This window comes from Amycolatopsis sp. NPDC051071 (genome assembly GCF_040682875.1).
Classification (GTDB): Bacteria; Actinomycetota; Actinomycetes; order Mycobacteriales; family Pseudonocardiaceae; genus Amycolatopsis.
Window position 1 is genome coordinate 1 of sequence record NZ_JBFBBY010000057.1, and the last position, 45,648, is coordinate 45,648.

Genomic DNA, 45,648 nt, shown 5'->3' on the forward strand with positions numbered 1-45,648 from the left:
GTTCCCCCTATCGATGAGCGGCGTGGTGGGGGGGGGGGGGGCGGGGGGGGCGGTCCCGGGACACGGCGCCTCGCGGGGTCAGGTGGGGGCCCAGGGGGTCAGGCCGGCTGTCCGTCGGTCAGGTGGGTGCGGAAGAAGCGGGTCACGTTCGCGACGGCGTTGTCGATCTGCTTCGGCGAGTCGTAGTAGTCGTAGTGGTTTCCATCGGACCACACGAGCTCCTTGGCGCCCTGGACGGCCTCGTGGAGCTTCTTGGCGTTTTCGGGCAGGGCGCTGTTGTCGGAGTGCACGACGATCGTCGGGGTGGTGACGGACGATGCCTGGCCCAGCGCGTCGAAGGTGAGCCAGTTCGTCCACGACGAGACGTCCAGCTCGTTTTTGTACTGCGGGACGTTGCCCCGCGACTCGTTGGTGTAGTAGTCGAAGGCACTTTCGTGCGGGATGTAGTTGGCCGCGTTCTTGTCGGTCTCGCTGTAGACCGTGATGAGGGTTGCTTCGCCGGTCTCCTCGTACTTCTTCCTGGCCGCGGCCGCCTGCTCGCGACGCGTGGCCATGCCGTCCTCGCCGTAGGTGGCGACGAACACGTCCTCATTGACGACGAATCCGGCGATCGTCGCCAGGCCCTTGACCCGCAGGTCCTGCGCGGCGAGGTAGACCGCGTTGCTGGCTGAGGTGCAGACGCCGACCACGCCGACGGCCTCCACGTAGGGAAGCTCGGTCAGGTAGGTGACGGCCGCCTTCAGGTCGCTGAGCTTCTCGGCGGGCGACTCGTACTGACGCGGCTGACCCTCGCTCTCGCCGTAGTGGGCGTAGTCGAAGCTCAGGGCCACGAAGCCCTGCCCGGCGAACTTCTCGGCGTAGGTCCCGGCCATCTGCTCCTTGACCGAGGTGAACGAGCCCTGCACGATCACAGCCGGGTGACGGTCACTCTCATCGAAGCGGTCGGGGGTGAACAGGTCGCCCACCAGGGTCACACCATCACGGTCAAAGCTGATCTTGCGCTGCACTCTGTACTCCTTGGTCGGTTGCTTCGAGATTGCCTCCGGTGGGATGTGTCCGCAATGGGAAGGATTTTTCCTAGGCATCCCCCGTGCCGCATGCTCCCCGAAGCTGACCAATCCTGTCGGCAAACGATGGGTCTCGACCGACCAGCAGTCGACTGCCCGGCAGAACCTCGTCCTGGACGAGGCAGGGCATCGAGGACCCGGTGGCCTTCGAGGAGGACCTGGGCACCTGCGCCTGAAGGCGAAGGCCCGAGGGTGACCTGGGCTGGTCACAACTGGCCACGCGGTGTCAGCAGGCTGCGGACGAGACCGCCAGACGCCAGCGCAGCCCGAAGCCGGATGATCTCCTCGTGCTGAGCAGTCAGCCGTGACACGGCCTGGACCTGGAAGCTGATGAGGTCGGCGTTCTGCTGTTCCTGGGCGGCGACGCGCTTCTTTAGCGAGGCGATCTGGTCCTTCAGTCGTTCGATCTGCCGCTCGCGAGGGTCGGCGATCACGCCGGTGTCGCGCAGTTTGTCCCGACGCCGCTCGAACTCCTCCTTGAGATGCAGGTGCGTGCTGTAGAGCGCAGCGCGGGTGATGCCACTGGCGGCCAGGGTCTTGACGTCGCACTTGCCGCCAGGCGGGAGTTCGCCGCGCAACAGGCGGTCCATCGCCGCGCGGATAGTGGCTTCCTTCTGCGTGCGCGTCTGCTGGTCGAGTCGTCCCATAACTCCAGACCCCGTCCGTCGACGCCGTGCCGCTGTTGGCGTCGATCTCGGCCAAGACGCGTTGCGCACGAGCCAGGTCGGATCCCAACCTGGCCTTCTCGGCCTTCTAGCCGCGACTGAGATTGCCGAGGAACACCGTGGTGCTCTCGACGGCCTGAGCCCACACCGGCCGGTGACACAGATGGTGGGTCGCTTGCGGGCAGCGAGCGGAGTCACACCACCCGATCAAGGTCTACCGAACCCGGGGCGGTTCACTGCTGCTGGCGCTGCTGGGTGCGGAGTTCGACGCCGAACTCACCCGGGGGCAGCGCGTCGAGGCAGGGCAGTCTTACGAGCGGGAGCTTTCCCGCCATCGCAGGATACCCGCGCATGTTGCGACGGCGGCATTGCACAGGCGTCCCAGGGTTAGCTGCCACCCAGGAGGGGTAGCCGTGTGGGCAAGGACGTGTCCCCGTACGAGTGGAAGATAGGACGGTAATGGCCAGCGACCCCGGTGGGCGGTTGTCGCAGGACCGCTCGGCCGCGCAGTTGATCAGCGATGCATCCGAGCAGTTGTCTCGTCTGGTGCGGGACGAGATGCGGTTGGCTGTGGCGGAGGTACAGCAGAAGGGCAAACGTGTCGGTGTCGGCGCGGGTTTGTTCGGTGTGGCCGGGGTCTTGGCGCTGGTGGGGAAGAAACAGGTTCAGCGAGGGATTCCGCCGGTGCCGGAAGAGGCCGTGAGCAGTGTCAAAACCGATATCGCGACCGTGAAGGAAGGGTTTTAGCGATGAGTACTTCGCCCCGTAAGCCGGACGGCAAGGCCGCCTCGACGCCGGCGACACCGTCAGCGGGTACGACCGCCGCTTCCGCGGGTTCCGTGCCGAGCCCGCAACCGCGTGCGGCGACAGGCACAGAGTCGAAAAGCAAGTCGAACGCGAAACCCCGGACGGAGCCGGACGAGATCCGGCGTGACATTGAAGAGACCCGGGGAGACCTTGCGGACACTGTGGACGAGTTGGCGCGCAAGGCGGATGTACCCGGTCAAGTCAAGGACAAGGTGCACGACGCCACCGAGACCGTGCAGGCCAAAGCCGGGGAGGTCAAACTCCAGGCACAAGCCAAGGCTCAGGAAGCGTTGGACAAGCTTCCGCCGCCCGCGCGGGAGCGGGTCGAACAGCTGGGGACAACAGCGCGGCAACGGCCGCTGGTGACGGCGGCGCTCGCGCTGGTGATGGGCGTGCTGCTGGGGCGGCTGTCGCGCCGTCAGCGGGCCTCAGGCTCGCAGGGGGCATGACCGGTGAAACTGCTGTACAAGCCGCTGGGTTTGCTGATCAGCGTCCTGGGCGGTCTCGCCGCAGGCGCGGTCTTCTCCCAGGTGTGGAAGCTGCTCACCGGCGAGGACGACGCCCCCGAGGCGACCGATCAAGACCGCGGCTGGAGGGAAATCCTGACCGCCGCCGCAGTGCAGGGAGCGGTCTTCGGACTGGTGAAAGCCGCCCTCGACCGGGGCGGGGCGGCGGGGTTCCGCAAAATCACCGGTACCTGGCCCGGTGACCGCTCCGGGAAGTCCGACGACTAGCACCGCCACCAAGATTCCGGATTCGTTGAAACCACTGGGAAGGGAGTAAACATAGCGGCCAAGGTCGAGGTGTACACCGATCCGGCCGGGAAATTCCGGTCCCAGCTCAAAGCCGCCAACGGTGAGGTCGTCGCTGTGGGAAGCGAAGCCTACGAGGCCAAATCCGGTGCGCTCAAAGGCATCGACTCCGTTAAACGCAATGCCGCCGAAGCCGGCATCGATGACCTCACTCAGGGCTGAGGAGCGGTATCCGGCGTGTCAGCAGGGCCGTGGCCACGCCCAGCGCCGCTCCTGCGGCGACGTCGGTGGGCCAGTGCACTCGGGTACGGACCCGGCCATAGGCCACTACTACCGCCAGTGGCGCCACCGCCGCTCCCAGCACCGCGTGTTCCAGCCATAACGCGGTGGTGAACGCGGCAGCGGCGGTGGCGTGCGCGGACGGGAACGAGGACGAATCAGGGTGTTCGGGCAACGCCTGGCGAGCAGGCAGGTGCTCGGCACGCGGCCGGCGCCGGTGCCCGAGCAGCCCGCCGAGCACATGTCCCGCCGCGGATGCCGCCGCCACCGCGGTCATCCCGCGCATCGCGGCGCGCCGGGCCGTGCCCGCTCGGGTGGCCAGGCCCGCGGCGATCACTGCCCACAGTGCGCTGCCCCGGGCCGCTGTGGACAACCACACCACCGCCCGGCGCGGAGCCCACGGGGACAGCGACGCCTCCACTGCCGTGCACTCCACCTGGTTGACCTGCTCTATCCTCATTCACATACCCTCTTCGTCCGTTGTCGATACGCAGACGATTCGTCTTATCAGCCCCGATGACGATAATCCAGTCCGAAGGGTTCGCCGAGATCCCAAAGCAGAAAAGTGCTGTTTGCGAGCAACAGCACCCTGCTGTTTCGCGGCATCAACCAAGTCCGTGAAGGAACAGCCACGACTGGTCTCGCGGACAGGTTCGCCTGCCTTGGCCGCGAGACGCGTGCGCCGGGTCATGGTGCACCCCCGAGGCCGGCGCGATAGGACCAATCGGTGAGATCCCGACGCAACGCGGGCAGGCGGACCGCGATCGCGGGCACTCGGGAACGAAGATCAGGAAAGATGTCTCTCGGTCCCTCGCTGTCCATGTCCCATTCCTCCGCGTCCACACCTTCACTCGACGCCGGCCAGCGGCTCTATCAGCCACATCGCGAACCCGTTGCGTGAGTGATTGCGACTCACTCAAGAGAAGGTCGACCAGTACCGCGAGGCAATCGGCGGTGTGCACATTTATTACTGAAACCACTCGGGTGCCAGGACGCGGCCCCCCCTACGGTCGGAGCTCCTTCAGGCGCGGCAGGCTAGCACAATCAAGAAATAGCTCGACAATCCCCTGCGCCGCGAGTGGTGCCGTGGGCATCGACTGTGAGTGGCTCGAACATCAGTGCGTGTGCGGGTGGGCGCTGCTGCCGGAATCCATTCGGCCTCCTCACGACGAGGTGTCACAGGCGCCAAATGTGGGTACATCCCTAGCCCGACCGGATGTCATGTTCTTGCGGTGGTGACGACGGAGGAGACACGTCGAAGTGTTTCGCGTCTCCGCTCCGCTGACCTTGCGGTTCAATTCCTCCCATACGGAAGACAGGTACGCACGATGATCGACCCGGCCATGGCCGACCACTTGTTCCGCTGCGAGGTTGTCGACACTTACGGAGAGACCGTCGGTGCCATCGGATCGGTGTGGTTGGCCGATGGTACTGGCCAGCCTCTGTGGGCGTCGGTGCAAATGGGTATGTTGGGGCTGAACGAATCCGCACTGCCGCTGCACACCGCCGAGTTGCATGACGTGCAAATCCATGTCCCCTTTCCCAAGCAACAGATTGCTCAGGCGCCTGGGGTCGATACGACGCAACCCGCGATGACCGACGCCGAGCAGGCCGCCTTGACTCAGCACTACGGTCTAGCGGTTACCGCAGACTACCGGGACACCGGCAGGGGGAAGGGACAGGACGAGGGACACGACTGGCCCATGTCTAGTGGCCAGCTGCCGGATCGGCAGGCACAGCTCGACGGGAGTGTCGATCTGCGGCGTGGCCACGCACTGGGGTCGGCGTACGGCCGCCCCATGGACGACCCTGTGGTGACACGTTCGGAGGAACACTTCGTCGTCGATACCGAATCGGTGCCCACTGGCCGGATGCGGTTGGTCAAGTACGTGGTCACTGAGCGGCAACAGGTCACCGTTGAGTTCACGCACGAGGAAGTGAGGTTGGAGCGTGAACCCATTGCCGGCTCAGACATGACATCCGGAGGGTGGCGAGGCGATGACGCAGATATCGAGCGGGAGATGATCCTTTACGCGGAACGTCCTTTCGTGCAAACGGAAACCGTTGCGGTGGAGCGTGTCCGGCTGCCCCAAAACACGGTCGTCGACGAGTAGGCGTCCACCAGCCTCCTCGCCGTCCTCGATCTCCCCTGCCTGTACTCAGGGGTTGAAAGGAAAGGTCTTCGCGCCGAGACGATGAGGTTTCGTTCGCCGTTCCATGGGTGTGGTGTGTGTTGTCGCGGCCTCGCGCGGCGCGATGACGAGTTGCCCGTCGGCGTCCAGGCTTACCTCGTGTGCCCATGTTTCGATCCGATGGGGAATGTCCCGGCCGAAGACGGACGCCAGATCGGGCAGCGCCTCCCGGTAGCCGAGATCGGCGAACAGCCGACGTACCCGGTCGGCGTCACCGGGTGCTCCGGGCAGGTCCGCGATACCGCTGTCCCGGTAGGTGCCGACGCCGATCGCGATGAAGAACCGACGGCTCATGCCGTATCACCGCTCCGGAGACCCTGTGCGACGACGCGGCCGGTCGAGGGTGCCGTCAGGTAGCGCGGTAAGTCGTGCATTCGTACACCGTTGGTGATCGTTTTGTCCCGCACGTGGGGAAAACGATCTGCCAAGCGGCTCGGCCGCGCGACGATGTCGCCTTGATCGGCGATGTTCGTCCAGCGGCGCACGTTGCCCGGCCAGACACCCATCTCACCGACTGGAGCCGGGATGAGGCGGTCGAAGACCACTGAGCGCAGCAGTTCCGGTCCGGCGAACTCTAGCCCGATTCCGTGTACGACAACCACCCGTGCCACCAGTCGCCTCCGTGGGCTTCATTGTGACCAGAAGCGCGAATACTACTGCTAGGGGCGCCCGACCACGGTCGTATCCGGGAGCATGCCGCCTGGCAGGTGGCGAAGATGACGGTGCGAAGAGCGCTGATCGGATCGATCAACGCTCTTCGCGTGTCAAGGCATCAGTACGAGCGTCATCGCGTTTGGGCGTTGGGCTCGAGGAAACTCCACCCGGGGCCGCAAGCCACGGTGGCCCTGCCGGGATCGCCCTGCCTCTCCCAGCCGCTGTAGAAGTTGGAATAGTCCCAGCTGCCGGTAGGAGTCTGATACTTGCAGCGGGCCACTGCCCGGTACTGCGTGCCCGAAGCGGACGTGTAACAGTAGGCCGACGCCCCGTTTCCGCTCTGCGCGGCAGAGCAGTAAGCGGGAGCCGCGGACGCCGGCGACGCCACGGCAATGGACAATCCGGCACTCGTCAGTGTCGCGGCGAGCAGGATCTTCGCGGTCCGAGATTTCATCAAACCCCCATATCAAGTTGTGTCCCAGTGCCCCGAACAGGCGTGCCCGGGCCTTCGAAGGGATTGTGACATGTTGAACTCACCTGTCACAACCCCTACCCGTGAGCCGTCTGGCGACGTCCGTTATTCCTCGGTGTCCGGCGCGTTCTCCCGTCCTTCTTTCGTGTAGAGCAGAAGAAACGCCAGGATGCCCGCGATCCCGGAGACGATGCAGACGTTGTCGGCGACATCGGTGCCGAACGCCGTCACGAGCGGGCCCGAGCCGACGATGATGCCGATCGTCTGCCCGGTGACGACCGCGAGGCCGCCGACGAGGAAGGCGAACAGGCAGACGCGAGTCGCGGCCAGCAGAATCCGATACATGGGGATCACGCTCCGGTTCAGTGGGGTAGCCACAGCACACCGACGGCCATCAGCACGCCGAACACCAAGGTGGGCAACAGGTAGTAGAGGACGACCGGGACGAAGATCCGCACCGGGTTGATCTCGGCGATGCCCGCCGCGACGTACAGCGGGGCCGCGCCGGGCGGTGAGCATCCCTCCGACGACGCCCACACGAGGATGGCGGCGAAGGCGACGTGCGGGGGGATACCGGCGGCGGTCAGCGCGGCGAACGCGACCGGGCCGACGGCGGCGACCGTGGACGTGGTGTTGAGCGGCCCCGCGACGATCACGATGACGACGCCGACCACGATGGCCGCCACGAGTGGGGAGACTCCGGTGAGTCCCTCCAGGTAGGGCTTGAGCTGATCGTCGAGCCCGAGTGTCTTCAGCACGTTGGACGCGGCGAAGGCGGAGATCATCGTGACCCCGACCAGGCCGAGCTTCGGCCCCACCGCCCCGAACAGGCCCCACCACTGCGCCCGGCCCTTCGGCAGCGCCTTCCGCTCGACGAGCAGGCCGACCAGCAGCATGACGATCGGCAGCCAGATGAGCAGCGGGATCGCGTCGGGCGCGTCGATGCCGATGCGGGCCGAGACGAAGTCGGCGGTCGGCGGGGCGGTGAGCAGGATCGGGACGGCGATCGAGCCGAGGACGACCAGTGACGGCCAGCCGACCTTGAACGAGGACCGCAGCGGGTGGATGTCCTGCGGTTCCATCGCCTGGACACCGCGCCGCTTCACGATGACGTACGCCACGAGCAGCCGCATCCCGACCATCCACGCGCCGGTGACGAAGATCGTCGCGACGATGTCGCCCGCGCTGAGCACCGGCACCACGGTCGGCGCGGCCAGCAGGATGAAGAACGCGCCACTGAAGGGGAAGGTGGCGCCGACACCGGCGTTCCCGGACAGCACGAGCGCCGCGGTCTCACCGCTCGCCTTGGACCGCTTCATCCAGGGGATGGTGATGGAGCCGACGGTGGCCACGATCGCGGCGCCGTTGTGGGCGACCGCGCCGAACAGTCCGGACGCGACGGTCGCCGCGTAGGCCGATCCACCCCGCCGCCTGCCGAGGAACGAGCTGAGGATGTTGACCATCCGCTGCACCAGCCCGGTCCTGGTCAGCAGTTCGCTGACGAAGACGAACGCCAGCGCGGCGAAGGTGATTTCGGATTTCAGCCCGTCGACGAGGCTTTCCCAGGCGACGGCGAAGAAATCCGTGCCCGCGAAGGCGGCGGTGACGAGAAAGCCGACCACCATCGCTTCGCCGATGTTGCGTTTGAAGACCGCGTTCCACACGACGATGGCGCCGATGAACGCGATGAGAGCCAGGATCGCGTTCATCTGAGTGTCCTTTGTGGCAGGTGGTGGGGTAAGGATCGCATGGGGAGTGCCTCCGGTGACGTCATTGGCAGAGAGGGAGATCCGGTGGGGGAGGGATCAGCCGGTGATGAGGCCGGCGTCGCGGTAGGCGGCCTTCGCCTCCGGGCCGGAGAGGAAACGCAGCAGGTCCGCGGCTTCGGGTGGCGCCGAGCAGCCGAGTGCGGCCGAGAGTTCGCTGTAGTGCTGGGCCCCGTCGGGGAGCGGGCCGATGATCCGGGCCTGTGGGACGAACTTCAGTTCGCTGACCTGCTGGACGGCGAGGTCGGCACGGCCGTCGGTGATGGCGAGTGCCGTGAAGCCCTTCTCGACGATGGTGGCTCGCGCGTTCACCTCGTCGGCGATGCCCAGGTCCTGGATCAGCCGGGCGAAGTAGATGCCGCTCGCCCCGCTGCGCGAGTAGGCGACCGAGCGCGCCGAGGTCAGAGCGGTGCGCAGGGCGTCAACGGTGCCGATGTCGGGACTGTCCAGTTCCGGCGCGGTCGCGATGCCGATGCCGCTCTTCGCCAGCACGACACGGGAGTCGGGGGTGACCGCGCCGGCGGCGGCCAGTTCGGTGAAGGCGTCGCTCACGGCGATCACGACGTCGGGTTTGGCGCCCTCGCCGATCTTCTTGACCAGGATCGTCGTGGGATCGAACGTGACGTCGAGTTCGGCCTGGGTGAACGCGGGCAGCAGGACTTCGTCGAGTGCCTTCTTCACCGAGAGAGCGCTGAAGAGGCTGAGCCGGGTGGTCATGGGTTTTCCCTTCGAACGGGTGGGGTATGGAGGGCGTCGCGCTGCCGATCGGTCAGCGGACGAGGGGAGAGACCCTTCAACAGCAGGAAGATCTCCGCGGTGTGCTCGAGTTCTTCGAGTGCGTCCATAGCGGCGTCGAGGCTCGTCCCGGCGACCACCGGGCCGTGGTTGGCGAGCAGCAGCGCCGGATGGTCGAAGGCGGCGCGAGCGATCGGCTCGGCGACGCCGGGGTCGCCCGGTGGGTGGTAGGGGAGCAGGGGGAGGCGGCCGACCCGCATCGCGAAATACGCGGTCAGCGGCGGGATGGCATCGTCCGGATCGAGGCCGTCCAGGCACGAGACGGCCGCGGAGTACGTCGAGTGGGTGTGCACGACGGCGTTCGCGGATGGCCGTTGCCGCAACACGATCGCGTGAAAGAACGCCTCTTTGGACGGCGGGGGCCCGGCGAGGTGCTGTCCGTCGGCGTCCACGACCGACAGGTCTCCCGGCCGTAGGGTGCCGAGGCAGGCCCCGGTGGGCGTGACGAGGATCTGCTCGCCGTAGCGCACTGAGATATTGCCCGTGCGGCCGTGGGTGAGCCCTCGGTCGTAGAGGGAACGGGCCGCGGCGATGACGCGTTCGCGGGGGAGCCGGTCGCCGCTCATGAGCCGGACGCCGTCGCGAGGAGGCCCGGGTCGCCGAAGTTGCCCGACTTGAGCAACAACGCGGGATGACGTTCGTCGACGGGGTGGATCCAGGGCACCCCGGGTGCCGCTTCGGCCCCGATGACACCGCCGCGGACGCCGAGTGCGGTGACGATCGCCCCGGAGGTCTCGCCGCCCGCCGCGACGAGTCGGCGCACCCCGCGTTCGGCGAGGCCGGCGGCGATGAGCCCGGTCGCCCTCTCCAAAATTTCAGCCGACCTCGCGACGCCCAATACCTCTTGAGTGCGTTTGAGCTCCGCCGGACTCAGTGACGAATAGATCAACGGCGAGTCGCCGCCGGTCAGGGAGTCGTACCAGGTCAGCGCGCCCGTCGCGAGATCGTCGGGATCCGGTGTCTTGACCGGGTCCAGGCGGTGGGCAGGACGGCCGAGCCGCCTCATGACGGCGACCTGCTCCAGCGTTCGCGCCGAACAACTGCCGGACAGCACCGCGGCGGGACCGGTCGGTGTCCGTGCGGCGGCGGGCGAGGGGGCGGTGGACGCCCGGGCGACAGCGAGCCCGGCAGCCAGTCCCGCCGCGCCGGCGACGAGGGGCGAGTCCACCGCGATCCGCCCCAGCAGCCGCAGATCCTCTTCCGTCAAAGCATCGGCGAGGACGTAGCCGCCGGTCGCCATCGCTTCGCGTACGGCGGCTTCGCCTCGGCGGACGACGTCGTGCTTGATCAGGGCTACCGGCGTGTCGGTCTGGGCTCGCAGCAGGCGGGGCAGATGCGAATCCGTCATCGGCGTCGCGGGATGGTCGCGCATCGGCGACTCGGCCAGCAGGGTGTCGCCGACGAACAGGTAGCCCTGGTACTGCGTGCGCCCGTGCTCCGGCGAACTCGGCGTCGTCACCACCGTTCCGGGCGGCAGGGCCTGTGACAGCGCGTCGAGAACCGGGCCGATATTGCCCCGCGGTGTCGAGTCGAAAGTGGAGCAGTACTTGAAGTAGATCTGCTCCGCGTCCCGGTTTCGCAGCCACCGCAACGCTTTCATCGACAACGAGACCGCGTCGGCGACCGGGATGGAGCGGCTCTTGAGCGCGATCACCACGGCGTCGTGCGCGGGTGGTTCCTCGGTCTCGGGCGGTACGCCGAAGAACAGCAGAGTCCGCAGGCCGCCCCGGCGGAAGGCGACCGCGACGTCGGTCGCGCCGGTGAAGTCGTCGGCGATCGCGCCGAGCACACCCGTCATCCGCCGATCACCGCCTTCAGCCTCTTCGCGGCGCTGCGGGGTCCGGACACGACCGGCAGGCCGAGCGCGGAAGACAGTTCCTCGGCCCGTGGAGCCAGCGAGTACTGGGCCAGCAGGACAAGGTCCCAGGCGCCGGTCTCCGCCTGAGGGGTCTCGACGAGCTTGTCCGGCGCGAGCACCCCGCCGACCTCGACGGTGATCCCCTTGTCGCGGGCCGCCTGTGCGAAGCGCGCCGTCGAGTCGGCCAGCGCCGAGGCCAGCGAGGCGACCACGAGGATCCTGGTGTGACCGCTGGACAACGCGTCGTCGAACGCGGCTTCGTCCGGGGCCAGGAGCGGGACCGGCGCGTCGACCTGTTTGGTGACCTCGCCGTAGAGCGAGCAGGTGAGCAGGACGCCGTCGGCGCCACCGGTGACGGCGTAGTCGATGAGATGGCGCATGCGGTCGTCCAGCGCGGGGGTCCGGCCGTCCGGCCCGACGTCGGCCAGCAGCCGGTCGTCAAGGATGTTCCACGGCTGGGCCCGCGGGAAGCCCGTCGCCAACGCGTTCACGGCAGGCGGGATCGCGGCGGGGGTGGCGCTGATCAGCGCGATGCGCGGGTTCATCGGACCTGCTCCTTGATCCAGTTCAGACCCGCTTCGGTGGTGGTGGCGGGCTGGTACTCGCAGCCGATCCAGCCTTCGTAACCCTCGGATTTCAGGGTGCTGAAGACGTCGGGCCAGCGGACGACGCCGGTACCGGGTTCGGCCCGGCCGGGCGAGTCGGCGATCTGCACGTGCGCGGTCCGGGGGAGGAACTCCCGGAGCGCCGTCAGGACGTCCTTCTCGTCGATGGACGCGTGATAGACGTCGAAAAGCAGGCGCACGTGGTCCTCACCGATGGCGTCGACAACGGCGGCCGCGTGCGACTGGTCGTCCAGGAGGAAGCCGGGTGCGTCCTGCTTGTTCTGTGCTTCCAGCAAAAGCCGGATCCCGGTTCCGCGTGCGAGGTCCGCGGCCCACGCGATGTTCGCGACGTACTGCGCGAAGGCGCGGTCGCGGGAGACGTCCGCGGGCCGGATCCCGGCGGGCAGGTGCAGGAAGGCGCTGCCCAAGGCCACGGCGTACTCCAGGCCGAGTTCGACGCCCTCGCGGAACTTGGCGGCGCGGCCGGGCAGGCACGCGTAGCCGAGACGTTCGGGGGAGCCGGGCTCGCCGGTGGGAGAGTTGACGAGGATCTGGGTCAGGCCCGCGTCGGCGAGGCGCCGGGTCAGGGTGGCGGCGGGGAAGGGGTACGGCGAGGCGTACTCGACGGCGGTGAAGCCCGCCGCGGCGGCCGCGTCGAAGCGCCCTTCGAAGGGGAGTTCCGTGAACAGCCACTTGAGGTTGGCGTCCAGGCGGAGTCCATTGTGGAGGATCATCGGCACGCCGGCCCGGCGTGTTCGGGATTGACGAGGTTGCCGGGGGACCGTCCTCGCAGGGCGTCGATCACCTGGCGGGCGGCCATCAGGCTGGAGCGGGACCGTGCCTGTTCGGTCGCGGCCCCGATATGCGCGGTGACCAGGACGTTGTCGAACCCACGCAGCCTGCTGTCGAGCGGCAACGGCTCTTCGGCGAGCACGTCCAGCGCCGCGCCGGCCAGCGTGCCGTTCTCCAGGGCGTGGGCGAGGGCTTCCTCGTCCACCACTTCCCCGCGGGCCGTGTTGATCAGGAAGGCACCGGGCTTGACCTTCCGCAGCGCGGCCGCGTCGATCAGGTGACGGGTGGAGTCGTCGAGGAAGATGTGCAAGCTCAGGAAGTCGGCCTCGGCCAGTACTTCGTCGAAGGTGCGCCCTTCGACACCGGTCTCGGTCAGGAAGCCCTGGTCCAGGTACGGATCGTGGGCCAGGACACGCATCCCGAGTGACAGCGCCAGGCGTGCGACGGTTTTGCCGATCGAGCCGAGCCCGACTAGGCCGAGCACGGCGCCGTCCAGTTCGCGGCCGCTGCGTTGTTCCCAGCGTCCCGCCCGGACACTCGCGATGTTCTGCGGGATCAGCCTGGCGCAGTTGAGCATGAGCGCCAGGACGTGCTCGGCGACCGACCGGCGGTTGGCGCCGGGGGTGTAGGTGACGGCCACGCCGCACCGGGTCGCCGCGTCGAGGTCGATGTTGTCGTAGCCGACGCCGCAGCGGCCGAACACCTTGAGCCGCGTCGCGGCCTCGATGACGTCGGCGGTGAAGGCGTCGGTCCCCGCGACGATCCCGTCGGCGTCGCGGACGAGGTCGGACAGGGGAGTGCGGTCGGCCTCGCGCTGCGCTGGGGTGGTGAAGACGGTCTCGAAGCCCGCGTCCGAGAGCAGTTGATCGACCTCGCCGCCGGGCTTCAGGTACGAGGTCGTCACGAGTACGCGCTGGGTCATCGGGGTTGTTTCTCCTGTTCGAAGCTGCCTGTTGGGAATACTATAGGATTCATGTCAATACTATAGCGAGGCAAGATCAAGGCTCCCTGACGCGCGGGATATCGTGAGGCGACTAAGGAGGGACACATGGCTTCCCCGCGGAAGTCCGGTCGGCAGCCGCTCGCCGACCGGATGTACGAGGTGCTGCTCGGTCAGTTCACCGACGGCCGATGGTCGGCGGGCGAGCCGGTCAACATCGGTGCGCTGTCACGGGAACTCGACGTCAGCCAGACCCCGCTCCGGGAGGCGCTGGCGCGGCTGGAGCACACCGGGCTCGTCCGCCGTGAGGCGCTCAAGGGCTACCGGGTCGCCCCGCTGCTCACCGAGTTCGAGCTGATCAAGCTGATGGACGCCCGGTTGGTCCTCGAACCCGCGCTCGCCTACGAAGCGGCACGCCGGACGACGCCCGAGTTTTTGAGCGAGGTCATCGAGAGCGTTGACGACCTCGCACGCGCGGCCACGTCGCCGGACACCGAGGTCTTCAGCGCGTACTGGACCATCGACGAGCGGTTCCACCTGCTCATCGCCGCTCAGGCGGACAATCCGTTCCTGGAGAAGGCCTACCGGTCACTCGGGGGACAGGTGCAACGGTTCAGGTTCTTCGCGAAGCTCGGATCGGCCAGGGGAGCTCCCGGGCTGGCGGCGGAGGAGCACCGTGCCGTCTACGAAGCCCTGGTGGCGGGGGAGGCGGACGAAGCCGCCTCCCGCATGCGCCGTCACATCGAGAACGCGAAGCAACGCGTCCTGGAGGACCGGAAGTCCGTCGAGGCCGCGGAACTTCCCGCTGGTCGCTGACCACTTCAGGTGTATAACGCCCTATTCATCGAGGCAATGTTCAAAAACACGAAATTAATCTTGATAGAACCCGCATAGAGTGCGGGACTCTAGGTCCGCGCCCTGTCTACTTGAGCAGGGTGAGGAAGAAGTCCCGGATGTCCGCGGCGAGCAGGTCCGGCACCTCCATCGCGGCGAAGTGACCGCCGCGATCGAACTCCGACCAGTGCCTGATGTCGTACAGCCGCTCGGCCAGCGGTCGCACCGACCGCGTGATGTCGTGCGCGAACACCGCCACGCCGAGGGGGACCGGGCACGGCTCGGCGCCTCGTGGAGTGTCGTGGTGCAGACGTCCGGAGGAGGCCGCGGTTGCCGTCAGCCAGTACAGCGAGATGTCGGTGAGCATCCGGTCGTCGCCGATCGGTGAGCGGGGATCGGTCCACTGTGCGAAGCGTTCGGCGATCCAGACCAGCTGGCCGACCGGCGAGTCGGTCAGCGCGTAGCCGATGGTCTGCGGGGTGGCGGCTTGCAACGCCTGGTACGGCGGGCGATTCGTCATCAGCTGACGGACCTTGGTCAGCCGCCTTTCGTCCTCTTCGGACAGTTTGACGCCGGCGTCCGGGTCCGGCCGGGTCGGCAGGTAGTTGACGTGCACGCCGACGACCTCTTCGGGTGCCACCGCGCCGAGTGTCGTCGAGATTCCGGAGCCGAAGTCGCCGCCCTGTGCGCCGTAGCGCTCGTAGCCGAGTCTGCGCATCAGCTCGGCCCATGCTCGCGCGATCCGGACGATGTCCCAGCCGCGTTCGTGGGTCGGCCCGGAGAAGCCGTAGCCCGGGATGGAGGGGATCACCAGGTGGAAGTCCTGTGACAGTGGCTCGATCACGTCGAGGAATTCCAGGAACGAACCGGGCCAGCCATGGGTGAGGACCAGGGGGAGCGCGTCCGGCTTCGTGGACCGGACGTGGACGAAGTGGATGTTCTGGCCTTCGATCTCGGTGGTGAAGTGTGGAAGCTCGTTGAGGGCGGCTTCCTGTGCGCGCCAGTCGTAGCCGGTGCGCCAGTACTCGGCCAGTTCCTTGAGGCGTGCCAGTGGGAAGCCGTAGTCCCAGCCGGCGTCGGCGACCTCGTTGGGCCAGCGGGTGCGGGACAGCCGGTCGTTGAGGTCGTCGAGATCCGCTTGGGGGATGTCGATGTGGAAAGGCTTGATCATGGTCCCGGCTCCAGGAAGTTCATTCGGTGCCTGAATGTTCAGGCACCTAACGTTTGGTCTCCAAACGATACCGCAATCGTTCGGTCACCAAACGATTCGTTAGACTCGTCACATGGAGAACTCGTCCGAGGAGTCCGCCCGGTGGCAAGGCCTGCCCACTTGGCTGCTCACACAGACCGCCAACCACGCGCATCGCCTGGTGACAGACGGGTTCTCGGCCGTCCACGCGCGCGGCTACCACTACCGGGTGCTGGCGACGCTGGAGGAGTTCGGCCCGGCCAGCCAGGCCGCGCTGGGCCGCCGGAGCGGGATCCACGTGAGTGAAATGGTCGCGACGATCAACGAGCTCGCCGAGGGTGGGCTGGTCGAGCGCGCCCCGGATCCCGCCGATCGGCGGCGCAACATCGTCTCGCTGACCACCGCGGGTAAACGGCGGCTGCGGCGGCTGGCGAAACAACTGGCCGACCGTCAGGACGAACTGCTGGCACCGCTGTCCCCCGAGGAGCGGCAGCGGCTGACCGACCTGCTGTCGAAACTGCTGGAGCACCACAACCGGCGCACCGGCGCCCCGGACGGGGCTTGGCTCAACTAGCACACGCGAGTTCCGCCTCCAAGCACGCGAGTTCCGGCTTCAAGCACGCGAGTTCCGCCTTTAAGCACGCCTCGGTGACGCACGATTTCGCCGCGGGGGCATTTGAGACATCCATCCCGTTGCGCGAGGCGGCATTTGCTGTCCTGTGCTGGTGGAGTCGGCCCACGTCCGACCCTGTGACCTGGGGTGGGACCGTTTTCGATGGCGGAACGAGTGCGTGACTTCGCCGGTGAAGGTGCTTTCCGTTGTGCGAAGCGGCGTTTTATGCCCCCGAAAGCAGGCCGATAGCGTCGTCTGCATGGGATGGAATTTTCGATCGGCCGAAGAACTCGTTGCCGCGTTGCGTACCGGTGAAGTGACCTCGGTGGAACTGACCGACCAGGCGATCGCCCGTATCGAGCGCGACGACGAGGTGATCAACGCGATCTGCGTGCCGGACTTCGACCGTGCGCGGGCCGCCGCGCACCGGGCCGATCAGGCACGCGCCCGCGGCGAGGACCGGCCGTTGCTCGGCGTTCCGGTGACGGTCAAGGAGTCGTACGACATCGCCGGGCTGCCCACGACCTGGGGCATGCCGCCGCATCGGGACTACCTGCCTGCCGAGGACGCGGTGCAGGTGTCGCGGCTCAAGGCCGCGGGCGCGGTGGTGCTCGGCAAGACCAATGTGCCGTTGGGGCTGCAGGATATCCAGAGCTTCAACGACATCTACGGCACCACCAGCAACCCGTGGGATCACGGTCGCACGTCGGGTGGATCCTCCGGCGGGTCGGCGGCGGCGCTGGCGGCCGGGTTCGGCGCGCTGTCCATCGGCTCCGACATCGCCGGTTCGCTGCGGACCCCGGCGCATTTCTGCGGGATCTACGCGCACAAGCCGACACTCGGACTGGCGGCCAACCGCGGTATGGTCGCGCCGTCCGAACCTGCCTTGCCGACCGATCTCGACCTCGCCGTCGTCGGTCCGATGGCGCGTACCGCTCGCGACCTCACGCTCCTGCTCGACGTGATGGCCGGGCCGGACCCGCTGACGCGGGGCGTGGCGTACCGTTTGGCGCTGCCGCCCGCCCGCCATGAGCGGCTGTCCGATTTCCGGGTCTTGGTCCTCGACGGGCATCCGCTCATTCCGACCGGGTCCGCGGTGCGGGCGGGCGTGAACCGGGTGGCCGACGCGCTCGTCGACGGCGGCGCCCGCGTCGAACGGCACACTCCGCTGCTGCCTGATCTGGCCGAAGCCGCCACCCTCTACACGCAGTTGCTGATTTCGGGCTCCGTGGCGCGTTTTCCCGTCGAGTCGTACGAGCAGGTGCGGACCCTCGCCGCCGGACTGAGCGCGGACGACCGGAGTCTTGAGGCCGACCGGCTACGCGCCATGGTGTTCAGTCACCGCGACTGGCTCGAGGCGAACAACCACCGCGAACTCCACCGCCACGGCTGGCGTGAGTTCTTCGCCGAGTTCGACGCCGTGGTGTGCCCGATCACGCCGACGCCCGCGTTCCCGCACGACCACGAACCCAATCTGCTGGTACGGCGCGTCGACATCGACGGCGTCGAGTATCCGTACTTAGACCAGGTCGTCTGGGCGGGCCTGGCCACCATGCCCGGGCTGCCCGCCACCGCCATACCCGCGGGCCGGTCCCCCGAAGGCCTGCCGGTGGGTGTGCAGCTCATCGGTCCGATGTTCGAGGATCGCACCCCGCTGCGGCTGGCCGAGCTGCTCGAGCAGGAGATCGGCGGTTTCCGGGCACCGAAGTAGGATGTCTCCCGATTGTGGCCTTGCCCACGTGGGCTGACCTGCGTATATCCAAGATCGAACGGCGAAATGACTTCGTATTGTGGACACTCTGAGCGTGCTCCGAGAAGTCGACGATCTTGATCAGCCCGCCGCTGCCCCGGTGGCGCCCGAGTCCGGGCGTCCGGCGAGTGTGTTCGAGAGAACGCTCGACCGGCTGGCCGTGTCGCCCTATCCGAGGGCGATCCTGCTCTATCTGGTGATCCGCACGGCCAGCGTGCAGCTGCTGGATCTGCTGGCGTCTCGCCGTGGTGAGACGCTGACCGACCGGCTGACCGCGTGGGACGGGCAATGGTATCTGCGGCTGGCGGTGCACGGGTACGCGGATCTGCCGGGGACGCTGGACGCGGCGAGGCAGCCGTACTCGGATGCGCCGATGGCGTTCTTCCCGTTGTATCCGAAGTTCGTCGAGGCGGTGATGTGGCTGGGTCTCGACGTGGTCACCGCGGCGCTGACGGTGTCGGTGCTGTCCGGTCTGGTGCTGGCGTGCGGGTTGATCCGGATCGGGCGGGTGGTGTCGCCGGAGCGGGGTGACCGTACGGGTCTGCTGCTGGTGGCGTTGTGGGCCGGGGCGCCGATGGCGATCGTGTTCTCGATGGCCTACACGGAGGCGGTGTTCTGCGCTTTCGCGGTATGGGCGCTGGTGGGTGTGCTGGAGCGGCGTTGGCTGACGGCGGGGTTGTGCGCGTTCGGGGCCGGGTTGTCGAGGTCGACGGCGGTGGTGCTGGTCGCGGTGGTGGTCGTCGCGGCGCTGATCGCGGCGTTCCGGCGGGCAGGGGAACGGGGGTGGGCGCTGACGGGTGCGCTGATCGCGCCGCTCGGGGTGGCGGGGTATCTCGGGTTCGTCGCGTATCGGACGGGGAGCTGGACCGGCTGGCAGGACATCGAACTGCGGGGCTGGAACACGGAATTCGATTTCGGTGCGGAGACCTGGGATTCGGTGCTGTCGCGGTTGACGGGGGACGAGTCGGTGTTCAGCACGCTGACGGTGCTGTTCCTGCTCGGTGCGGTGGCGCTGGCGGTGGTGGCGGCGTGTATCCGGGTGCCGTGGCCGTTGATGTTGTACGGCGTCGGGGTGCTGGTGCTGGCGATCGGGACGCGGGGGCTGCCGGACGCGAAGCTCCGGTTCATCCTGCCGGCGTTTCCGGTGCTGGTCCCGATCGCGATCGGGCTGGCGAAGCGGCGGACGGTCACGGCGGTGGTGGCCGCGGCGGCGTGGGTGGTGCTGGGCGCGTGGTTCTCGGCGCATGCCCTGACGGCGTGGCAGTACGCGATCTAGTCTGGCAAATCTGTTCGATGGGGTTCGCGTCCAAGATTTGCCAGACGCGCTCTAGCTCGCCTGCCGGGTCCGGTGGTCGGCGACGTGGACCCTGGTGGCGCAGCGGGTCGAGCAGAACCGGCGGCGGCCGTTGCGTGAGACGTCGACGTAGACGGTTTCGCAGCCTTCGCGTGAGCAGACGCCGAAGCGGTCCGGTGCGTCGCAGACGAGGTGGGCGAGTCCGCCCGCGGTGTAGGCGCGGATCCGGGAGACGGTGCCGGCGTGGGCGTCGACGTAGTGCAGGTGGGGTGCTTTGCCGTCGTGGGTGGAGATGTACGGCTGGGAGGCGGAGTCGTGCAGGAGTGCGTTGACCAGGTCGACGCGGTGGGCCGGGTCTGTTTCGAAGACGTGCCGGAGTCGTGTGATCCAGCCGGCGATTTCGGTCGCTTCGTGCCCTTGAACGGCGGCGACCGTCATGCGGTCTTTGAAGATCGCGGTCAGCTCGGCCGGTCCGGCGGCGTCGCCGAGGTTGACCAGGTCGGCGGCGATCTGAGCGGCCGCTCCTCCGTAAGGGTTGAAATGCATTAATCCATTACAGCACGATCGGGGCATGGAAGAGAACACGTGTCCGCGGTGCGGCTGGCCGCTGGAAGAACTGCCGGGAAGCGCGACGAAGTCCCAACGGGTCGCCCGGGGACGGCTCGAATACGTGCGGTGCCTGTGCGGAAGCTGGCTCGCACGCGTCGACGGTGTCGTGATCGGGGCGACGAGGTCCCAGCTGGGTTCGGCTCAGCTCTGACGGTGGCGTGCGTCGGCGAGCAGTTGCGCGAGTGCGTGCACGGGCGAGGTCTCCAGCTTGTGCCGGTGCGCGTCGTAGCGGTCACGGGTGGTGCGGATGTCGGCGTGGCCCAACAGGTCCTGGACCTTCTGGACCGGGACGTCGTTGGCCAGCAACAGGGTTCCGGTGGTCCGCCGCGCGGTGTGCGGGGAGATCGTGTTCGCTTCGGCGAGTCCGGCCGCGCGGGCCTGTGTCCGCAGGAGGAACCAGACGTCGCGCTGCGCCAAGGGTTTCCCGCCGGTTTTGGCGCTGTCGTAGCGGTGGGGCATGGTCGCGAGCAGCGGGCCGGTCAGTTCCTCGGCGCGGACGCCGGTGCGGGTGGCGCGCAGTTCGAGGTAACGGCGCAGGGGATGCTGGGCGGCGGGGACGAGCGGGACGAAGTCGCGGTGGCCGCCTTTGGCGGTGTAGCGCAGGATCGTATGCCCGGCGTCGGTGTCGAGGTCACGGACGGTGGCGGTGGTCAGGCCCGAGACACGGAGTCCGGTGTAGAACAGGATCGCGACGACGGCGGCGTCGCGCCACGACGGTTCGGTGTCGTTGGCGCGGGCCCGGTTCTCCATATGGTTCAACAGTTTCGCCGTCGACTCGCCGCCGAGCGCCGGCAGCGGCGGGGTCTTGCCGGTCTTGGGCCGGGTGACCGCGGAGACCGGGTTGCGGTCGGCGATGTCGTTGGATTGCAGGTACCGGTACCAGCTGGAGATGCCGGCGAGCGTGCGCGCGACGGTGGAGTCGGCGGCGGGCCGGGGTGTGCCGTCCCTGCCGGTGACGGTGAGGGTGTTCTTCCAGGCGTCGACGTCGGCGCGGCGGGCCTGGAGCGGGTCGAGTCCGGTGCGGTCGCACCAGCCGAGCCAGGCGGAGAGGTCGGCGTAGTAGGCGCGGCGGGTGTGGTCGGTCTTGTCGGTCTCGAGCCAGAGCGTGGTGATGTGCCGGATCGCGTAGCGGTCGAGCGGGTCGGCCGGGGGGAGCGCGGGCAGCACGGCGACGGCTTCGGCGAGGACCTGTCGCCGGTTTTCGGCCCTGGTCTCCGGCAGCCTGGTCTTGAGCAGCTCCAGCGCGGCGGGCACGAGTTCGGCGGACATCGTGATCATCCTAGCCGCGCGATGATCCCCCGCCCGGTTCACGACCCGGCGCGTTTAGTCCTCTACTTGCGATAGTTGTGCCTGCAAGCATCGCAAGTAGAGGACTAAACGCGGGCTCAGGTGTAGTAGCCCTCCACGGGGACCCGGGCTTCGTCGTACAGGGCAGGGCCTTCCAGGCGCACGCCCGGCCCGGTGGCCGGTGGCTTCAGTGCGTTGACCTGCTCGCCGGACAGGGCGAACACGACTCGTCCGAGGCCGGAGCGTTCGATGGCGCCCTGGCACATCCCGCATGGCTGGCAGCTGGTGTACATCGTGGTCCCGGCCGCGACGGCGGGAGCCAGTTCCCGCGCGGCCCAGACGGCGAGCTTCAGTTCCGGGTGCAGGCTGATGTCCCCTTGCGACACCGTGGTGTTGTGGTCCTCGGCCAGGATCGTGCCGTCGGGGCCGACCAGCAGCGAGCCGAAGGGCGGGTCGCCGTCGGCGCGGGACTTCGCGGCGAGTTCGATGGCGCGGCGGAGGTACTTCTCGTCTTCTTCGGTCATGATCGCTCCTGTTCGGGCCGGTACCGGCCGAGTTCCCACTGGGCGGCCAGGGTCGCCAAGGCCTGCCAGGCGGCTTCCGGGCGGCGGGTCTCTTCGGGGTCGCCGGAGAACGGGTCGAGGACGACCGTCTCGGCGCCGAGGTGGCGAAGCTGGTCGAGGTCGTCGACGATCTGCTCGATCGTTCCTTCCCCGGCGCGGCGGCCGGGGCCCGTGATCGGCCTGCCGGTGAGGTTCAGCAGGATCCTCGGGGTGAACGCGGGGACGGGCCGCTCGTGGGCGTCGGCGATGCTCTTGACCCGGGTGAGTGCCTCACGCAGCCACGGGAGGGTGGTCCGCAGCGGGTGCCAGGCGTCGCCGACGCGGACGGCGCGGCGGATCCCGGCGTCACTGTTGCCGCCGACCCAGATCGGGATGTCGCACGCGCGGTAGTCGGCGTCGTTCGCCCAGGCCTTCCGGACGGCGTCGAGATGATTGTCGGTCAGCCGTCCTCGCTTCTCGAAGGGGACGTCGAGCGCTTCGAACTCCTGGCGGGCCCAGCCGGACGCGACACCGAGCACGAGCCGTCCGCCGCTGAGCTGACTCAGATTCGCGGCCATCCGGGCGATCAGCAGTGGATGCCGGTACGGGACGATGAGCACGGTCGTCCCCAGCCGGATCCTGTCGGTGACACCGGCGAGCCACGACAGTGTCGTGAATGGCTCGTAGAACGGCGCTGGGTACTGCTCGGCGACGTCGGGGGTGATGGCGACGTGATCGGACACCATGAGCAGGTCGTAGCCGAGGCCTTCGACCGTGGTGGCCCAGCCGCGGAGGATTCCCGGGTCGGTCCCCGGGCCGAAATTCGGGACGTTGACACCTATTCGCACAGGTCAAGGCTATCGATGGGACCGGAAACCGGGAAGAGATCTTTCCCGGCGTACGGGCGTCTCCACCGTGGATCTGCCGGTAATATGGCCGGATGGCCGAGACTCTCGATGCGACGGACTGGGCGATCCTCGTCGAGCTCCAGAAGGACGGGCGGCTGCCGCTCACCGAACTGGGGAAGCGGGTGAGCCTGAGCGCGTCGGCGGCGACGGAGCGGGTCAAGCGGCTGGAGTCGGCCGGGGTGATCACCGGCTACCGGGCCGACGTCGACCTGGAGAAGGCCGGGTACGTGGTCCTCGCGGTGGTGCGGCTGAAGTACCCGGGCAGTAAGCACGCGCCACTGCACAAGCTGCTGGCCGAGCGGTCGGAGATCCTCGAATGCCTCCGCACGACCGGTGACGACTGCTATTCGCTGAAGGTCGCGGCACCGTCGATGGGACGGCTGGAGGAGATCGTCAACGAGCTGGCGCTTTTCGGGAGCACGAACACCAACATCGTCTACAACCAGACGCTGCCCTACCGCGGGCCGCAGGGCCCGTGACCGGCACGAAGCCGGTCACGGGTCCCGGACTCAGTCCTGGCTCGCGGTCTGCCCGACGAGGGTCGAACCACCCTGCTTTTCGATGACCGCGAGCGTGTCATCGATGTTCCCGACGTCGAGCACGATCAGCGGGCCGGGGGCGGGCTCGAAATGCACGACCCGTCCGGTCATCGTGATCAACTCCTGTCGTGGCAGCGGGGTTCGGACGCCGCCAGCAAATAGCCGCCGGCCCTGGTGCGCTAGAGGACTTCACTCTCTCCGAACCACCGGCGCAGCGCCTCGTCCAGCTCCTGTTGGTCTTCGCCCGCCCACGCCACATGGCCGTCCGGCCGGAGCAGTATCGCGGGTACCTCCAGTTCCTCGCCGACGTCGACGACGTGGTCGACCCGGTCTCCCCACTCCCGCACGGTGAGCTGCCCGGTCTGGTCAAGCAGCAGACCGCGGCCGCCGTGCATGAGCCCGTAGAGGCGGCCTTGCTTCAGTTCGGTGTCCGGCATCCGGCGGCCGAGCAGTTCGTGGCCTTCGCCGAAGTCGTAGCGGATCCCGGTCGCGGTGATCTTCTCGGTCAGGAACCGGCTCACCTCCTCGAAGTCCATCAGTTCCGACACCAGCCGCCGCACCGCTTGGGCGCCCGGGTCGAGGGACATCAGGTGCATCTGTGCGCGGGTGTTCTCCAGTACGGCGGCGGCCACCGGATGCCGTTCGGTCTGGTAGGTGTCCAGCAGCCCTTCCGGTGCCTTGCCGTCGATCGCGGCGGCCAGTTTCCAGCCGAGGTTGAAGGCGTCCTGGATGCCGAGGTTGAGTCCCTGCCCGCCGACGGGCGGGTGGATGTGCGCGGCGTCGCCGGCCAGGAACACGCGGCCGACGCGGTACTGCTCGGCCAGCCGGGTGGCGTCGCCGAAGCTGGAGAGCCAGCGCGGCGAGTGCACCCCGAAGTCGGTTCCGGCGACGGCGTTGAGCTGCCGTTTGACCTCCTCGAAGGTCGGCGGGATCCGGGGATCGTCGCGTACGCCGTCAGCGGGCACACCCACGCGGTACACCCCGTCCCCGAGCGGGGAGACGCCAAACCGCAACTGGGTCTTGCGGACCTCGGTCATCACGGCGAGCACCGTGTCCCAGTCCTCGGTCAGCTCCATCTCGCCCAGCAGCGTTTCGGCCGTGGCGGGCTCGCCGGGAAAGCCGACGCCGAGGAGTTTGCGTACCGTGCTGCGGCCCCCGTCGCAGCCCACGAGGTAACGCGACCGCAGCCGTGTCCCGTCGGCCAGTTCGACGTCCACCCCGTCCTCGTCCTGACTCAGCCCGATCACTTCGCGGCCTCGCCGGAGATCGACACCTGCCTCGGTGGCGTGGTCGATCAGCAGCCGGTCGGTGATGGTCTGGGGGATACCGAGGATGTACGCGTGGGCGCCGGTCAGCGAGTGCGCCGGTTTCCTGATGCCGGCGAAGGATCCGCCGAGCGGGTATTTCGTTCCCTGTGCGAGGAAGCGTTCCAGCAGGCCTCGCTGATCCATCACCTCGATGCTGCGTGCGTGCAGGCCCATCGAGCGGACGACCTTGGACTGCTCCAGGTCCTTTTCCAGGACGACAACCTGGACGCCGTGCAGCCGGAGTTCGGCGCCCAGCATCATGCCGGTCGGTCCGCCACCGGCGATGATCACGTCGATCAAAAGTTCCCCCGTTTGTCGAGCTCGTGCTTCAGACGGGAGATTGTGCGGCAGGGCAGGGGTCTTGCCACAAGCCCCTGGGTGCGTTATACGTTAGAAGTGGCAGGGAGAGCTGATCTCTCTGCCGTTGTCATTTAGTCCTTGATGGACGGACGACCCCCCGATGGAAGCAGCCCTTTCGGTGTGGCCTGTGTCGAACATGTTCGTTCAGAACTTGTTCGTCACGAACATGTTCGTTACAGTGGTGGCATGGCACCTGAGAAGAGCCGCCGGGAACGACCGGCCAAACCCGCGTTGACGCGCGACGGCATCGTCGCCATGGCGGTCGGGATCCTGCGCGAGGAAGGCCTGCGGAAGGTCACCATGCGCCGCCTGGCGCAGGAACTCGACACAGGTGCCGCCTCGCTCTACGTCTACGTCCGCAACACCGCCGAGCTGCACGCGGCGATCCTGGACGAACTGCTCGGCACGATCGAGCCGTCCTCCGAGGGCGACTGGCGTGCCCGGCTCGAACGGCTGCTCACGGCCTACACAGCGATGCTGCTCGAGTACCCCGGTCTCGCCCTGTCCGCGCTGGTGGCCCGCCCGAGCGGGGAGAACTACCTCGGCCTGGTCGAGCGAATGCTGGCACTGCTCGCCGAGGGCGAAGTGCCACGCGAGCGGCGGGCCTGGGGCGTCGACGTCCTCCTGCAGCACGCGACGGCGACCGCGGCCGAACACGCCGGCCAGGACTCCCCGCAGGAGTGGGACGCGCTCGCCCGCGCCGTCCAGGACGCCGACGAGACGACCCATCCGCAGATCGCCGCGCATTCCGCCGACCTGCTGTCCGGGCAGCCCGCCCAGCGGCTCTCGTGGGGCCTGCGGGTGCTCATCAGCGGGATCACGCGCACCGAAGTACCACCCGAAAGGACTCGATCATGACCACACACCACCCCATCGCGATCATCGGCGCCGGCCTCGGCGGGCTCACGCTGGCCCGCGTCCTGCACGTCAGCGGCGTCGAAGCCGCCGTCTTCGACGCCGACGCCTCGCCGTCCGCCCGGACACAGGGCGGCATGCTCGACATCCACGAGGAGTCCGGCCAGGAAGCACTCCGCGCCGCCGGTCTCCACGAGAAGTTCCGCACCCTCGTCCACTCCGGCGGCGAGGCCATGCGCATCCTCGACCGGCACGCCGTCATCCACCGCGAGGAAGCCGACGAAGGCGACGGCGGCCGCCCCGAAATCGCCCGCGGCGATCTCCGCGACCTCCTGCTCGGCTCCCTGCCCGAGAGCACCGTCCGCTGGGGCACCAAGATCACTGGTGCCCGCCCACTCGGCGGCGGCAAACACGAGGTCACCCTGGCCGACGGCACGATGTTCACCACGGATCTGCTGATCGGCGCCGACGGCGCGTGGTCCAAGGTCCGGCCCCTGGTCTCCGGCGCCAAGCCGTCCTACGAGGGTGTTTCGTTCGTCGAGGTCCACCTTCATGACGCGCTGACCAGGCACCCCGCGAGTGCCGCGCTCATCGGTGGCGGCATGTTCTTCGCACTCGGCGCGGGCAGAGGCTTCCTGGCGCACCACGATTCCTCCGGCAGCCTGCACGTCTACGTCGCGCTGAAGACCGAAGAGGACTGGATCTCCACGATCGACTTCAGTGACACCGCCGGCGCGAAGGCCGCGGTGCTGGAGCAGTTCGACGGCTGGGACGCGAGCCTTCGGGCACTGATCACCGACGCGGACGGCGAACTCACCCCGCGGCCGATCCACGCGCTGCCGATCGGGCACCGCTGGGATCGCGTCCCCGGTGTCACGCTCCTCGGCGACGCCGCGCATCTGATGTCGCCGTTCGCCGGAGAGGGCGCCAACCTCGCCATGCTCGACGGCGCCGAGCTCGGCCTGGCGATCGCCGCTCATCCCGGCGACGCCGAAGCCGCGCTCGGCACTTACGAGAAGGCGCTGTTCCCGCGGAGCGAGGCTTCGGCGGCCGAGTCGGCGGACAGTCTCGTCCTGTGCTTCGCCGACGATTCCCCGAAGCCACTACTGGAGCGCTTCGCGTCCTACCGCTGAGGTGAACATCAACGGTGCTTCCCGGCTTCAAGGTGATCGTCATTTTCCGTCCCCCAGCCTGCCGGCGCGAGGCAACCTCCGCCCGGTCACAGACGTACATCCGGTAGCACGAGTGAGGGGGACCGGTGGCGAACGCGGATACAGGTTGGCCAGGCGAGCTCAGGCCCGAAGAGATCGCCGCGACCAGGGTGTGGCTGGACAAGCGCGGGATCGAGGTGAACGAGCCGTCGAGGCTGCTCTCCATCCGGATCGGCCCCCGTCTGAGCCGGAAGGTGCCCGGCCGGTTCCGGTGGCTCGTCGGAGCGGTCGTGGTGAGCATCCTGCTGATCACCGCCTACGGGATCGTGCGGGACATCTCCGGCGTTCACGACCGCGACCTGCCCGGCGGCGTCATCGTCTACTTCGTCTGCGCCTCCATGCAGGTCGCGCTTTGGTTGTCCTACCTGCACCGCGAACGGGCGCTGGGGCCGCTGCCGGTCATGGACCGGCGCTCCGGGCGGCCGTCGGTCTTCAAGATCCTCGGCGGCTGGTTCGTGGCTTCGTTCGTGATCACCTTCGGCGGCGGTGCCGTGCTGGCGGTGGCCATGTACACCACCACTTCGGCGAAGGCGTACGCGTGGAGCTGGGGCGGTGCGCTCGGCTGGACAGCCCTGTGCTGCGCGGTGATCCTCGTCGGCACCCTGCGGCGGCCGGTATACGCCGAGGACACCGCTTCGGCGGCCGTCGACACCGAGTTGCGTGTACTGGACAGCCAGGCCGCGGTGCCCGGCTTCTATCCGGTGATTGTCCTGTTCGACGTGCTGTTCTACGGTCAGCCCGCCGGATTCACCGGTTGGCTGCTCACCTACGCCGCCCTCTCGCTCGGGACGAGTTTGATGAGTGTCTGGCAGCACCACCGTCGCCCCGCGTTGCCGCCGGGCGACTACGGGACGACGGCCCGGCCTCGCTCGGCATGACTGGAGTAAACCCGGCTCAGACCGGTTCGTGCTGTGAGCGCCGGGCGTAGGCGCGGGCGGCCCGGGCCCGGTCACCGCAGCGCACCGAACACCACTGACGCCGTCCGTTGCGCAGGAAGAACCGGGTGCACGGAGCCGATCCGCAGGCGGTGAGCCGGTCGGCGTCCGGCCCGGTGAGCAGGTCCGCGGCGTTGGCGGCGAGTGTTGCCAGCGCGTGCTCGACGATCTGGGTGATCGGATGCGGCGCTGTCCGGTGCAGGCCCTGGATCGGGTCCCAGCGCAGCAGTTCCGCGGTGGGTGCCTTGCTCAGCGCGTCGTTGACCGCGTTCAGGGCGCTCTGCGGGGCGGGATCCGAGCAGGAACTCGAAGCGAACAGCACCCGCACCTGCTCACGCAGCGACCGGACGAGCCCCGCGCACATCTCCTGCAGACCGGCGTCGACCGGGGCGAGCCCTTGTTCGGCGAGCCAGTCCGTCGCGCCTGCCGGGGTGCCGAGGAGGTCGATGAACTGCCCGCCGGGCAACGCGATCGCGGTGTTGGCGAGCGCGAGCGCGATGTACTGCTCCGCGCCCGGTGCGGGCGGCAGGAGATCGGTGCCGGCGGTGTCGTCCACGTCCTCATGGTAGGCGCCAGGTGCAACCATGAGAAAGTCTCACGGAATTCGTTGCACTCTTCCGTGAGAACGGGCTAGTGTCACTCACGGAAACAACAATACCTATCCGTGAGGTGGACCCATGGAACAGCTCTCCGTCCAGGTCTTCGGCGGCCCGACCGCGCTGATCGAGTACGGCGGCCTGCGATTCCTGACCGATCCGACGTTCGACGAGCCCGGCTACTACGCGAGGCCCGACGGGGGACCGGGTCTGAGGAAGACGGCACCGGCGTCGGCGAAGCCCGCCGATCTCGGCCACGTCGACGCCGTCCTGCTGTCCCACGACGAGCATCCCGACAACCTCGACCACTCCGGCCGGGAACTGCTGGCCGAGGTGCCGCTGACGCTCACCACACCCAGCGGCGCGGGCCGTCTCGGCGGCACCGCGAAGGGGCTCGCGACCTGGGAGACGGCCGAACTGATCCGCCCGGACGGGGGAGTGGTGACCGTGACCGGCGCACCCGCGCTCCACGGTCCGGAAGGTGCGGAGAAGGTCACCGGTGACGTCGTCGGCTTCGTGCTGACCGGGCAAGACCTGCCGACGGTCTACGTCAGCGGCGACAACGCCTCACTCGACGCCGTCCGGCAGGTCGCCGACCGGTTCGGCCCCGTCGACACCACCGTGCTCTTCGCCGGGGCGCCGCGCCTGCAGCCGGTCTTCGACGGCGCGCTGCTCGTCCTCGACAGTGCCCTGGCAGTGGAGGCGACGCGGATCCTCGGCGCCCGCGTCGTGGTCCCCGTCCACGTCGACAGCTGGGAGCACTTCACCGAAAGCCGCGACGACGTGGTGGCCGCGTTCACCGCCGCCGGCCTGGCCGAGCGCCTCCGGCTCGGCTGATGTCCCAGCACCTGACCGAGCCGGTCACCGGATCTTCGCTGTCCGGGACACAGAAACGCACGCTGACCGTCTTGACCGTCTCGCAGGTGCTCAGCGGTGTCGGGCTCTCGGCCGGAGTCACCGTCGGAGCCCTGTTGTTCCAGGACATGCTCGGCTCCACCGCCTTGGCGGGGCTGCCCAGCGGCCTGCTCACCGCCGGAACGGCGATCGCCGCGATCGGTGTCGGCCGCCTGTCGCAGTCACGGGGCCGCCGCCCCGGGCTCGCGGGCGGCTACGTCGCGGGCGCGGTGGGCAGCGCCGGCATCATCGCCGGCGCCGTCCTGGAAAGCGCCGTACTCATGGTCGTCGCGCTGTTCCTCTACGGCGCCGGCGCGGCGGCCAACCTCCAGGCCCGCTACGCCGGGGCCGATCTCGCCACCCCGGCACACCGGGCACGCGCGGTCTCCACCGTCCTGGTCGCCACCACACTGGGAGGCGTCGCGGGAGCCACCCTCGCCGCCCCGACCGGAGTACTGGCCTCGGCACTGGGCCTGCCGCCCCTGACCGGGCTCTTCCTCATCTCCGGAGTCGCCTACGCCCTGGCCGCCGTCGTGCTCGCCGGCTGGCTGCGCCCCGACCCGTTCCTGCTCGCCCGCACCCTCCCACCCGACGAGCAGGCAACCGCCACGGCGACGGCCACCGAACACGGTCTCGGTGTGCCACAAGGGATCCTGGTGATGCTCCTGGCCCAGATCGTGATGATCGCGATCATGACCATGACCCCGATCCACCTGCTCGGCCACGGTCACGGCACCGGCGCGTCCGGCCTGGTCATCGCACTCCACGTCGGCGCGATGTTCCTGCCCTCGCCACTGTCCGGAATCCTCGTCGACCGCTACGGCCGCCGGGCCATCGCCGTCGCGGCCGCCGTCACCCTGGCCGCGGCCGCCGTCCTCGCCGCCATGGCCCCGGACGACTCGGTCGCACTCCTTGCTCTCGCACTCATCCTGCTCGGACTGGGCTGGAACTTCGGCATGGTCAGCGGCACGGCGATCATCACCGACGCCGCACCGGTGGCCACCCGCGCGAAAACCCAGGGGATGGCCGACGTCGCCATCGCGATCGGCGGCGCCGCGGGCGGGATGTCGTCCGGTTTCATCGTGGTCGGCATCGGCTATCCCGCACTCGCCCTGCTCGGCGGGCTCATCGCGCTCGCGATCATCCCCGTCGTCCTGGGACGGCTTCGGACCGGCGGCGGGTCGTGAACGTGAGGACCGGTCAGGAACCGAGCCCGTCGAGGAGCCGCTGGATTCGCTCGGCCCTGGCCACCCGGTTCTGGACCCGATACAGGTCGCGCGCCTCCTGCCAGTACCGGCGGGCGTCCTCCCCCTCCTCGAGCGCGGCGTGGACCTGGCCGAGGATGTCCACCACCTGTGCCACGAAGTAGATGTTGCCGAGCTCGCGAAGCATGGCGAGCGCCCGTTCACCGTGCCGCAGCGCCTCCTGATGACGTCCGGCCTGGTGCGCCAGGAAACCCTCGATCGTCAAGGACAACGCCTCACCGTTGTGGTTTCCGTGACGGCGATGAAGGTCCAATGCCGACGCGACGAACGGGGCAGCCTGCTCGTAATGGCCCAGGAGCGCGAAGTACCACGCTGTCTGATTGAGCGCGCGGGCTTCCCATTCCTCGTCTTCGACCGACTGGAACAAACGCAACGCGCGGACGATGTTCTCCAGCGCGAGCCGGAACTCGCCCTGCTCGCTCTTCGCCCAGGCGAGAATCCGCAGGACATGGGCCTGGCCGGACGGATCGCCGAACCGTTCGGCCAGCGGCAAGGCTCGCTGGAGGTGATCCAGCGCCTCGGCCTGCCTTCCCAGCAGGGCGTGGGCCTCGGCGAGCGCCCGATGCGCCAAAGCCTGGACGGCCGTGCTGCCGGTCCGCTCGGCCGCGACGAGCCCGAGCCGCCCCACGGCGACCTGCTCGTCGAGCCGCCCCGTCCGCCAATGGAATGTGTGCATCGCCAACGCGAACTGCACCGCCGCCGCATTCCAGCCGAGCTCGACGGCCAGTCGTTGAGCGGCCAGCACGCAGGTGTGCTCGCTGTCGAGCCACCCGAGCGCCGCGGCTTCGTCCGGCATCGTCAGCGGCAGGCACCCCCGCGCGGCGGGAGTGACCCGGAGCGCCTCCCGATGGGGGTCGAGCAGCTTGTCGGCCGCGTGGGCGGTGTGCAGGTAGAAGTCCACAATCCGGCGTAGCGCGTCCTCACGGCCATCGACAGCCGCTTCACCGCGCGCTGTCTCGGTGACATAGCGCCGGACGAGGTCGTGCATCCGGTAGCGGCCGGCGCCGTCGTGGCCGACCAGGGACTTCTCCTCAAGTCCGCGCAGGAGCGTCCTGGCCCGGGCGACGGTCGTGCCGACGAGGCTCGCCGCCGCCCACAGGCCGATGTCCGGCCCTGGTGCGAGACCGACGAGGACGACGGCTTCCGCCTCGTCGTCGGCGAGCGCCTGATGCGACCACGAGAACACCGCGGGCAGGCTGGCCGCCGGATCCGCGGAGTCGAGTGCTTCGACTCCCGCCTCGTGCAGCTCAGCGGCCAGACATGCGAGCGGTACGCCCTCATGGGTGGCCGCGTTTCCCGCGACGATGCTCAGCGCCAAGGGGAAACCGCGGCAGAACTCGACCAGTTCGTCCACCACCGCGGGCTCGGCGCCGGCCCTGGTGGTGCCGAGCCGGTCAGTGAGCAGCGTCCGGGCTTCGTGGTCGGTCAGCACGTCGAGGAACAGGGGACAGGCATCGTGCCCGGTCGCCAAACCGGGTAGCCGGCTGCGGCTGGTCACCACGACGGCGCAGGAAGCGCTGCCGGGCAGCAGCGGAATCACCTGTTCGGTGCCCACGGCGTTGTCCAGCAGGATGAGGAGGGACTTGTCCGCCACGATGCTGCGGAACAAGGCCGCCTGGGCATGCGGATCCGACGGAATCCGGTCGTGGGTGAGGCCGAGGCTGTCGAGAAACCCGCGGATCGCCACCGCCGGGCTCATCGGCAACCCGTCGGGACTGAAGCCGCGCAGGTCGACGAACAACTGGCCTTCCGGGAACCGGTGCAGATTGTCGTGTGCCCACTTCAACGCGAGCCACGTCTTGCCGATCCCGCCCGCCCCGCCGATCACGACCATCCCGTTCGGCCGCTCGCGATCTTCCAGCAGCGCCGTGAGAGCGGCGAGCTCGTCGTCCCGGCCGACGAACGTGCGCGGCGGCGCGGGAAGCTGCCGCGGCACCTGCGCACCGGCCCCCGCGACAGGGCGAACGGTCACCTGCGCGGGGTCGGAAGGATAGGGATGGTCCGGCAGGCAGATCCAGCCCACCGTCGACGTCTCTTTCACCTGTACGGACACCGGTCGGAACGTCGCCGGATCGAGGACCCGGCAGTGCCGGACCACGTCGTCGAAGAACCAGTCCGACGTGATCAACGCCAGCACCCCCGGTGACTCGCACAGCGCGGCCCGGAGAGGAGCCGCGTCGAGCAGCCGGAACGTGAGATTCACCGCCGCCGCGGCGACACCGTGCTCGTCGTAGGCGACCTCGCCCGCGTGCAACGCCATCCGCAACCGGATCCGTTCCTCACTCCGATGTACCCGGTTGTGCTCGCGCACCGCGGCGGCGAGAACCTGGGGGAGCGAGTCCACGAAGGGCGCTTTGGGCACCTGCGCGGGCACGAGGACGAAGACCGCGTCGCCCCGATCCTCACGATCACATTCCTCCCACGGCGCCCCGATTTCGTCGAATGCCTGCCGCAAAGTTTCGTAAAGTGCGGCACGTACCGCCAATTGATGCGAATTGGTACGCCGCTGATCGCCGAATCCTTCGACATCCACGACAAGGACAGTGCGGTGCACGGCATACCGGCGCCACTCCATCGCAGCCTCCCGCGCGAAACCGACGGCCAAAGGGACCGGTCAGGCGCCCGATTTTCTCACCGAACGGACATTGAGCGGAGAAAACTACGCCATCGTGGATTTCCGTCCAGCAGGGAGGCCACCCCGCTCGCGAGCCTCGGGTTCCCGGAAAAGGATTGGACGGGGCGCCGCCCTGCCCGGTACCTTGCGGCGGACCGTGACACCGTCCGAGGAGGTGAGACCCATGAACGCAGTATCGATGTGGGTGCTCCCTCTGGCCGTCACGGTCGGGCGAACGGCGTAGGTGTCGCCGGGAGCGCCTCGACCCCAAGGCACTCCCGAAAGGCAACACCTGTGAACTCTCCGAAGTTCAGCGCCGAGCCGTCGTCGACCGAGACGGCCGCGCCCCCCATGTTCGACGTGATCATTGCCGGCTGCGGGCCGACCGGCGCGATGCTGGCCGCCGAACTACGACTCCACGACGTGCGGGTACTCGTCCTGGAGAAGGAAACCGAACCCGTGTCGTTCGTCCGTATCGTCGGTCTGCATATCCGCAGTATCGAGCTGATGGCGATGCGTGGACTGCTGGAGCGCATTCTCGAACGCGGGAGACAGCGTCCGGCAGGCGGATTCTTCGCCGCCATCAACAAACCCGCGCCCAAGGACCTGGATTCCGCGCACGCCTACCTGCTGGGCATCCCGCAGCCGGTCATCGTGCAGCTCCTCGAAGACCATGCGATCCGGCTGGGCGCGCAGATCCGGCGTGGTGCCGCGGTGGCCGGTTTCGAGCAGGACGACGAGGGGGTGACCGTCGAGCTCGACCACGGCGAACGGCTGCGTTCGCGTTATCTCGTCGGCTGTGACGGCGGGCGCAGCACGGTGCGCAAACTGCTCGGCGTCGGCTTCCCCGGCGAGCCCTCGCGGACCGAGACACTGATGGGCGAGATGGAAGTGGGGATGCCACAGGACGAGATCGCCGCCACGATGACCGCGATCCGCGAGCCCCACCAGCGATTCTGGCTGCGGCCCTTCGGCGAAAAAGTCTACAGCGTCCTGGTCCCCGCCGCGGGAGTCAGCGATCGCGCGAAACCGCCCACCCTCGACGATTTCAAACAACAGCTGCGCGCTGTCGCCGGAACCGATTTCGGCGTGCACTCCCCGCGCTGGTTGTCCCGGTTCGGGGACGCCACCCGGCTGGCCGACCGTTACCGGGTCGGGCGGGTACTGCTGGCAGGCGATGCGGCGCACATCCACCCGCCGACCGGCGGGCAGGGCCTCAATCTGGGTGTTCAGGACGCGTTCAACCTCGGCTGGAAACTGGCCGCACAGATCCGCGGCTGGGCGCCGGACACGCTGCTGGACACCTACCAGGCCGAACGTCGTCCGGTCGCCGAGGACGTACTGGACAACACCCGCGCCCAGATGGAACTGTCGTCCGCCGAACCGGGCCCGCGGGCCGTGCGAAGGCTGCTCACCGAGCTGATGGACTTCGACGAGGTGAACCGCCACCTCATCGAGAAGATCACCGCGATCGACATCCGCTACGACTTCGGCGCCGGCCCCGACCTGCTCGGCCGCCGCCTGCGCGACATCGACGTGAAGGACGGCCGCCTCTACGGTCTGCTGCATCGCGGCCGCGGCCTGCTGCTGGACCGCACCGAACGCCTGACCGCCGGCGGCTGGTCGGACCGGGTCGACCAGCTCGCGGATCCCACCGCGGCACTGGACGCTCCGTGCGTCCTGCTGCGCCCCGACGGCCACGTCGCCTGGATCGGCGACGATCAGCAGGACCTCGACGACCACCTCTCCCGCTGGTTCGGCAAACCCATCGCCGAGCGGGCCTGACAGCCGGGTCCGGCTGGACGCAGGTCGTCCAGCCGGATCAAGCGGATTTCGCGTGAACCCCGGCCATCGGGTCACGCAGAACGACTGGTTCGTGACTCGGTTTCCGTCTGGTCACGTTCGCCTCGACCCGCTCCATCAGCAGGGCGAACGACATGACCACCATCGGGATCACCGGCACCATCCACATGATCGTTTGATACCCGAATCCGCGACCGGGCAATCGCTCCCATCGGTTGTATTCGAGACCGATCGTTGTCCCGGCGGCCAAAACACGCGTCTCTGACCAGCGGAAACGCACTCAGCTCGCCGCTGAGCGACGAACGAGGGCGACCTGGTCCGTTCACCCTCGGGATCTCACCGGTCGTTCGTCAGCGGACGACCCATTTTTCGGTGGCTGGATCGAGCGACGCGGGGTCCGGCGGCCCTCATCTTCGGAGCACTCAGTTATAAGGGGCATTATCACGGACTGTCCTTCTGTTCATGGTTACGCGTCGTGTTGACGCGAAACAGGTAACGCGTATTGCGTTCTGACCAAAAAAATGGGGGTGTTCGCGGGTAATGAACTCTGGCCCGGCGTCAGCGCCGGAGCGGGACCGGGCCCGCTACTCCTAGAGCTACGGCCAGCCGCAAAGTAGCGCGTTTTAGCTGGTCAACTGGTGCCCGTCGAGTTCGGTGGCTAGCTGTTCGCCGTCCGGGACACCCGGTGGTGTGTGCCGATCTGCTCGACGAACTCGGCCAGGCCCGCGGCGTCGGGGTGGTCGCGTTGCCAGCGGGCGAGCTGGTTCTCGAACGCGACATGCCCGTCCATCCCCTCGCGATAGACGCGCTCGACTCGGTCCAGGGTGGCAGCCGCCAAAGTGGTACCGAACAAACGAGTTTTCATGCCGAACAGCTATACGGATACCCGGCAGCGACTCAGTGGTGCGGTGACAGCGAGCCGACAGTTCATGTTCCGATAGACGACATTAGGTTGGCGCCGAGAGAACGGAGGCGGTCGGTGATTTCGGCCGGAGCGTCCAGGGTGAACCCGGCGCCGAGCGCGGCGATCGCCGCGATGTGCTGGACCACCAGCTCCGGGGAGTCCGCACTGAGCCGGACCGAGCATTCCCCCGGCCCGGTGTCGGTGACCCCCCAGCGGAATGGGCCGAACACTCCGGCGCGCACGGCCTCGGCTGACATGCGCACGGCCATGACGGCGGTGTACCGGTAGGACGCCCGTGCGAACACCGTGGCGACGTAGTCGGCCGCGGTCTCGGCGGGCAGCTCGTGTGGACTGAACCGCCGATGCGTGGCCAACGGCCGCTCGAGCCGGTCGATCCGGAAGGTCCGCCAATCACCCCGATCGAGGTCGAAAGCCAGCAGATACCAGCGCCCGCCGAATGTCACCAGTTCGCGTGGCTCGACCCGCCGGGTGCTGGGGGAGCCGTCGCGGCTGCGGTAGTCGAACGACAAGACCTCCTGGTCACGGCAGCACGCGGCCAGCAACGCCAGCGTCGGTGGGTCGACCTGCGGCAGGCCCTGGTTCGGGATTGCCGTGGTGGTGCCGGTGATCGCGGCGAGCCGGGGCCGCAGCCGGGCAGGCAGCACTTGTTCCAGCTTCGCGAACGCCCGCATCGAACTGTCCGGCGCGCCCGCGGTGCTCCCGGCGGCCGTCACCAGGCCGATGGCGATCGCGATGGCCTCCTCGTCATCCAGCAGCAGGGGAGGGATATTGCGGCCCGACCGGAGCCGGTAACCACCGGCGGTGCCGGTCGTCCCGTCGACGGGGTAGTCCAGGGCCCGCAGCCGGTCGATGTCCCGCCGGACGGTCCGGCCGGTCACGCCGAGCCGTTCGGCCAGTTCGGTCCCCGACCATTCGCGTCTGCTCTGCAGCAGCGACAGCAGGCGCAACATCCGACCCGGCATGTCCTTACTCACCCGACCTCCTTGCGGACAGTCTATGTCCGCAAGGCTATTTAATGTGAGGCCATGACCAAAGCACTCACCACCAACGGCCCTGTCCTCCTCCCGGGGACGGACGGATTCGACGAGGAGGCCACCGGGTACCAGCTCAACCGCCCGCACCGGCCGTCGCTCATCGCCGGGGTCACCAGCACGCAGGATGTGCGTGACGCCGTGGCGTACGCGAACCGCACCGGCGCCAAGGTCGCCGTGCAGTTCAGCGGGCATGGGCGTGGGGCCGGGCTGGAGGGCGGCGTGCTGATCAGCACCCGCCGGATGTCCGGTGTCCGTGTCGACCCGCAGGCCCGCACCGCGTGGGTGGAGGCCGGAGCGTCCTGGCAGCAGGTGGTCGACGCGACCGCGCCGCACGGCCTCGCGCCGCTGGCCGGAAGCTCACCCGGGGTCGGTGCGGTGTCCTACACACTGAACGGCGGAATCGGGCTGCTCGGGCGCCGATACGGGTACGCCTCGGACTGGGTGCGCCGCTTCGAGCTGGTCACCGCCGACGGCGGCGTGCAGGAGGTCGCCCCTGGCTCCGAGCTGTTCTGGGCGTTGCGGGGTGGTGGCGGCAGCTTCGGCATGGTGACCGGGATGGAAATCGGGCTGGTGCCGGTCGCCCGGCTGTACGGCGGTGGGCTGTACTTCGATCTTGCCCAGACCCCGGACATCATGGACGTCTGGCACGAGTGGACCCGCACGGTGCCGGAAGACATGACCTCGGCGGTGTCCGTGCTGTCTTATCCGGACGCTCCGATGTTCCCGGAACACTTGCGGGGCAGGCACGTCGCGCAAGTCCAGATCTCCTATGCCGGATCCGCCGAGGATGGTGCGCGGCTGGTGCTGCCCTTGCGGGCAGCAGGACCGGTCCTCGCCGACAAAGTGCGTGAACTGCCGTTCGTGGAGTCGGGCGAGGTGTTCGACGAGCCGAAGCAGCCGCATCCCTACCGGTCGGAGCACCGGCTGCTGAACGGGCTCGACTCACAGGCCCTCGCCGAACTCGTGTCACTGGCCGGTCCATCGGCCCCGGCGTTCTCGGTGATCGTGCTGCGGCATCTCGGTGGCGCACTCGCCCGGTCGCCCGAGATCCCGAGCGCGGTGGCGCACCGGGACGCCGCGTACTCCCTGCACGTGCTGTCCATCGTGGACAACGGAGAGGAGGTGGTTCGGCCGCTGCTGGAGGAGGCCATGGCGCTGGTCGCGGGGCAGGCGATCGGACGGTTGCTCGCCCAAAGCTTCGGGCCGATGACCGAGGACCACGTCCGGTCCGCGTTCGCCCCCGGGGACTGGCCACGGCTGACCGCGCTGAAAGCCCAGGTCGACCCGGACCGGCGGTGGCACGTCAACCATCCGATCCCCGGACGGCAAACCGCGTGAGCAGCACGATCAGTTCGTCCCGGAACGCCGGCCGGTCATCGTCCGGGAAGTCGGCCAGGCACCGGTGAGTCAGCGATTCGATGGCGGCGATCAGAAACCAGGCGGTCAGGCCCGTCCGGGGCGTCGGGCGGGAGGTTGAGCAGCAGGTCGGCGGCGCGGGCGATGACCCGGCGCGGGTGCGGCCGTTGTGGTCGGCGGCGAGGAAGTGGCTGCCGATATCGACCACAATGTCCGGTCCGCCAGCGGCCGTCGCTTGTCGGTGATCAGCCGGTCGATCTCCTCGCGCGCGGCCGGACGCGGTCGTCGCCGGGCTTGGGCTGGTGTTCGCGGGTGAGCCCAGCCAGCACGGCCGCGGCATCGTCGATCCACTCCTGGTCGGCGAAGTACGCCAGCACCGAAGCGACGGCGGCGTGCTTGGCGTTGAACGTCGTCGGCGTGCGGTCGCCCCAGGCGGCGCGGATGTTGGTGTGCAGCCGGTCGCGGCCGGTCGCTTGTTCTGCATCCAGGCGCGGGCGAACCGTGAATCCGCCCTTAAGCGGTTGTCAACGCCAATGAACATCTCCGATTATCGCCGTCTCCGCGCCCCCATCGGCGAAGATGATCTGCCCGGTAACGAAATGGTCGTCCGCATCGGCGAGCCAGCAGATGAGCTCGCCAACCCACTCTGGTCGGCCGGGAAAGCCGCCGAACGGTTGCGGCGCCGCGGTCTCCACGGCGGTGCGGACGTCGTCGTCGGCGAAGATCCAGGAGACGCGGGGGTGTCCACGACGCCGGGTGCCACGGCGTTGAGCGCGATGCCCGCTCCCGCCCACTCGGGTGTTGCGGCTGCCCTGCGCACCCAACGATTCAACGCGCGCTTGGCGATGCCATAGGCGCCGGCAGCGCCACCGATGGATGGCTCCGCGTCGATATAGGCAACGGCGGCGGCTTCGTCGCCGTCAAGAAATGCCTGCACCACGCGCTCGTCCGCGGGCGCCAGCGACGAGGTCGACGACACGACCACGGCTCGGGGCGCCTCGCTCTGCGTCAGCAACGGCCGTAACCCTTCGAGTGTGGCGACCGTGCCGAAGTAATTCGTCTGCAGGAGCCCGGTCTTGGCGCCTCCGGCGATGGCGAGTACCGCGTCGATGGGCCCACGCTCGGCTACCTGGTCGACCAGTGCCTGCCGGCCCTCAGAGGTGGACAGGTCGGCCTGGATGTCAGCATCGCTGAGGTCGCACCCGATGACCATGGCGCCACGCTCACGCAACAGTGCCGCGGTCGCGGCGCCGATGCCGGATGCCGAGCCGGTCACGACATACCTCCGCCCAGCGTCCCTGGCCGATGTCATTGCGGTTCCTCTCCTCATGTTTCCTGGAAGGGCGTGGCGGTTCAGGGCGCTTCCCGCGTGCCGCGGTCGAAGTGTTCGACCAGCTCAGTGGCACAGAGATCGGGGTCGAGTCCAGCGGACAGGAGCGGGGCCATACTGTCGATCGAGGCTCGCAGCGCCGCCGCCATCACGTGTGGATGGAACGGGCGGAAGGCCCCGGTGCGCTGCCCCTCGGTGAATAAGTGGGCCAGCCGATTCTGCGATTCGCTGTGGTGGCGTTCCCAGTCACTCAGACCACCGTTGAGAAGGATCTGTCGCAGTACCCTTACCTGCGGTGAGTGACTGGCGATGAACATCACGTTCGCGCGGATGACGGTAGCGAGCAGTTTGCGTGCGCCGGTCACGGCGTCGAGGGCGGCCCCTATGTAGGTTTCGCTGTCGGCGACGATTTGGTCGGCGACCGCTGCGAACAACTCGTCCTTGCTGGAGAAGTGGTAGGTGATCAAGCGTTTACTGCTGAGCCCGGCCTCGATGCAGATGGCTTCGAATGTGGTGGCCTGGTAGCCGCGCTCGGCAAGCAAGGTGATTGCGGCGCGGGTGATCTGTTCACGGCGGGCCGCTGTCGCCGCCTGACGGGTAGTCATGACCACCGCACCTACTTACCGATCGTGATGCAGGCACGGCGGGCAGCGTCTCGACAGCCAAGAATGTTATCCATGCGGATAAGCTTATCCGCATGGATAACATAGGGCAAGTCGTCTCGGGCACCGACGGCACGCGCCGTGACAGCGTGGCAACTCCAGCCGATCGCGAGCGTCGCGGAGAAGTCCTCATGAGCGATCGCGATCGGACCGAGAAACTGCAGCCAAAAAGTGTCCTCTGTGGATTGTCAAGGCGCGGCCCGGACCTGATACGCCGCGCGAAGCCTCTGGCTTGAAGCTCGCAAAGCAGATCTCACGACTTCAAGAAAGAGACTCGGTCACGCCCCTTTGCCTTACCCCTCAATAGGTCCGCATTACGGGCGGCGGGAGGCCCTCCTGATGCAGGTACTGTCGTTGCCACTCCTGCCCGGCGGACCGGCACTCTGTCCACATCGAATTCTTTGGGCTTCAGCTGACACAGCCGCTGGACGCATGGGTGCGTAGCCGTCGGGGGTACCAGCAGGACCTCCCTTCGCCCGCGGACAGGGCCTAGGGTGAGGGGGTGGTCAAGATCGATCTGCGCACTGAGATCAAGGAGTTCCTGAGCTCGCGTCGCGCGCGGATCACGCCCGAGCGGGCCGGACTGCTCGCCTACGGCGGCAATCGCCGGGTCAAAGGTCTGCGGCGCGAAGAGGTAGCTCTGCTGGCGGGGGTATCGGTCGACTACTACGTGCGCATGGAGCGCGGCAGCCTCACCGGCGCCTCCGATGGCGTGCTTGACGCGTTGGCCGCTGCCTTGCAACTTGACGAGGCTGAGCGCGATCACCTCTTCCACCTCGCGCGGCAGTCCAGAACGCCCAGCGGTCCACGCCGCCGTCGACCCGCTGTGACGGTGCGTCCGGCGCTTCAGCAGGTGCTCGATGCCATCACTGATGCGCCGGCTTGGATTTGCAACGGCCGTTATGACGTGCTGGCCATGAATCACCTTGCCCGCGCACTGTATTCACCGGTGCTGGCCGACACGCGGCGGCCGGCACCGGTGAATACCGCGCGGTTCGTGTATCTGGATCCCGAAGCGGCGAGAACGTTCTTCGTCGACTATGACCGAATCGCCTGCGATGTGGCCGCGAAACTACGCATGGAAGCCGGCCGCAATCCGCACGACGAGGAGCTGATCGCCCTGGTCGGTGAGTTATCGACACGCAGTGAACTTTTTCGGCAGCGGTGGGCATCTCAGGACGTTCGGCTCCACCGGTCCGGACGCAAGCGCCTGCACCATCCGGTAGTGGGCCGGCTCGACCTGGACGTCGAGTCGATGGATCTGCCCGCCGACCCCGGCCTGCTCCTGAACGTCTACACCGCGCCCGCCGGCACGGCGACCGCGGACGGCCTGGCCCTCTTGGCGTCGTGGGCGGCCGGCCAGGTGAGGCCGACGACCGAGATTCAAGCACTCAGCTGATATTCCCACCTTTTCAGTCCGTCCGAGTCAGCGGTGAACGATCCGCCGACCTGAGTTTCGCCGGTGGCGATATCGGCCCGGCCAGGCAGGGCGCGGCTCTACCGTGGGCGCATGAGCTCACCGATCACGGGCACCGCCGCCGGCGTTCCGTTCACCGCGTTACCACCGGACGGCGACAAGACAGCGCCGCTGATCGTCACCTGGCACATGCTGGACGCGCCGAGGTCGGACGCCGCGTTCGCCGCCGCGCTGCCGATGAACGGCCTGCCCGCGTGGCGGGTGCATCTCGGGATGCCGATGTGCGGGGCACGCATGGTCGACGGCGCCATGGACGCCGGACTGGAGCTGATACGCGAGGACGTCCTGATGTCCTTCCTGCACGCCTTCGTCAAGCAGGCGACCGAGGAATTCCCCGAGGCGCTGGCCGCGATCCGGGCACAGCTGCCGGTCGACGACGGACCGATCGGGGTGCTCGGCGGGTCACTGGGCGGGGCCGTCGCGCTGCGCGTCCTCGCCGACACCGGTACCCCGATCTTCGCCGGCGCCGTCGTGAACGCCGCCATCCGGATGCGGTCTGTTGTCGGCCTCTTCCCCGGCGACTACCCGTATGACGCCGAGTCGGAGAAGGCCGTCGACAGCCTGGACTTCCTCCCCAAGGCCGGTGTCATCGCCTCTCGTGCGCCACTGCTGGTCGTCAGCGGCGAGCTGGATCATCCGGGGCTGCGTGCCGACGCGATCAGCCTCGCCGACGCGATGGGGGACCAGTCCGAGCTGCTGTCGATTCCCGGGCTGGAGCATCCACTCGCCGACGAGCCCGGTATCGAGCCCGCCCCGCAGCTGCCTCAGGCCCGGGCGGTGGACGCCGGCGTGACCGCCTGGTTCCGGCGCCACCTCGGGGTTTAGCTCACGACATCATGCCGCCGTCCACCCGCAGGACCGTGCCGGTGACGTAGGAGGCACGGTCGCTCAGCAGCCACGCGGCGGCGTTGCGGTTGTCGGACGCGGAACGCGATCACCTGCACCATCTCGCCAGCGCCCCGCCGGGACCGCCGCCTGGCCCGTCCCGAGAGGTCCGGCCGAGCATTCTCGCCCTCCTTCGGCGTCTTTCGCAGGCCGCGGCGATCGTGCTGTCCGCGACGTATGAGGTGCTCGCCTGGAACGATCTCGCCGCGGCCTTGATGGAGGACTTCTCCGCCCTGCCACGACGCGACCGCAACCTCGTCCGCCGCGCGTTCCTCGGGCCACGCCCGAACGGGAGGCGGCTGTACGGGGTGTCGGACGTCGACGAGTTCTCCGCGAGCGCGGTCCGGAACCTGCGTGCCACCGCCGGCCGCTACCCCGACGATCCGAGGTCACCGGGCTGATCCGTGAACTCACCGACAACAGCCCCGAGTTCGCCCGGCTGTGGGCCGCGCACGACGTGTGCTCCGCGCCGACACTGTGCAAGACGTTCCAGCACCCGATGGTCGGCCCGGTGTCGGTGAACTGCGACGTCCTCGACATCAGCGACCGGGACCAGCAGATCGTGATCTACACCGCCGAACCCGGCAGCCGGTCAGAGGAGGCGCTGCGGCTGCTCTCGGTCGTCGGGACGCACCGGATGGACGTCCCGCTCTGAGCCGACCGGCGGGTTTGTAGGTTCCCTCGATACCAGCGGGTCGATCCGCAGCGCGGTCGCCAGCGCGAACCGGCCGGCCGGATCGTCGATCGTGCCGCCGAACAGCGTCCGCAACTGCCGGATTCGGTACCGGACGGTCTGGACGTGGACATGCAGTTCGACGCCGATGGCCTGCGGCTGGTCCGGCCGCGCGAGCCACGCCGCGAGTGTCGCGGTGAGCCGGTGCCTCGCCGGTTCCGGTAGGCCGGCCAGTGGCGCGAGGACGTCCTTCGCGAACTCGGTGGCGAGTTCGGGGTCGGCGGTCAGGAGCAGGTCGATCCGGTGATCGGTGGTGTGCACGATCGTGCCGTCGCCGAGTGCGCCGGTCCGGGTCAGCCGCCACAACGCACTCGCCCGCCGGGCGCTGAGCGCGGCCGAGCGGAGCGGGACGACCGGGCCGACACCGGCTTGGTCACGGCCGAGCAGATCCCGCAGCCGGTCGAGATACCACTCGAGCCGGTCGACGGGCATCACCACGGTGGTGAGGTCGTCGTGACGGCCGATCAGCACCCGCCCCGGCATCCGGTCCAGCAGCCGAGGGGCGACGTCGGCGCTGGTGACGGCGATGACGAGCCGTGACGGCATCGCCCACGCGGCTTGGCTCGCGGCATCGTCGAGCACGTCACGGGCGGCCGCGGGTTCGGTCAGCAGGAGACCGAGAAGCCGGTCCCGCCGCGCCTGCCCGGCCCGTGCCGCCTGCGACCGGGCCTCGGCGTAGCCGTCGGCGGCCGCGGCAGAGAGTTCCGCGATGAAGGCGAACAGCGCCTCACCCAGTTCGACGATCGCCCGCGTCGGCAGGTCGACGGCCGGTGCCGCCGACGTGAGCTGCCGCCAGACACCCAGCGCGGCCGACTGGTAGAAGCCGAGCATCTCCTCCAGGCTGCGGCCCGCGGTGTGCTGGGCCCGGCCCTGCGCCCGGTAGACCTCGCGGTCGGTCACCCCGGTGTCGGGATGGCCGATCTCGCTGAAGAACGCGTCGAGCGCGACGTCGAGGGTGGTTTGGAGGTTCGCCGCCGTCCGATCGTCGAGCGGGGTCCGGAGCCCGGCCTTGACCTGTTCCATGGCGGCGGACGCGATCGCGGCGGTGTCCGGCTCCAGCCGGGTCAGCACCGAGGCGTCCAGCCGTCGCCATGGCTGTGCCGACGCCTTCGTCATAGAGGCAACCTACAAAACCCCGGACGAGAACGCGCGGCTGCGTTCTAGTGATTCACCCACCACCCGGCGGACGCTGTCCGCAGCATTCGCCGACGCATGCAGGAGGCCGCTGTGACACGTTCTCGCTGGGGAAGACTCGCTCGTATCGCCGCGGTGGCCGGCACCGCACTCACCCTCGTCGGCATCGGGACACCGGCCCTCGCCGAGGGGGAGCGCCAGGTGTACGTCGCGATGGGCGACTCGTTCTCGGCCGGATCCGTCGTCCTGCCGCAATCCGATCTGCTCACCTGCGCCCGGTCCGCGATCAACTACGCCGGGCTGCTGGCGAAGCAGCTCAAGGTCGACGTCCTGCACGACGTCACCTGTGGTGCGGCGACCACGGCTAACTTCCCGAACCCGCAGAAGGGCATCGTCTCCGGTACCAACCCGCCGCAGTACGACGCGCTCTCGGCCGACACGACGCTGGTGACGGTGGGGATCGGCGGCAACGACATCGGACTGGTCGGGCTCGCCACCTCGTGCGTCAACCTGATGCCGGCGGGTAACTCGTGCAAGGCGGCCAACACCGCGGGCGGCGTCGACAAGTACGCGACCAGGATCGACGCCTTCGCCGCGACCTACGGCACGGTCATCGAGACCATCCGGCAGCGCGCGCCGCGGGCCAAGATCGTCATGGTCGGCTACCCGACCGGTATCAAACCCGGCGGCTGCTGGCCGATCGTCCCGGTCCTGCCGCAGGACGCCGACTACATCCAGGGCAACATCGACCGGCTCAACACACGGATGGCCGAACAGTCCGCCGCCCACGACGCCTCCTACGTCGACATCCGGACGCCGAGCATCGGGCACGACGCCTGTCAGCTCATCGGCGTCAAATGGATCGAAGGGCTCATCCCATCGGTGGTGAACAACAGCTTCGCGCCGCTGCACCCGAACGCCGCCGGGCTGGCGGCCGTGGTGCCGAGCATCCGGAAAGTGCTGTAGCGGGGCCCCTCAAGAGAAGTACAGGAAGGCCCCCTTCCTTGCCGATCGTCACCATCCCGATGATCATCGCGATGATCGTGCACCGGAAGGCCTCGGC

The 45,648-nt window shown here is 68.4% G+C and carries 53 protein-coding genes and 1 pseudogene; 22 read left to right on the forward strand and 32 right to left on the reverse strand.

The window, feature by feature from the left end; genetic code table 11:
* Positions 1-98: 98 nt before the first annotated feature.
* Together AB0M65_RS19695 and AB0M65_RS19700 are read right to left on the reverse strand one after the other, a co-directional pair.
* The gene (locus AB0M65_RS19695) at positions 99-1,007 is read right to left on the reverse strand and encodes an alpha/beta hydrolase (RefSeq protein ID WP_364029186.1); all 909 of its coding nucleotides are present in this window, start codon (positions 1,005-1,007) and stop codon (positions 99-101) included.
* Between the two features lie 266 nt (positions 1,008-1,273).
* Positions 1,274-1,714 carry a hypothetical protein gene (locus AB0M65_RS19700; RefSeq protein WP_364029188.1) on the reverse strand — a complete coding sequence of 147 codons (441 nt, stop codon included), beginning with the start codon at positions 1,712-1,714 and terminating at the stop codon, positions 1,274-1,276.
* Between the two features lie 477 nt (positions 1,715-2,191).
* Here AB0M65_RS19700 and AB0M65_RS19705 point away from each other — a divergent pair, with 477 nt between their 5' ends.
* The 4 genes from AB0M65_RS19705 (at position 2,192) to AB0M65_RS19720 (ending at position 3,513) form a co-directional block, all read left to right on the forward strand.
* Positions 2,192-2,479, forward strand: coding sequence for a phage holin family protein (locus AB0M65_RS19705; protein ID WP_364029190.1), 288 nt, complete (start codon positions 2,192-2,194; stop codon positions 2,477-2,479).
* A gap of 2 nt (positions 2,480-2,481) precedes the next feature.
* A complete protein-coding gene (locus tag AB0M65_RS19710) occupies positions 2,482-2,988 on the forward strand; it encodes a DUF3618 domain-containing protein (RefSeq protein ID WP_364029192.1) in 507 nt (168 codons plus the stop codon).
* 3 nt (positions 2,989-2,991) lie between these two features.
* Positions 2,992-3,273 (forward strand): DUF4235 domain-containing protein, encoded by a 282-nt coding sequence (locus tag AB0M65_RS19715; RefSeq protein ID WP_364029193.1) that lies wholly within the window; start codon positions 2,992-2,994, stop codon positions 3,271-3,273.
* A gap of 69 nt (positions 3,274-3,342) precedes the next feature.
* Entirely contained in the window at positions 3,343-3,513 is a 171-nt protein-coding gene (locus AB0M65_RS19720) for a YegP family protein (RefSeq protein ID WP_364029195.1), read from the forward strand.
* On the opposite strand, the gene AB0M65_RS19725 is transcribed toward AB0M65_RS19720, so the two are convergent.
* A complete protein-coding gene (locus AB0M65_RS19725) occupies positions 3,500-4,030 on the reverse strand; it encodes a phosphatase PAP2 family protein (protein ID WP_364029197.1) in 531 nt (176 codons plus the stop codon). The two genes, AB0M65_RS19720 and AB0M65_RS19725, sit on opposite strands and share 14 nt — an antisense overlap.
* Positions 4,031-4,898: 868 nt before the next feature.
* Here AB0M65_RS19725 and AB0M65_RS19730 point away from each other — a divergent pair.
* Entirely contained in the window at positions 4,899-5,684 is a 786-nt protein-coding gene (locus tag AB0M65_RS19730) for a PRC and DUF2382 domain-containing protein (RefSeq protein WP_364029199.1), read from the forward strand.
* Between the two features lie 45 nt (positions 5,685-5,729).
* Here AB0M65_RS19730 and AB0M65_RS19735 read toward each other — a convergent pair whose 3' ends face one another.
* The 11 genes from AB0M65_RS19735 to AB0M65_RS19785 all read right to left on the reverse strand — a co-directional run bounded on the left by AB0M65_RS19735 (position 5,730) and on the right by AB0M65_RS19785 (position 13,626).
* Positions 5,730-6,056 (reverse strand): hypothetical protein, encoded by a 327-nt coding sequence (locus AB0M65_RS19735; protein WP_364029201.1) that lies wholly within the window; start codon positions 6,054-6,056, stop codon positions 5,730-5,732.
* The gene (locus AB0M65_RS19740; RefSeq protein ID WP_364029203.1) at positions 6,053-6,373 is read right to left on the reverse strand and encodes a hypothetical protein; all 321 of its coding nucleotides are present in this window, start codon (positions 6,371-6,373) and stop codon (positions 6,053-6,055) included. Before AB0M65_RS19740 ends, AB0M65_RS19735 begins: the two co-directional genes overlap by 4 nt.
* Positions 6,374-6,546: 173 nt before the next feature.
* Positions 6,547-6,870 (reverse strand): hypothetical protein, encoded by a 324-nt coding sequence (locus AB0M65_RS19745; RefSeq protein ID WP_364029205.1) that lies wholly within the window; start codon positions 6,868-6,870, stop codon positions 6,547-6,549.
* 123 nt (positions 6,871-6,993) lie between these two features.
* Positions 6,994-7,233, reverse strand: coding sequence for a hypothetical protein (locus AB0M65_RS19750; protein ID WP_364029207.1), 240 nt, complete (start codon positions 7,231-7,233; stop codon positions 6,994-6,996).
* 17 nt (positions 7,234-7,250) lie between these two features.
* Positions 7,251-8,597, reverse strand: a complete 1,347-nt coding sequence (locus AB0M65_RS19755) for a TRAP transporter large permease subunit (protein ID WP_364029209.1) — start codon at positions 8,595-8,597, stop codon at positions 7,251-7,253.
* A 96-nt stretch (positions 8,598-8,693) separates the two neighbouring features.
* Positions 8,694-9,371 (reverse strand): substrate-binding domain-containing protein, encoded by a 678-nt coding sequence (locus tag AB0M65_RS19760; protein WP_364029211.1) that lies wholly within the window; start codon positions 9,369-9,371, stop codon positions 8,694-8,696.
* Positions 9,368-10,015 carry a 3-oxo-tetronate 4-phosphate decarboxylase gene (gene otnC / locus AB0M65_RS19765; protein ID WP_364029213.1) on the reverse strand — a complete coding sequence of 216 codons (648 nt, stop codon included), beginning with the start codon at positions 10,013-10,015 and terminating at the stop codon, positions 9,368-9,370. Before otnC ends, AB0M65_RS19760 begins: the two co-directional genes overlap by 4 nt.
* On the reverse strand, positions 10,012-11,247 hold the full coding sequence (otnK, locus tag AB0M65_RS19770; protein WP_364029215.1) for a 3-oxo-tetronate kinase: 1,236 nt from the start codon (positions 11,245-11,247) through the stop codon (positions 10,012-10,014). Before otnK ends, otnC begins: the two co-directional genes overlap by 4 nt.
* Positions 11,244-11,852 (reverse strand): hypothetical protein, encoded by a 609-nt coding sequence (locus AB0M65_RS19775; protein ID WP_364029217.1) that lies wholly within the window; start codon positions 11,850-11,852, stop codon positions 11,244-11,246. The genes otnK and AB0M65_RS19775 overlap by 4 nt, the downstream gene beginning before the upstream one ends.
* Complete coding sequence (locus AB0M65_RS19780; RefSeq protein ID WP_364029219.1) at positions 11,849-12,646, reverse strand: TIM barrel protein; 798 nt, start codon at positions 12,644-12,646, stop codon at positions 11,849-11,851. Before AB0M65_RS19780 ends, AB0M65_RS19775 begins: the two co-directional genes overlap by 4 nt.
* Positions 12,643-13,626, reverse strand: coding sequence for a phosphoglycerate dehydrogenase (locus tag AB0M65_RS19785; protein ID WP_364029221.1), 984 nt, complete (start codon positions 13,624-13,626; stop codon positions 12,643-12,645). The genes AB0M65_RS19780 and AB0M65_RS19785 overlap by 4 nt, the downstream gene beginning before the upstream one ends.
* Positions 13,627-13,752: 126 nt before the next feature.
* On the opposite strand from AB0M65_RS19785, the gene AB0M65_RS19790 reads away from it, so the two are divergent.
* Positions 13,753-14,460, forward strand: a complete 708-nt coding sequence (locus AB0M65_RS19790) for a GntR family transcriptional regulator (protein WP_364029223.1) — start codon at positions 13,753-13,755, stop codon at positions 14,458-14,460.
* A gap of 106 nt (positions 14,461-14,566) precedes the next feature.
* On the opposite strand, the gene AB0M65_RS19795 is transcribed toward AB0M65_RS19790, so the two are convergent.
* Positions 14,567-15,649, reverse strand: a complete 1,083-nt coding sequence (locus AB0M65_RS19795) for an epoxide hydrolase family protein (RefSeq protein ID WP_364029225.1) — start codon at positions 15,647-15,649, stop codon at positions 14,567-14,569.
* A 112-nt stretch (positions 15,650-15,761) separates the two neighbouring features.
* On the opposite strand from AB0M65_RS19795, the gene AB0M65_RS19800 reads away from it, so the two are divergent.
* From AB0M65_RS19800 to AB0M65_RS19810, 3 genes are all read left to right on the forward strand, one after another.
* Positions 15,762-16,241 (forward strand): MarR family winged helix-turn-helix transcriptional regulator, encoded by a 480-nt coding sequence (locus tag AB0M65_RS19800; protein WP_364029227.1) that lies wholly within the window; start codon positions 15,762-15,764, stop codon positions 16,239-16,241.
* Between the two features lie 298 nt (positions 16,242-16,539).
* On the forward strand, positions 16,540-17,991 hold the full coding sequence (locus AB0M65_RS19805) for an amidase (RefSeq protein ID WP_364029229.1): 1,452 nt from the start codon (positions 16,540-16,542) through the stop codon (positions 17,989-17,991).
* Positions 17,992-18,085: 94 nt separating this feature from the next.
* Positions 18,086-19,306 (forward strand): hypothetical protein, encoded by a 1,221-nt coding sequence (locus tag AB0M65_RS19810; protein WP_364029231.1) that lies wholly within the window; start codon positions 18,086-18,088, stop codon positions 19,304-19,306.
* 51 nt (positions 19,307-19,357) lie between these two features.
* Here AB0M65_RS19810 and AB0M65_RS19815 read toward each other — a convergent pair whose 3' ends face one another.
* Positions 19,358-19,870 carry a CGNR zinc finger domain-containing protein gene (locus AB0M65_RS19815; RefSeq protein ID WP_364029233.1) on the reverse strand — a complete coding sequence of 171 codons (513 nt, stop codon included), beginning with the start codon at positions 19,868-19,870 and terminating at the stop codon, positions 19,358-19,360.
* Positions 19,871-19,895: 25 nt separating this feature from the next.
* On the opposite strand from AB0M65_RS19815, the gene AB0M65_RS19820 reads away from it, so the two are divergent.
* The gene (locus AB0M65_RS19820; protein ID WP_364029235.1) at positions 19,896-20,084 is read left to right on the forward strand and encodes a hypothetical protein; all 189 of its coding nucleotides are present in this window, start codon (positions 19,896-19,898) and stop codon (positions 20,082-20,084) included.
* On the opposite strand, the gene AB0M65_RS19825 is transcribed toward AB0M65_RS19820, so the two are convergent.
* From AB0M65_RS19825 to AB0M65_RS19835, 3 genes are all read right to left on the reverse strand, one after another.
* Positions 20,075-21,202, reverse strand: a complete 1,128-nt coding sequence (locus tag AB0M65_RS19825) for a tyrosine-type recombinase/integrase (protein WP_364029237.1) — start codon at positions 21,200-21,202, stop codon at positions 20,075-20,077. The two genes, AB0M65_RS19820 and AB0M65_RS19825, sit on opposite strands and share 10 nt — an antisense overlap.
* 116 nt (positions 21,203-21,318) lie before the next feature.
* Entirely contained in the window at positions 21,319-21,744 is a 426-nt protein-coding gene (locus AB0M65_RS19830) for a nucleoside deaminase (RefSeq protein ID WP_364029239.1), read from the reverse strand.
* Positions 21,741-22,610 carry an LLM class flavin-dependent oxidoreductase gene (locus AB0M65_RS19835; RefSeq protein WP_364029241.1) on the reverse strand — a complete coding sequence of 290 codons (870 nt, stop codon included), beginning with the start codon at positions 22,608-22,610 and terminating at the stop codon, positions 21,741-21,743. Before AB0M65_RS19835 ends, AB0M65_RS19830 begins: the two co-directional genes overlap by 4 nt.
* A gap of 92 nt (positions 22,611-22,702) precedes the next feature.
* On the opposite strand from AB0M65_RS19835, the gene AB0M65_RS19840 reads away from it, so the two are divergent.
* A complete protein-coding gene (locus AB0M65_RS19840) occupies positions 22,703-23,149 on the forward strand; it encodes an Lrp/AsnC family transcriptional regulator (RefSeq protein ID WP_364029243.1) in 447 nt (148 codons plus the stop codon).
* A gap of 30 nt (positions 23,150-23,179) precedes the next feature.
* Here the strand turns inward: AB0M65_RS19840 and AB0M65_RS19845 are convergent, their stop codons facing one another.
* Complete coding sequence (locus AB0M65_RS19845) at positions 23,180-23,320, reverse strand: hypothetical protein (protein WP_364029245.1); 141 nt, start codon at positions 23,318-23,320, stop codon at positions 23,180-23,182.
* 68 nt (positions 23,321-23,388) lie between these two features.
* A complete protein-coding gene (gene rox / locus AB0M65_RS19850) occupies positions 23,389-24,816 on the reverse strand; it encodes a rifampin monooxygenase (RefSeq protein WP_364029247.1) in 1,428 nt (475 codons plus the stop codon).
* 246 nt (positions 24,817-25,062) lie between these two features.
* Here rox (AB0M65_RS19850) and AB0M65_RS19855 point away from each other — a divergent pair, with 246 nt between their 5' ends.
* From AB0M65_RS19855 to AB0M65_RS19865, 3 genes are all read left to right on the forward strand, one after another.
* Complete coding sequence (locus AB0M65_RS19855; protein WP_364029249.1) at positions 25,063-25,734, forward strand: TetR/AcrR family transcriptional regulator; 672 nt, start codon at positions 25,063-25,065, stop codon at positions 25,732-25,734.
* Positions 25,731-26,864, forward strand: coding sequence for an NAD(P)/FAD-dependent oxidoreductase (locus AB0M65_RS19860; protein WP_364029251.1), 1,134 nt, complete (start codon positions 25,731-25,733; stop codon positions 26,862-26,864). The genes AB0M65_RS19855 and AB0M65_RS19860 overlap by 4 nt, the downstream gene beginning before the upstream one ends.
* Before the next feature lie 125 nt (positions 26,865-26,989).
* Positions 26,990-27,820: a hypothetical protein gene (locus AB0M65_RS19865; protein WP_364029253.1), complete on the forward strand. Its 831-nt coding sequence runs from the start codon at positions 26,990-26,992 to the stop codon at positions 27,818-27,820.
* 16 nt (positions 27,821-27,836) lie between these two features.
* On the opposite strand, the gene AB0M65_RS19870 is transcribed toward AB0M65_RS19865, so the two are convergent.
* On the reverse strand, positions 27,837-28,463 hold the full coding sequence (locus AB0M65_RS19870; RefSeq protein WP_364029255.1) for a CGNR zinc finger domain-containing protein: 627 nt from the start codon (positions 28,461-28,463) through the stop codon (positions 27,837-27,839).
* A 91-nt stretch (positions 28,464-28,554) separates the two neighbouring features.
* Here AB0M65_RS19870 and AB0M65_RS19875 point away from each other — a divergent pair, with 91 nt between their 5' ends.
* A complete protein-coding gene (locus AB0M65_RS19875; protein ID WP_364029257.1) occupies positions 28,555-29,310 on the forward strand; it encodes an MBL fold metallo-hydrolase in 756 nt (251 codons plus the stop codon).
* On the forward strand, positions 29,310-30,554 hold the full coding sequence (locus tag AB0M65_RS19880) for an MFS transporter (protein ID WP_364029259.1): 1,245 nt from the start codon (positions 29,310-29,312) through the stop codon (positions 30,552-30,554). Before AB0M65_RS19875 ends, AB0M65_RS19880 begins: the two co-directional genes overlap by 1 nt.
* Positions 30,555-30,567: 13 nt before the next feature.
* Here the strand turns inward: AB0M65_RS19880 and AB0M65_RS19885 are convergent, their stop codons facing one another.
* Positions 30,568-33,165 (reverse strand): tetratricopeptide repeat protein, encoded by a 2,598-nt coding sequence (locus tag AB0M65_RS19885; protein WP_364029261.1) that lies wholly within the window; start codon positions 33,163-33,165, stop codon positions 30,568-30,570.
* Between the two features lie 432 nt (positions 33,166-33,597).
* Between AB0M65_RS19885 and rox (AB0M65_RS19890) the strand changes: the two genes are divergently transcribed.
* A complete protein-coding gene (gene rox / locus AB0M65_RS19890) occupies positions 33,598-35,031 on the forward strand; it encodes a rifampin monooxygenase (protein ID WP_364029287.1) in 1,434 nt (477 codons plus the stop codon).
* A 37-nt stretch (positions 35,032-35,068) separates the two neighbouring features.
* On the opposite strand, the gene AB0M65_RS19895 is transcribed toward rox (AB0M65_RS19890), so the two are convergent.
* The 3 genes from AB0M65_RS19895 to AB0M65_RS19905 form a co-directional block, all read right to left on the reverse strand.
* Positions 35,069-35,218, reverse strand: a complete 150-nt coding sequence (locus tag AB0M65_RS19895) for a hypothetical protein (protein ID WP_364029263.1) — start codon at positions 35,216-35,218, stop codon at positions 35,069-35,071.
* A gap of 489 nt (positions 35,219-35,707) precedes the next feature.
* Positions 35,708-35,914 carry a hypothetical protein gene (locus AB0M65_RS19900; protein ID WP_364029265.1) on the reverse strand — a complete coding sequence of 69 codons (207 nt, stop codon included), beginning with the start codon at positions 35,912-35,914 and terminating at the stop codon, positions 35,708-35,710.
* Positions 35,915-35,976: 62 nt separating this feature from the next.
* Entirely contained in the window at positions 35,977-36,948 is a 972-nt protein-coding gene (locus AB0M65_RS19905; RefSeq protein ID WP_364029267.1) for a YafY family protein, read from the reverse strand.
* Between the two features lie 51 nt (positions 36,949-36,999).
* Between AB0M65_RS19905 and AB0M65_RS19910 the strand changes: the two genes are divergently transcribed.
* Complete coding sequence (locus AB0M65_RS19910; protein WP_364029269.1) at positions 37,000-38,346, forward strand: FAD-binding oxidoreductase; 1,347 nt, start codon at positions 37,000-37,002, stop codon at positions 38,344-38,346.
* Here AB0M65_RS19910 and AB0M65_RS19915 read toward each other — a convergent pair.
* From AB0M65_RS19915 to AB0M65_RS19930, 4 genes are all read right to left on the reverse strand, one after another.
* Positions 38,312-38,572: a hypothetical protein gene (locus tag AB0M65_RS19915; RefSeq protein ID WP_364029271.1), complete on the reverse strand. Its 261-nt coding sequence runs from the start codon at positions 38,570-38,572 to the stop codon at positions 38,312-38,314. The genes AB0M65_RS19910 and AB0M65_RS19915 overlap by 35 nt on opposite strands.
* Positions 38,573-38,609: 37 nt before the next feature.
* Complete coding sequence (locus tag AB0M65_RS19920) at positions 38,610-38,741, reverse strand: hypothetical protein (RefSeq protein WP_364029273.1); 132 nt, start codon at positions 38,739-38,741, stop codon at positions 38,610-38,612.
* Between the two features lie 170 nt (positions 38,742-38,911).
* Positions 38,912-39,640, reverse strand: a complete 729-nt coding sequence (locus AB0M65_RS19925) for an SDR family oxidoreductase (RefSeq protein ID WP_364029275.1) — start codon at positions 39,638-39,640, stop codon at positions 38,912-38,914.
* A gap of 77 nt (positions 39,641-39,717) precedes the next feature.
* Complete coding sequence (locus AB0M65_RS19930; RefSeq protein ID WP_364029277.1) at positions 39,718-40,299, reverse strand: TetR/AcrR family transcriptional regulator; 582 nt, start codon at positions 40,297-40,299, stop codon at positions 39,718-39,720.
* A 559-nt stretch (positions 40,300-40,858) separates the two neighbouring features.
* On the opposite strand from AB0M65_RS19930, the gene AB0M65_RS19935 reads away from it, so the two are divergent.
* Both AB0M65_RS19935 and AB0M65_RS19940 read left to right on the forward strand, forming a co-directional pair.
* Positions 40,859-41,755: a helix-turn-helix domain-containing protein gene (locus tag AB0M65_RS19935; protein ID WP_364029279.1), complete on the forward strand. Its 897-nt coding sequence runs from the start codon at positions 40,859-40,861 to the stop codon at positions 41,753-41,755.
* Between the two features lie 111 nt (positions 41,756-41,866).
* A complete protein-coding gene (locus tag AB0M65_RS19940) occupies positions 41,867-42,658 on the forward strand; it encodes an alpha/beta hydrolase (protein WP_364029281.1) in 792 nt (263 codons plus the stop codon).
* 1 nt (position 42,659) lies between these two features.
* Here the strand turns inward: AB0M65_RS19940 and AB0M65_RS19945 are convergent, their stop codons facing one another.
* A complete protein-coding gene (locus AB0M65_RS19945; protein WP_364029289.1) occupies positions 42,660-42,728 on the reverse strand; it encodes a hypothetical protein in 69 nt (22 codons plus the stop codon).
* 151 nt (positions 42,729-42,879) lie between these two features.
* On the opposite strand from AB0M65_RS19945, the pseudogene AB0M65_RS19950 reads away from it, so the two are divergent.
* Positions 42,880-43,373, forward strand: a pseudogene (locus AB0M65_RS19950) (hypothetical protein).
* On the opposite strand, the gene AB0M65_RS19955 reads toward AB0M65_RS19950, so the two are convergent.
* Positions 43,311-44,567: a helix-turn-helix domain-containing protein gene (locus AB0M65_RS19955; RefSeq protein WP_364029283.1), complete on the reverse strand. Its 1,257-nt coding sequence runs from the start codon at positions 44,565-44,567 to the stop codon at positions 43,311-43,313. The pseudogene AB0M65_RS19950 and the gene AB0M65_RS19955 sit on opposite strands and share 63 nt — an antisense overlap.
* Before the next feature lie 111 nt (positions 44,568-44,678).
* Between AB0M65_RS19955 and AB0M65_RS19960 the strand changes: the two genes are divergently transcribed.
* On the forward strand, positions 44,679-45,551 hold the full coding sequence (locus tag AB0M65_RS19960; RefSeq protein WP_364029285.1) for an SGNH/GDSL hydrolase family protein: 873 nt from the start codon (positions 44,679-44,681) through the stop codon (positions 45,549-45,551).
* Positions 45,552-45,648: the final 97 nt, after the last annotated feature.

Coding starts and splice junctions, on each gene's coding strand:
- AB0M65_RS19700 (WP_364029188.1), bottom strand. CDS start 1,714: ATGGGACGACTCGACCAGCAGACGCGCACGCAGAAGGAAGCCACTATC.
- AB0M65_RS19705 (WP_364029190.1), top strand. CDS start 2,192: ATGGCCAGCGACCCCGGTGGGCGGTTGTCGCAGGACCGCTCGGCCGCG.
- AB0M65_RS19710 (WP_364029192.1), top strand. CDS start 2,482: ATGAGTACTTCGCCCCGTAAGCCGGACGGCAAGGCCGCCTCGACGCCG.
- AB0M65_RS19725 (WP_364029197.1), bottom strand. CDS start 4,030: ATGAGGATAGAGCAGGTCAACCAGGTGGAGTGCACGGCAGTGGAGGCG.
- AB0M65_RS19730 (WP_364029199.1), top strand. CDS start 4,899: ATGATCGACCCGGCCATGGCCGACCACTTGTTCCGCTGCGAGGTTGTC.
- AB0M65_RS19735 (WP_364029201.1), bottom strand. CDS start 6,056: ATGAGCCGTCGGTTCTTCATCGCGATCGGCGTCGGCACCTACCGGGAC.
- AB0M65_RS19745 (WP_364029205.1), bottom strand. CDS start 6,870: ATGAAATCTCGGACCGCGAAGATCCTGCTCGCCGCGACACTGACGAGT.
- AB0M65_RS19750 (WP_364029207.1), bottom strand. CDS start 7,233: ATGTATCGGATTCTGCTGGCCGCGACTCGCGTCTGCCTGTTCGCCTTC.
- AB0M65_RS19755 (WP_364029209.1), bottom strand. CDS start 8,597: ATGAACGCGATCCTGGCTCTCATCGCGTTCATCGGCGCCATCGTCGTG.
- AB0M65_RS19760 (WP_364029211.1), bottom strand. CDS start 9,371: ATGACCACCCGGCTCAGCCTCTTCAGCGCTCTCTCGGTGAAGAAGGCA.
- otnC (WP_364029213.1), bottom strand. CDS start 10,015: ATGAGCGGCGACCGGCTCCCCCGCGAACGCGTCATCGCCGCGGCCCGT.
- otnK (WP_364029215.1), bottom strand. CDS start 11,247: ATGACGGGTGTGCTCGGCGCGATCGCCGACGACTTCACCGGCGCGACC.
- AB0M65_RS19775 (WP_364029217.1), bottom strand. CDS start 11,852: ATGAACCCGCGCATCGCGCTGATCAGCGCCACCCCCGCCGCGATCCCG.
- AB0M65_RS19780 (WP_364029219.1), bottom strand. CDS start 12,646: ATGATCCTCCACAATGGACTCCGCCTGGACGCCAACCTCAAGTGGCTG.
- AB0M65_RS19785 (WP_364029221.1), bottom strand. CDS start 13,626: ATGACCCAGCGCGTACTCGTGACGACCTCGTACCTGAAGCCCGGCGGC.
- AB0M65_RS19790 (WP_364029223.1), top strand. CDS start 13,753: ATGGCTTCCCCGCGGAAGTCCGGTCGGCAGCCGCTCGCCGACCGGATG.
- AB0M65_RS19795 (WP_364029225.1), bottom strand. CDS start 15,649: ATGATCAAGCCTTTCCACATCGACATCCCCCAAGCGGATCTCGACGAC.
- AB0M65_RS19800 (WP_364029227.1), top strand. CDS start 15,762: ATGGAGAACTCGTCCGAGGAGTCCGCCCGGTGGCAAGGCCTGCCCACT.
- AB0M65_RS19805 (WP_364029229.1), top strand. CDS start 16,540: ATGGGATGGAATTTTCGATCGGCCGAAGAACTCGTTGCCGCGTTGCGT.
- AB0M65_RS19815 (WP_364029233.1), bottom strand. CDS start 19,870: ATGCATTTCAACCCTTACGGAGGAGCGGCCGCTCAGATCGCCGCCGAC.
- AB0M65_RS19820 (WP_364029235.1), top strand. CDS start 19,896: ATGGAAGAGAACACGTGTCCGCGGTGCGGCTGGCCGCTGGAAGAACTG.
- AB0M65_RS19825 (WP_364029237.1), bottom strand. CDS start 21,202: ATGTCCGCCGAACTCGTGCCCGCCGCGCTGGAGCTGCTCAAGACCAGG.
- AB0M65_RS19830 (WP_364029239.1), bottom strand. CDS start 21,744: ATGACCGAAGAAGACGAGAAGTACCTCCGCCGCGCCATCGAACTCGCC.
- AB0M65_RS19840 (WP_364029243.1), top strand. CDS start 22,703: ATGGCCGAGACTCTCGATGCGACGGACTGGGCGATCCTCGTCGAGCTC.
- AB0M65_RS19845 (WP_364029245.1), bottom strand. CDS start 23,320: ATGACCGGACGGGTCGTGCATTTCGAGCCCGCCCCCGGCCCGCTGATC.
- AB0M65_RS19855 (WP_364029249.1), top strand. CDS start 25,063: ATGGCACCTGAGAAGAGCCGCCGGGAACGACCGGCCAAACCCGCGTTG.
- AB0M65_RS19860 (WP_364029251.1), top strand. CDS start 25,731: ATGACCACACACCACCCCATCGCGATCATCGGCGCCGGCCTCGGCGGG.
- AB0M65_RS19870 (WP_364029255.1), bottom strand. CDS start 28,463: ATGGTTGCACCTGGCGCCTACCATGAGGACGTGGACGACACCGCCGGC.
- AB0M65_RS19875 (WP_364029257.1), top strand. CDS start 28,555: ATGGAACAGCTCTCCGTCCAGGTCTTCGGCGGCCCGACCGCGCTGATC.
- AB0M65_RS19880 (WP_364029259.1), top strand. CDS start 29,310: ATGTCCCAGCACCTGACCGAGCCGGTCACCGGATCTTCGCTGTCCGGG.
- rox (WP_364029287.1), top strand. CDS start 33,598: ATGTTCGACGTGATCATTGCCGGCTGCGGGCCGACCGGCGCGATGCTG.
- AB0M65_RS19895 (WP_364029263.1), bottom strand. CDS start 35,218: ATGTGGATGGTGCCGGTGATCCCGATGGTGGTCATGTCGTTCGCCCTG.
- AB0M65_RS19900 (WP_364029265.1), bottom strand. CDS start 35,914: ATGAAAACTCGTTTGTTCGGTACCACTTTGGCGGCTGCCACCCTGGAC.
- AB0M65_RS19910 (WP_364029269.1), top strand. CDS start 37,000: ATGACCAAAGCACTCACCACCAACGGCCCTGTCCTCCTCCCGGGGACG.
- AB0M65_RS19930 (WP_364029277.1), bottom strand. CDS start 40,299: ATGACTACCCGTCAGGCGGCGACAGCGGCCCGCCGTGAACAGATCACC.
- AB0M65_RS19940 (WP_364029281.1), top strand. CDS start 41,867: ATGAGCTCACCGATCACGGGCACCGCCGCCGGCGTTCCGTTCACCGCG.
- AB0M65_RS19955 (WP_364029283.1), bottom strand. CDS start 44,567: ATGACGAAGGCGTCGGCACAGCCATGGCGACGGCTGGACGCCTCGGTG.